Source organism: Ruegeria sp. BB1 (assembly GCF_056539465.1).
Genome location: NZ_JBQFVB010000005.1, coordinates 56,123 through 110,615, shown reverse-complemented (window position 1 = coordinate 110,615; position 54,493 = coordinate 56,123). Strand labels below are relative to the sequence as shown.

Here is a 54,493-nt window from a genome sequence, read left to right as displayed (position 1 = left end):
CCGCATCATGAAAGAGGACGTGGCCCGCGCCGCAGCTGCCCCCGCAGCCCCTGCTCCGGCCCCAGCGCCTGCACCTGCACCGCGCGCACCGGTCGCAGCAGGTGATGCCGCGCGCGAGGAACGGGTCAAGATGACCCGCCTGCGCCAGACCATCGCCAAGCGTCTGAAAGACAGTCAGAACACCGCCGCCATGCTGACCACTTATAACGAGGTGGACATGACCGAGGTGATGGCCCTGCGTAACCAGTACAAAGACCAGTTCGAAAAGAAGCACGGCGTGCGTCTGGGCTTTATGTCTTTCTTCACCAAGGCCTGCTGCCACGCGCTGAAAGAAGTGCCCGAGGTGAATGCGGAAATCGACGGCACCGACATCGTTTACAAGAACTTTGTCCATATGGGCGTTGCCGCCGGAACACCGACCGGTCTTGTGGTTCCGGTTATCCGCGACGCGGATTCGATGTCCTTTGCCCAGATCGAAAAAGCCATCGCCGAAAAAGGCAAGCGCGCCCGTGATGGCAAGCTGTCAATGGAGGAGATGCAGGGCGGCACCTTCACCATCTCGAATGGCGGTGTCTATGGCTCGCTAATGTCCTCGCCGATCTTGAACCCGCCGCAATCGGGTATCCTGGGCATGCACAAGATTCAGGACCGTCCGATGGCAATCAACGGTCAGGTCGTGATCCGTCCGATGATGTATCTGGCCCTGTCCTATGACCACCGGATCGTTGACGGCAAAGGCGCCGTGACCTTCCTTGTTCGTGTAAAAGAGGCGCTGGAAGATCCGCGCCGCCTGCTGATGGATCTGTAATTATGGCAACGCATGTATTGTGGCAGGCCGATGTGGCCGATTTCGATGCCTGGCTGAAAGTGTTTCGTGAGGATACGCCAATGCGCAAGGCTGCGGGTATCCGCGACCTGCACGTCTGGCGGGACCCAGATCAGAGCGACCACGCCATCGCCATGTTCGAAGTGACGAACTTGGACAAAGCACGGGCCTTTTTCGGATCTGAGGAATTGGCGATGCACCACGAGCGGGGCGGCATTGCACATATCACGATCAAGCTGCTGGACCCGGTTTGAAGAAAGCACAGCAGGATCCGGCTACGCTGGATCATGCAGCCACCGGCCCATCCGGTCGACTTAGGAGAGTATAATGGCAAACTATGACGTCATCGTAATCGGCGCCGGCCCAGGCGGCTATGTCTGCGCTATCCGCTGCGCCCAGCTGGGCCTGAAAACCGCCGTTGTCGAAGGGCGTGAAACGCTGGGAGGCACCTGTCTGAACGTGGGTTGTATCCCGTCAAAGGCGCTGCTGCACGCTTCACATCAATTGCATGAGGCCGAGCATAACTTTGCCAAAATGGGTCTCAAGGGCAAAAGCCCCTCAGTCGACTGGAAACAGATGCAGGCCTACAAGGAAGAAACCATTGAGGGCAACACCAAAGGCATCGAGTTCCTGTTCAAAAAGAACAAGATCGACTGGCTGAAAGGTTGGGGCTCGATCCCTGCTGCTGGTCAGGTCAAGGTGGGGGATGAGGTTCACTCGGCCAAGAACATTATCATCGCCTCGGGGTCTGAACCGTCCTCGCTGCCTGGTGTAGACGTTGACGAAAAGGTTGTCGTGACCTCGACTGGTGCGCTGTCACTTGGCAAGATTCCCAAGAAGATGGTCGTGATTGGTGCCGGTGTGATCGGGTTGGAACTTGGCTCGGTTTATCAGCGATTGGGGGCCGAAGTGACGGTGATTGAGTTCCTCAAGGAAATCACACCGGGCATGGACCCCGAGGTTCAGAAGACTTTCCAGCGCATTCTCAAGAAACAGGGCTTGAAGTTTGTGATGGGCGCAGCGGTGCAAAAGACCGAAGCGACCAAAACCAAGGCCAAGGTCACCTATAAACTTCTGAAAGACGACAGCGAGCATGTGATCGACGCGGATACCGTGTTGGTCGCCACCGGGCGCAAGCCGTTCTCTGACGGGTTGGGACTGGAGGCTCTGGGGGTCGAAATGACACCGCGCGGTCAGATCAAAGTTGGCAGCGACTGGCAGACAAACGTACCGGGAGTCTACGCCATCGGCGACGTGACCGAAGGCCCGATGCTGGCCCACAAGGCCGAGGATGAGGGCATGGCCGCTGCTGAACAGGTCGCGGGTAAACATGGACATGTAAATTACGGTGTTATCCCCGGCGTGATCTACACATGGCCCGAGGTCGCCAATGTTGGTGAAACAGAAGCAACGCTCAAGGAACAAGGTCGTTCATACAAGGTCGGCAAATTCATGTTCATGGGCAACGGTCGCGCCAAGGCGAACTTTGCCGCCGATGGCTTTGTCAAAATTCTGGCCGACAAGGACACGGACCGCATTCTGGGCGCGCACATCATCGGCCCGGCAGCGGGCGATCTGATCCACGAGGTCTGCGTGGCTATGGAATTTGGCGCCTCAGCCGAAGACCTGGCCCTGACCTGCCACGCCCACCCGACCTATTCGGAAGCTGTGCGCGAGGCTGCGCTGGCTTGTGGTGACGGTCCGATCCACTCGTAGGACAGCACTGACTCAACCGGAGTTAGCGAGGCTCTCGCCTCGCGCTCCGAGATATTTTTGGCAAGATGAAAAGGCGGATTCCTCGTTCATCTGGCCATTAAATACCTCGGAGGAGTTGCGGCTTACCGCAGCGGGGGCAGAGCCCCCATTTACCACATCGTTTTTGCAGCGCGTGCGCCCCATTCTGAATCGTAGCGTTCACCGCCCTCCTCACCCTGACTTGCCTCGGCCAAAATCTCACCAATACTGGGCAACTCGACGGAACTGTCACCCGAGGTCCAAATTTCAGCGCGCATCAAGGCACGGGCGCATTGCGTGTAGATCTCGGTGATTTCGATAACGATGACCGTGGCTGGCTGTTTGCCGTGTTTCTCAAACCGGGCGCGCAGGTCTGCATCCGCAGTCAGTCGGGCCGTTCCATTTACACGCACCACGTTGTTGGAGCCCGATACCATAAACATCAAGGCCACACGCGGATCACGCACAATATTGCGCAGTGAATCCAATCGATTATTGCCGCGCCAGTCCGGAAGGGCCAGCGTATTTGGATTAAGCTCTAACACCGCCGGGCCATCATCTCCGCGGGGGCTGCCATCCACACCTTCGGGACCCACGGTACTGAGGATACAAAGCCGCGAGCTCATGATCCATTTGCGATAAAGTGGTGTCAGGCTGTGTACCACTTTTCGAAAAGAGGCCGCGCCGGGCGGTCTGTTGTAGATCTCTTCGAGCGATTTGATGTCCTTAATGAACTCCATCCGGATCAAACCCCACTTCTTTCATCAATGCATTGGATCGCGTCTCAATCACGTCTTCCAATCGACCAAGAAACGAATTGCGCGCAACCCCCGGCTCGATCGGATCAAGAAAGTCCACAATCGCCAAACCCGGTTTGCGCAGAACACCTGTGCGCGGCCAGAAAACTCCGGCATTTGTCGCCACCGGGACACAGGGAAATCCCAACCCCTCATACAGAACCGCTGTGCCCACTTTGTAAGGTTTCTGCACCCCTGGCGCAACGCGTGTGCCCTGCGGGTAGATCACCAATTGACCGGGCTCAGTGAATTCTTTGGCGACGTCTTTGACCATCTTGGCAACGGCCGCGCCTTTTTTACCGCGATCGACTGGGATACAGCCGAGACGCCGCGCATACATGCCAATGACAGGGGTCCACAGCAGCTCTTTCTTCATTATGAATTTGCCGTGGGGGATGGCGTCGAAAATTATGATGATGTCGAGAAAGGACTGGTGCTTGGCGCCAATCACCACCTCGTCCACCGGCACTGTGCCGCGTACTTCGGATCGAATGCCAACCATCCAGCGCGCCAGCCACAGGGTTGTGCGGGCATAGGTCTTACACGCCCGCAACGCACCACGCTTGTTGAACAGGGCAAAGGGGGCAAACACGATGCCCAGGATCAGCATCCAGACATAGATCACGATCATGAAGATCAAAGAGCGTACCCATTGAAACGCTGTGGCCATCACGAAAGCTCCTTCAATTTGCGGCTGGCGGCGGTCCACGTGGCCAGGAAGGCAACAGTTGCGCCCAATACAGGGATCAGTGCAGGCAGCAACCAGCCTGCCCCCTGAAAGCCCAGACCGGTCAAAAACCCGCCCTCGTCCGAGGCTTCGGGCAGCAAAAGCACCCCGGTCATACCCAGCAATACCCCGACAACCGCGCCAAAGAATGCCCGGTAGGTAAAGCGCCGGACAAAGGCGCGGGCGATAAAGCGATCCCTGGCACCAACCAGACGCAGCACCTCAATGATCTGCGCGTTGGCCGCAAGCGAGGCATTAGCCGCAAGCGTAATCATGGCTGCGGTCGCGCCACCGATCAGCAGGATCGAGACCCAACCGAGCCGGCGCAGTGACATGGCCGCATCGACCAGAGGTTCGCGCCAGCGGGTGTGGTCGTCCAGCACAGCGCCCGGCACCTCGGCCCCCAACCGCAACCGCAGTCCGGTTGCATCCAGACCCGGATCGCCTTCGATGATCTCGATCAGTTGCGGAACGGGCAATGTGTCCAGCGGCAGGTCAGAACCAAACCATGGCGACAACAGCGCGGCCTGCTCCTCGGTCGTCAGCGCCCGGGCCGATGCGACGCCGGGTGTTTGGGCCAGCACGGTCAACGCAGCCTCGGTCTGGGCGGCCAGCTGGTCGGCGGGGGCATTGATCCGCAAGGTGGCCGCCCCGGCCAGTTCGGTTGCCCAACGGTCGGCCAATCGCCCGGACGCCAGCGACAGGGCCAGCGCAAACACGGTCAGAAAAGCCATCGCGCCCGATACGAACAAGGTCAGATGCGCGGTGTAACCGGTGGGGGGCACCACCCGATCGGCCCGCGCATCCCGTTTCAGCAAGTTTCGGATCATCCCCTTGCTCATAGGTCTGCCCCCGCAAGTTGGACCTGCCGTTGCGAAATACGCAGCACGCGTGCCTGCACCTGGCTTTTGGCAGCTCGGATCAGGCTCAGATCATGGGTGGCGATCAGCACGGTTTTGCCCATCTTGTTCAGCTCGACCAACAGGCGCAGCAAGCGTTGCGACATCTCCCAGTCCACATTGCCAGTGGGCTCATCTGCCAGAACAACATCGGGCGACAGGATCACCGCCCGGGCCAGCGCGGCGCGCTGACGTTCACCACCCGACAGTTCGGGCGGAAGCGCGCCCAGCCGGGTGCCAAGACCCACCCAGTTCAGCAATTCAGTCAGATCATCCCGCAACGCAGATTCCGAACGCCCCGACACCATCAGCGGCAGCGAGACATTTTCGGCCACCGTCATATGATCCAGAAACCGGCAATCCTGATGCACAACGCCAACCCGGCGGCGCAGCAGAGCCATCTGATCGCGATCCAACTGGGCCACGTCCTGTTCAAACGCGCTCAACCGTCCGGACGTGGGCAGCAATGCGCCGTAGCACAGTTTAAGCAAAGTGGTCTTGCCCGCGCCCGAAGGGCCGGTCAGAAAGTGGAACGAACCCGGCTGCAGTCGCAGGGACACGTTGCTCAGCAATTCACCTCCACCATAGGTGTAGCTGACATTTTCCAGCTCGATCACAGGGGCCCCCGTTCTAATTGCTGCTCTTCTTGCCCGAGCGTGGTTGTGGTTTCAATGCCTGCACCGGGGCGAATTGGTGACATTTATGCTGCCAAACCGAAAACACCCTTTGCGGTCAGGTCTTAACGGAATAACATCCCTAAAAAAACTATTATCAGGTCGAGGTCCCGACCAGGAGGCAGCATGCGTCTTACGTGTCCGAATTGCGGTGCCCAATATGAGGTGCCAGACGAAGTCATCCCGGAAGAGGGCCGCGACGTTCAGTGTTCAAATTGCGAGAACACCTGGTTCCAGGCCAAATACCCGGACCAACCCGCGCCCGCAGCGGTCACGCCCATTTCAGAAGAGCCTGCAGCCGAGGAAGCCGCGACAGACCCGACCCCCACACCGGTGGATGAAGCGTTTGCCGCGGAACCGCAGGCTGAGCCTAGATCTGAACCTGCGACGGAACCCGAAACAACACCCGCACCAGAACCTGAAGCAGCCCCCGAGCCGGAAAAACCCGAAACAACCGGAAATATCGACCCCGCTGTTGCCGGCATCCTGCAAGAGGAAGCCGCCCGAGAGGCTGAGCTGCGTGCCCAGGAAGGCGGCAGCATAGAAACTCAGCCCGATTTGGCACTGGACACTCCTCCGGAACCTGACCCCGAACACGCCATCAAGGAACTGACGGCCACGGAAACCGCAGAAGACGCGGGCCAGAAAGATGACCTGCCCGATGTCGAAGCGATCAATTCCAGCTTGCGCAGCGACGACATCATGGGCGCAGAAGACGAGCCCGCGCCGCGTAAATCTGGCGGATTTGTGCGCGGATTTGCATTGATCCTGATTGTTGGCATCATTCTGTTGCTGGTCTATGGCAACGCCCAAAAAATCAGCGAGGCTGTGCCGCAGGCCGAACCGATCCTGACCCCATATGTGTCGCTGGTGGATCAGGCACGTCTGTGGCTCGAAGCACAGACTTCGGGGACAGCACAGAACTGACCTGATTGAAAGACGGACCTAGAACCGCTCTAACAGCCGCTTGAGGTATTCCAACTCGATCTGAGGACGATCCGATTCACCGGTGCGGCGACGGATTTCGTCCAGCAATTCGCGGGCGCGACGATAGACATCCTCGCCCTGCAACAGGCTGTCATCGGTTGAGATCGATCCATTTGAACCCGGGTTGCGGCCCAGCGGATCACGGCTGTTGGCCTGCATATCACCTTCTTGCGATCCCTGACCCGGTTGGTTCTGCTGGTTCTGGGCCAAGGCTTCACCCAGTGACCGCATGCCTTCGCGCAGGGCTTCCATCGCCTCGGACTGGTTGTCGATTGCATCAGCCAGATCATCATTGCGCAGCGCATTTTCGGCCTCGTCCATAGCCCGCCCTGCGCGGCCCAGCGCATCGCGCGCGGCATCGCCCTCGGGCGTGCCCGCACCGGGTAGATTCTGTTGCTGACGACCCAATTCATCGCGCAAAGCCTGTTGGCGATCAGCCAGCGATCCTTGCCCCTGCTGGCCGTCGCCCTGTTGATCTGCGCCGCGACCACCCTGACCTTCGTGGCTTTGCCCCCGACCCTGACCGCCATTGCGGCCTTCGTTGCCCTGGCTTTCACCAGCCTGCGCGCCAGGGTTGAACTGTTCCTGCAGATCGCGAAAAGCCTGATCGCTGAGGCCTTGCTGTTCGCGCAGGGTTTCGGCCAACCCTTCCATCGCCTGCTGGCCTTCGGATTGCTGGCCCTGCCCCTGGCCCTGAGTGACACGCATGTTTTCCATCATCCGCTGGAACTCTTCCAGCGCCTGCTGAGCCTCAGCCATGCGGCCCTGTTCCATCAGTTCCTGAATACGGTCCATCATCCGCTGCAGATCGTCCTGCGTCATCTGCAGGGATTCGCCATTCTCGCCTTGTTGGTTTTCGTCAAACTCACCGTTTTCCTGTGCCAGACGCTGCAGTTGGCGCATGTAATCCTGCGTTGCCTCGCGCAGCTCTTGCATCAGCTCAGCGATTTCCTCATCGGAGGCGCCGTTCTTCATCGCCTCGGTCAGGCGTTCCTGTGCCCGGCGCATCCGTTCCAGCGCATCGGCCAGCGTACCGTCTTCGATGATGATCGCCAGATCCCACAGGGCCTGGGCGATCTCTTCCTGTTGTTCCAGTGTCAGCCCGTAGTCATCGAACATTTCCAATCGCCGCAGGGTCACACGAAGACGCAGATACGCGGTGTCGGATCGAAAGAACCCTTCGGGCAGATGCGAGATCGCGCGCAAAATCTGAGACACCCGGGGCGCGTTGTCCCTGGCCCACAGCAAATCACGCCGCTGTTCGATCACTGCAGCGGCCAGTGGATCAAAGAAACGCCGCGCAGGCAATGTGGTCTGATACGGATCAGAGTGGCCTTCCTGATCGGCCGCATCCCGTGCCGTCAATGTAATCTTGACCGGCAAATGCGCCCAAGGGTGCTGCGAGAAATCCTCGATCAGGTCTTCGGTAAAATCGATCCGGTCGCCGGTAATCGGCATCGGAAGTTCCACGGTGATCACTTCGCGCGGTTCAGGTACAGCGGCCAGACCATAGCTCCGGCTGACCTCAGCCAGATCCAGCGCGATCACGGCTGATCCAGAGACCACGCCATAATCGTCCACAGCAGTGAACGGCAGTTTCATGCGTCCACCAGCCTCGGTCTCGGCTTCGTCGGCGATCGCAATCTTCGGCGACGTATCCGCAATGATGTTTACGGCCCAGTTCCGCCCTGCCGGACCATCAATCGTCAACTGGCCTGAACGGGTGGCAATAAAATCCTGTTCCACCTCAGATGCGTCTTCGGCGCCCAGGGGCGATGTTGTCTCGGTCAAGCTATGGTCGCCGACTTCGCCATAAAAACGTAGGGTGATGCGGCTACCTTGCGGAACAGATAGTGTCGGGTCTGATTGATCCGCCAAGTAAAGCGTCGGCAAGCCGGTATAGCGTGGCGGCTCCACCCAGCCTTCCCAGCTGGGCCCCTGCCCAGCCGTGGCCGCGCCCGGCGTCATCTCGGCCACTGAACCAATGCGCCAGAATGATCCGAACAAAACCGCAATCACCAGCGCCAGCAAGGCAGAGTAACGCAACGCATAAGGATCGCGATCAGCCAGCCGCAAATCTGGTTTGACCGGCTCAGCCTGCGCCGCCCGTTGCGCCATACGTGTCTGATGCGCCCGCCACAGCGCGACTGAATCGGCATCCATCGCCCCAATGGCCTGATCGTCCATAAGCGCCTGAATCGGACGCCCCGGCAGTGACGCATCCACCCGCATCAGCGCTTCGGCCCGTCTGGGCAAATGGAATCGCCTGATACCCCAGACCAGCGCCACCAGCAGGCCAATCACTGCGACAACACCCACTGCCCAGACCACCTCGACCCGGACGTGATCCTGCAACCCCAGCATCAACGCAGCCAGAATCGCCATGAAAATCGAGAAAAATGGCCAGAATGCGCGCAAAACCTGCTCGGCCAGCATCCCTGCGTGCGTCAGCCACAGGGAAAGTCTTGGAATCGGCAGGTTATGTCTTGCGTTCAAGGCAGGCCTCCTGAGCGGGCCCGCACGGTCATCGTGTCAAAGCCACTCAGGTATGGTATCGCGGTTTATGATTTCGTCAAAGCTTGGCCGTTCACGAATAACTGCAAATTGATCCCCATGTACCAGAACCTCAGGGATCAGGGGGCGCGTGTTATATTCGCTGGCCATCACCGCCCCATAGGCTCCGGCGCTGCGAAAGGCCACCAGATCACCCGGCGCCAGCGGTGGCATGTTGCGTTGTTTGGCGAAGGTATCACCGGTCTCACAGACCGGACCGACAATATCATAGGGCTGTTGTTCAACGCCCGGCGCCGGTTCCTGCACGGCAACGATATCGTGATGCGCCTCGTACATGGCGGGGCGGATCAGGTCGTTCATGGCCCCGTCGAGGATCAGAAAATCGCGCCCCTCACCGGATTTCACATAGATCACCTTGCTGATCATCAAACCGGCATTGCCCGCGATCAGACGACCAGGTTCGATCTCGATCTCGCAATCCAGATGGCCCAGCGTTTTCTTGATCAACGCACCGTATTCTACGGGCAGCGGTGGTGCGTCATTGGCACGGGTATAGGGAATGCCCAAACCTCCGCCCAGATCGAGACGGCGGATATTGTGACCTTCGGCACGCAGCTGCTCAGTCAACTCTGCGACTTTGGTATAGGCCAGCTCGAACGGCTCCAGCTCGGTCAGTTGCGAGCCGATATGGACGTCGATGCCAATCACCTCAAGCCCGGGCAGGGACGCGGCGTGGGCATAGACCTCTGACGCGCGGGCGATGGGAATACCGAACTTGTTCTCGGACTTTCCTGTAGCGATCTTGGCGTGGGTTTTGGCATCAACATCCGGGTTAACCCGCACAGTGATCGGCGCAACCACACCCAATTCCAGTGCTACAGCGTTAATCACTTCCATCTCGGGCTCGGATTCGACGTTGAACTGACGGATGCCCCCGATCAGCGCGGTGCGGATCTCATCCACAGTTTTGCCAACGCCTGAGAACACGATTTTTTCGCCTGGCACACCCGCCGCCTTGGCGCGCAGGTATTCCCCGCCCGAGACCACATCCATCCCCGCGCCCGCCTGCGCCAGCGTTTTCAGAATCGCCTGATTGCTGGCGGCTTTCATCGCATAGCAGACAAGATGCTCGGTCCCTTCCAGCGCGTCATCGAACAACTGGAAATGGCGCAGTAAAGTCGCGGTGGAATAGACGTAAAACGGGGTCCCGACCGCGGCAGCGATTTCGGAGATTGGGACATCCTCGGCGTAAAGCGCGCCGTCGCGGTAGAGAAAGTGATCCATGACAGCGCGCTTAGACCAAAACCGCCCGGCGGATCAATGGATTCCGCACATCCGGCGGTATTCGGTCAGTTGGTGACAGAAACGCCAACCCGACCATAGCCCGAAATCGAAACACCAGAGCTGCCGGAATTCGCCTCGGGCTCGGGACGGGAGTTGTGCGAAGGCTCGCAGGCCGCAAGTACGGCAATAGTCAGGATCAGGCCGAAAATCTTCATGATGTCATCTTAGCTCAGGAAATTCGGCACCAGGCCGATCATACGTGCGAACATGGGCGCCGCGTGGGCAAAATGCAATTACCTCAGAGGATTAAACCCCAAGAAAAACACCCAATCCACCGCGCCGAAAGCCAACACCACCACCAACATAGGTGCCGCTGCTTCCGACGCCTACATTGGCGCTCATCGTGGGTTGGATCGGCTCGCCATCTGCGCCACAGGCGGCCAGGGCAAACCCAGCCGCAATCAGCAGGACAACACGGAGAATTTGCATCATACCAACGCCTTCCATCGCTTGATCTGGGCCCGCACCTGATCCGGTGCAGTGCCGCCATAAGACTGGCGCGAGTTTACCGAATTTTGGACGGTAAGGACAGAATAGACGTCACCGGTGATATCTGCGTGGACCGATTGCATGTCCTCCAGCGTCAGGTCAGGCAAGTCGCAGCCTTTGCTTTCGGCCATGGCCACCAGCGATCCGGTCACATGGTGGGCGTCGCGGAACGGCAGGCCCAATACACGAACCAGCCAATCGGCAAGGTCGGTAGCGGTCGAGAACCCCGAGCCCGCTGCCGCCGCAAGGCTCTCGCGGTTGGCAGTCATGTCCTTAACCATACCTTCCATCGCAGCCAGTGCCAGCATCCAATTGTCGGCGGCATCAAAGACCTGCTCCTTGTCTTCCTGCATGTCCTTGGAATAGGCCAGCGGCAGGCCTTTCATCACCATCATCAATGCGGTATTTGCACCGTAAATGCGGCCCACTTTGGCGCGGATTAACTCTGCAGCATCCGGGTTCTTCTTCTGCGGCATGATCGACGAACCAGTCGAAAACCGATCAGACAGGGTGACAAATCGGAACTGGGCCGAAGACCAGATCACCAGCTCTTCAGCAAAGCGCGACAGGTGCATGGCGCAGATCGAGGCGGTCGACAGGAACTCAAGCGCGAAATCGCGGTCGCTGACTGCGTCCAGCGAGTTGGCGGCAGGCCGGTCAAAGCCCAGCGCCTCGGCCGTCATCTGGCGGTCGATGGGAAAAGACGTCCCAGCCAAAGCCGCCGCCCCCAAGGGGGATTCGTTCATCCGGGCTCGCGCATCGCGGACGCGGCTCAGGTCACGGCCAAACATCTCGACATAGGCCATCATGTGGTGGCCCCACGTCACCGGCTGTGCGGTTTGCAGATGGGTAAAGCCTGGCATGACCCAATCGGCCCCGGCCTCGGCCTGCGCCAAAAGCGCGCGGATCAGGGCCAGCAGGCCGCTCTCTGCCGCGTCCAGTTGATCACGCACCCACAGTTTGAAATCGGTCGCAACCTGGTCATTCCGGCTGCGGCCCGTGTGCAAACGACCTGCAGGCTCGCCAATAACCTCTTTCAGACGCGCTTCGACATTCATGTGGATGTCTTCCAGCGCGGTCGAGAACTGAAATTCCCCGTTCTGAATTTCTGACAAAACGGTGAGCAGCCCTTCCCGAATTGCCTGCGCATCACTATCAGTTATTACGCCTGTGGCAGCCAACATGGCGGCATGGGCGCGCGAGCCTGCGATGTCCTGGGCTGCCATCCGCTGATCGAACCCGATCGAGGCATTGATTGCCTCCATGATCGCGTCTGGACCGGCGGCAAAGCGGCCGCCCCACATCTGGTTCGAAGATTGATCGGTCATGTAAGAAAACCCGGAGTTGATATGCGCCTATTTCGTCTGATCCCCCTTTATATGGCCCTTGCGCTGGGTGCAAACGCCGCTTTGGCGACAGATGCCGAAACGCTTGGCCCCCTGCGTGATGGAACACTGAAACGCCTGATCCTGCACAAAGAACCCAAGCCCGCAAAAACAATCGAATTCCAGCTGGAAGATGAGGGCGGAGTTGGAACGCTTGAGGACTATGCCGGCAAGTATGTTCTGGTGAACTTCTGGGCCACGTGGTGTGCGCCTTGCCGCAAAGAGATGCCGCAGATTGCCGAGCTGCAAGAAGAGTTCGGCGGTGACAAGTTTGAGGTTCTTACACTTGCCACCGGGCGCAACTCACCCGCCGGGATCAAGAAGTTCTTCGAGGAAAACGGCATTAATAACCTGCCGCGCCATCAGGACCCCGGTTCAGCCGCCGCGCGCGAGTTTGGCGTTGTTGCGTTGCCAATCACCGTTATTCTGGATCCTGAGGGTCAGGAAATTGCCCGGCTGATCGGCGATGCGGAATGGAATTCAGAAAGTGCCAAGGCGATTATCGCGACGCTTGTCGGCGCTGAAAGCTAAGCAAAACACATAAGAAAATTGCGAATCGTGTTATTCTCCCAACTATTAGTTTGGGGGGAATAGCTGTGAATTCTATTGCCATCTTGGCCGCGGCAGCCAGTGTCCTGTGCATTTCGGCGGCTGCCGCAGACGCCAAAGACATCAAAAAGAAGCAGCAATTCATGGATGCTGTCATCGGCAAGAAACTTGTGCGCAATAGGTACTGGTTCATCGTCGCGGCAGACGGCACGATTTACGGGGATACCGCCCAAAAAGGTAAAATCAAAGGTGCCTGGGTCTGGAACAAAAGGTACTACTGCCGAAATCTCTTTATCGGGACCACGCAACTTCCTGTGGATTGTCAGAAAGTCGCAATCGACGGAGACCAAGTAGTTTTTACGCGTAAGAAGGGAAAAGGTAAGGCCGTGCCTATGACCATTTCCGACTAGGCAGAAAACACTGCATTCATATGTGCTAGAATAGAAATGGTCTTTTTGGGCCGGATTTTCTAATTGCTACCAGTGAAAAGGAGGCGACAATGAAACCAGTGGTTCTGTTGATCGGTCGCTTGCCGAATGTAATCGGCGACGTGGCGCGGCGTCTGGATCACATGCCTATCCAATGGCTGGGCGCGCATGATCAGGATGAGGTCCGGCGGCAACTGGATGCCGAGCCCCGGATCGTCTGTGCGGTCATGGGCGCGGGCTTGGATGACAAGATCCGCGGTGAGATGGTCGGCATCATCGCAGCACGCAGGCCAGACATCTGCATACACCTGAAAGACAGGGCCTCGGGGCCTGATGGGCTGGTGCCCTTTGTCGAACGCGTGGTGCAGCACGAAGTCCTGGACACGTTCGAAGCTGGCTGACGCAACGCTACCTTTGACAGCGTCATTGCCGCTCTGCAATCTGTCGGGCGGGAGGAAAGAATGCCGCTTGAAATACTTCTGGTTCTGGTGGTCGGAGGCATCGTCGGCATCACCGTTCTGCTGCACCTGTCAGGGCGGTCACGCGTGCGCGAACTGACCCCCCAGACCGCGCGTTCGGAATGGCTGCGCCATGCGCCGGACGACGTAATTATTGATATAACAATCGCACATGACAAGCGGTCCGCCCTGATCCGAACCGAGACCGGCAATGGGCTGTTGTGGTCCTTTGGTGCCGATACGGTGGCGCGCCACCTTCTGGATTTCGACTGGATCGACCACCCCGAGGGTTTCGAAATTCAATTTCATGACTTCGGCACGCCCAAAGCCCTGATCCGCCTTGACGATTTCGAACGCCCCCACTGGCAAAACCTGATGGACCCCGCATGACCGACCAAGTGAGCTTTCCCGACGCCGTGCAATGGGCGGTGCCGTTCTTCATCGCCGCCATTCTGGCCGAGTTCCTGTGGATCGCTTTCAAAGGCAGGGGCGGACGGTATGAGACGCGCGATGCCGTCACCTCGCTGATCATGGGGGCGGGAAATATCGCCTCGGGGTTGCTGCTTGGGTTCATCGCATATGGCTTTTTCATGTGGCTGTGGCAGATCACGCCGCTGAACCTAGGCACCTCGATTCCGGTGATCATCCTGTGCTTTGTGCTGGATGATTTACGCTATTACTGGGTGCATCGGTTCGGTCACCGCATCCGCTGGGTCTGGGCCAGTCACGTGAACCACCACAGTTCTCAACACTACAATCTGACCACGGCGCTGCGGCAGACATGGACCTATACGTTTACCTTCATGATGGTGGTACGTGCGCCGCTGATCCTGCTGGGCTTCCACCCGGCGATGGTGCTGTTCTGCGGCGGTTTGAACCTGATCTATCAGTTCTGGATTCACACCGAGGCGATTGGAAAGATGCCCCGCTGGTTCGAGGCGGTGATGAACACCCCTAGCCACCACCGCGCCCATCATGGACGGAACGCGCGTTATCTGGATTGCAACTATGCCGGGGTTTTCATCATCTGGGACAAACTGTTTGGCACGTTTGTGCCCGAACAAAAGGACGACCGCGTCGATTACGGGCTGGTCCACAATATCGGCACGTTCAACCCGCTGCGCGTGGCCTTTCACGAATGGGTCAGTATCTGGCGCGACGCAACCCAGCCGGGGCTGACGCTGCGCGAGCGGCTGGCCTATTGCTTTGCTCCACCGGGTTACAGCCATGATGGCAGCCGCGAAAGCTCGGAACAGATCAAAGCCCGGCATCTGGCGCGCCATCCCGAAGATCGCGGAACGCCCGGTTTTGAACAACTTGAGGCCCAGACGCCCAATCCACAGGCAAAACAGGCTTAAACCCGCCTGTTCGACTCTCTGTTTTCTTGAAAACGGGATTTCACATTCCATATTCAGCGGATGTGACCCGTAGCCAGTAACCGGAGACCGCCATGACCCGTTTGATGACAGTATCGACCACACTTGGTTTGATCGGTCTGGCTTTGGCCATGTTGACGGCACTGTCGGGTGGCCCCTCAACCATCGTTGCATTGGGCTTTGCCATGCTTGCACTGGGCTTCATGGGAGCCGTGGTCGGCGCCGCCGCTGTACTTGGACGGGTTTGGGAATCCGCGCGCTGACACTTGGCAAATTCGCTCGTCTTAACCGCAGATTCATACCTTTGCCTTGAAATAAGGCCCTGACCGTTGACGTTAAGGGGCTTGGCAAGGACATGCGGGACAGGAAACAGGCAGATGTGCCCGAGGGTGCCGAAAGCCCTCTGAACGCGGCCGTCGCATCCCGCGACGAATCCTCGGTTCAGATGGCGACCGAGGCGGTAAAGCACAAACAATGCAAACTGGCCTTTCAGCCGGTCATGCAGGCGCATCAACCATTCGGTGTAGCGTTCTACGAAGGGTTCATTCGGGTGCTGGACGAAACCGGGCGGGTTATTCCTGCACGGGATTTCATGCCGCAATTGGAAAACACCCCGATCGGGCGAGATCTGGATTGTGTCGCATTGGAAATGGGGTTGAGGACACTGATCAATAACCCCGAAATCCGCCTGTCCATCAACATGTCCGCACGTTCTATCGGCTATGCGCGGTATTCTCGGGTGTTAGATCGGTTTCTCAAGAAAGACGCCAATTTGGGCGAACGGTTGATCCTGGAAATTTCGGAAAGTTCGGCCATGACTGTGCCCGAGTTGGTGATCGATTTCATGGACCGGCTGCAACCGCGCGGCGTTGCGTTTGCGCTGGACGATTTCGGTGCCAGCAATTTCAGTTTCCGCCACTTTCGCGAGTTTTTGTTTGATGCCGCCAAGATCGACGGTCAGTTCGTCCGCGGAGTTTCCGAAAACCCGGACAATCAAGCGTTGGTCCGGGCACTGGTCGCTGTGGCCCGGGAATTTGAAATTCTAGTAACCGCCGAATCGGTCGAAACTAGGGGCGATGCCGAATTCCTTGTGGCCAATGGCGTGGATTGCTTGCAGGGGTTTTTGTTCGGCGCACCCACTGTGTCGGGTCCTTGGAAAGACAAAAAACTTAAGAAAACCGGTAGTTAAAGATTTAGAATCCAATTCCAATTTACCTGAGACAAGCTGACCGTTGCTGCAATTGCAGCGTTACGCTATTCCATGAGCAGTTGGAGCGGGGGATCATGAGGCGCTCTGGATCTTAGAGGCCGGACCTCTGCGATCTGCGTCATCACGGTTCCCACTGGACCTTGATGGTAAAGGATTGTCTATATGACTAACGTAGTAATCGCATCTGCAGCCCGTACCGGTGTCGGCAGTTTTGGCGGCTCGTTTGCAAACACACCCGCACATGATCTGGGCACTGCCGTACTCGAAGCAGTTGTAGAACGTGCCGGAGTTGACAAGGGTGAAGTCAGCGAAACCATCATGGGTCAGGTACTGACGGCTGCACAGGGCCAGAACCCGGCGCGTCAGGCCCATATCAATGCCGGTCTGCCGCAAGAAAGCGCGGCTTGGGGCATCAACCAGGTGTGTGGCTCGGGTCTGCGCGCGGTTGCGTTGGGCGCACAGCACATCCAGCTGGGCGATGCCGAAATCGTGGCCGCCGGTGGTCAGGAAAATATGACCCTTTCGCCCCATGCCGCCGCGCTGCGCGCCGGTCACAAGATGGGCGACATGAAATATATCGACACGATGATCCGCGATGGTCTGTGGGATGCCTTCAACGGCTATCACATGGGTCAAACCGCTGAAAACGTTGCTGAAAAATGGCAGATCAGCCGTGACATGCAGGACGAATTCGCCGTTGCCTCGCAGAACAAGGCCGAAGCGGCGCAAAAGGCTGGTAAATTCGCCGACGAAATCACGCCCTTCACCATCAAGACCCGCAAGGGCGACATCGTTATGGACAAGGATGAATACATCCGCCACGGCGCAACCATGGAAGCCATGGGCAAGCTGCGCCCGGCCTTCACCAAGGATGGCTCGGTCACCGCAGCCAATGCCTCGGGCCTGAACGACGGTGCCGCCGCCACCCTGCTGATGTCAGCCGAAAACGCCGAAAAGCGCGGGATCGAGCCTCTGGCCCGCATCGCCTCTTACGCTACGGCAGGTCTGGACCCGGCGATCATGGGCGTTGGTCCGATCTATGCCTCGCGCAAAGCGCTGGAAAAAGCGGGCTGGTCGGTTGACGACCTGGATCTGGTTGAAGCCAACGAAGCCTTTGCTGCGCAGGCTTGTGCCGTGAACAAGGACATGGGTTGGGACCCATCCATCGTGAACGTCAACGGTGGCGCAATCGCCATCGGTCACCCGATCGGCGCATCGGGCTGCCGCGTTCTGAACACCCTGCTGTTCGAAATGAAGCGCCGCGACGCGAAAAAGGGTCTGGCGACCCTTTGCATCGGCGGCGGCATGGGTGTCGCCCTGTGTGTGGAGCGCGACTAAGTGCTTTGACAACTAAATGGAAAAGGGCGTCTACTGGGCGCCCTTTTTTGTTACATTCCGGCCCTATCCCTTAGATGCGACAATATCGCCGAACAGAAAGATCAAAACGAAGACGAAACGATATTGCGCAGCAATCTCTCTCAGAGTAACAGAATTACCAAGTCAGACTTAATTGGAGGATTCCTCAATGGCACGTACAGCACTCGTCACCGGCGGTTCCCGCGGCATCGGCGCATCAATTTCCAAGGCGCTCAAGGCCGAAGGCTACAATGTTGCAGCCACCTATGCCGGCAATGACGAAGCCGCCGCAAAATTCACCGAGGAAACCGGCATCGCCACCTACAAGTGGAACGTGGCCGACTATGATGAATCAAAAGCGGGCATTGAAAAGGTCGAAGCCGAAGTTGGCCCAATCGACATCGTGGTCGCCAATGCAGGCATCACCCGCGATGCCCCGTTCCACAAAATGACCCCTGAGCAGTGGCATCAGGTGATCGACACCAACCTGACCGGCGTTTTCAACACCGTCCACCCGGTATGGTCCGGCATGCGCGAGCGCAAGTTTGGCCGTGTGATCGTCATCAGTTCGATCAATGGTCAGAAAGGCCAGTTCGCGCAGGTGAACTATGCCGCGACCAAAGCGGGTGATCTCGGTATTGTGAAATCCCTCGCGCAAGAAGGGGCCCGTGCTGGTATCACCGCGAACGCCATCTGCCCCGGCTACATCGCAACCGAGATGGTGATGGCGGTTCCCGAGAAGGTTCGTGAATCCATCATCGGTCAAATCCCGGCTGGTCGACTGGGCGAGCCCGAGGAAATCGCGCGCTGCGTGGCGTTCCTGGCGTCGGACGATTCTCAGTTCATCAATGGCTCGACAATTTCGGCCAACGGTGCGCAATTCTTCGTCTGATCTGCAGACCCACGAACAATTCAGGCCGGTCCTTTTGGATCGGCCTTTTTCGTTCTGAAAACAACAGTTAAAGAATTGCACGTCTTCCCGGTGGCTGTATCCTTTCAAAGCAGATCGGTGAAAAAGGTCACGGCCCTATGACAAAAACTCAGGCAACAGCGATTGGGTTTGTGGCTGTGCTGCTGTGGTCTTTACTGGCGCTGTTCACAGTCGGCTCGACCCCAACCCCACCGCTTTTGCTGAACGCCATCTGTTTTTCTATCGGCGGCACGCTGGGCCTGATCTGGACATGGACCAACGGCGGTTTGCCCAAGTTACGGGCGGTGCCCTGGACAACGTATCTGTTCGGTGCAGCGGGCCTGTTCGGCTATCACGCCTTGTATTTTTCGGCCCTGCGCATGGCTCCAGCAGCTGAGGCTGGGTTGATCGCCTATCTCTGGCCCCTGCTGATCGTGCTGTTTTCCGGGCTATTGCCGGGCGAGCATCTGCGTATCGGTCATCTGTTTGGGGCCTGTCTGGGCTTTGCCGGAGCTGCGATCATCATCGCAGGAGGCGGTAGCGCAGGGGTTCAGACCGCTCATCTACCGGGGTATGGGCTGGCGCTGCTGTGCGCGCTGACATGGTCGGGATATTCGGTCCTGTCGCGCCGTTTGGGGGACACTCCGACCAGTTCGGTCGCCGTGTTCTGCATCGCGGCGGCGATTGCCTCGGGCGCGCTGCATCTTGCCGTTGAAGAAACCATCTGGCCCGACAACGCCTTTGGCTGGGCTTCGGTCGTGGCACTGGGTCTGGGGCCGGTGGGTCTAGCGTTTTATGTGTGGGATATCGGGGTAAAGCAGGGTGACATACAAATCCTCGGTACTGCCTCTTACGCGGCACCGCTGTTGTCTACGCTGGCTTTGGTTGGGGCCGGGATCGCCGCCCCGTCCTGGGGTCTGGCGATCGCGGCCGTGTTGATCACTGGTGGCGCGGCCATTGCCGCGCGGGCGAGCTTGCGTCGCTAGGCTGACAGGCGCTCGATCTCTTCTTTTAGCTTAAGCTTCTGCTTTTTGAGTTGTGCAATATGGAGATCGTCGATGCCAGGCGAGCGTTGGGCTTGTTCAACTTCAAGACCGAGTGTTTCGTGCTTTTTCTTCAGTTCGGTCAGGTGTGCGCTCACGCTCATGGCGATACTCCTCTGTTGGTGTCTGAGTTTCACGTAAGAAGTTGATCACATCGTTTCCACCCTGTCACGCTGCATACGCACAGATTCTGTAATAAATCCGACAAATTCGGCTGGTTACTGCCTATTGGCCGGACAACCCCGGCAGGGCGGCCGCATCGCGCAGCACCGCCGAAACCTGCGGTGTGTAGCTTTCACCGTCTTTTTCGTGGCGCGCGCCTGCATGCAAAATCAACGGCGCATGCAACCGAAACGCGACCTTTCCGCCCTTTTTGGCGCGTAAAATCACTAATTCGGCAGCCCGACCCGCGCGTGCCGCCAAAGGCAACACCTCGACTGAGCCCAGGCGCCCCGTGCAGCCCGCAAGCATATCTGGCAAACGGTCGGCCTTTTGGATCATGTGCAAATAGCCGCGCGGTGCGAGACGTTTGGCCGCAGTGTCGAACCAAACACCCAGTGGTGTGCCCTCACCCAGCGCGATTGCCCGTCCGTCATCCGCAGCGGCACTGTGCGCTCCGGCGCGGTAATAGGGCGGGTTGGCGATGACATGGTCAAACTGGCGCTGTTTCAGATCGGCAGGCAGGGCGGCAAGATCGGCCTCGACCACCTCGAACGATGCGACGTTCTCGACGGCGTTGCGACGGGCCAGCGCAGCATAGCTGGCCTGCAATTCCACCCCGACCCCTTGCAATCCCGGCACACGCGCCAGAAGGCACAGGATCGCGGCGCCTGCCCCGCAGCCCAGTTCCAGCACGGTGTGACCACGTGTCGCCGGAACCGAGGCAGCCAGCAAGACCGGGTCCACGCCCGCACGATATCCCGAACGCGGTTGCCACAGGCGCACACGGCCGTTCAAAAAATCGTTACAGGTCAGATCATTATCCGGAAAATGGCTCATCGACCCAGCGGAATCTCATTATCGCGCATCACCCGTTCAGCCCGCGTCAGGTCATCAGCCCGCACCATCAGACGACGGGGGAAGATTCCGATGCCGCCTTCGAGGATGCTCATATTTACGTCCATCTGAAAGCAGTCTATATCCTCACCCTCAAGAAGGGCCGAAGCAAAGGCCAGGATCGTCGGATCGGTGCTGCGCAAAAGTTCTTTCATAGGGATGGATGTAAGGGCAAGGTAAGTCGAAAGTCGAGCCTTGTATCAGGAGTGTGATGGAAATCGACGCGATCACAAAACCGCATGAGCGGCTGGCCGACCTTCTGACCGGCGAAATGGCTGCGGTGAATGAGCTGATCCGCACGCGCATGGCCTCTGATCACGCGCCGCGCATCCCCGAAGTGACGGCACATCTGGTTGAAGCCGGTGGCAAACGTCTGCGTCCGATGCTGACCCTGGCGGCCGCACGTCTGTTCGGTTACGCGGGCGACCACCATGTGCGGCTGGCCGCGACGGTTGAGTTCATCCACACGGCGACCCTACTGCATGACGATGTGGTGGACGAAAGCGCCCAGCGGCGTGGCCGCCCAACGGCGAACCTGCTGTGGGACAACAAGTCCAGCGTTCTGGTGGGCGATTACCTGTTCTCCCGCAGTTTCCAGTTGATGGTTGAGACCGGGTCACTGCGTGTCCTGGATATTCTGGCCAATGCCTCGGCCACCATTGCCGAAGGTGAGGTGCTACAGATGACTGCGGCCACCGATCTGGGCACGGATGAGGCGATTTACCTGCAGGTTGTACGCGGCAAGACCGCCGCCCTGTTCTCGGCCGCGACCGAGGTTGGCGGTGTAATCGCCGGAGCGTCTGAGGAACAGGTCAAGGCGCTGTATGACTATGGCGATGCTTTGGGTGTTGCCTTCCAGATCGCTGATGATCTGCTAGATTATCAAGGTGATAGCAAGGCCACCGGTAAAAATGTCGGCGACGATTTCCGCGAACGTAAGTTGACCCTGCCGGTGATCAAGGCCGTGGCGCAAGCCACCCCTGATGAACATGCCTTTTGGGAGCGCACGATTGGCCGGGGTCGCCAAGAAGAGGGTGACCTGGACCACGCGCTGAGCCTGATGGGAAAATACGGCACGCTCGACGCCACCCGGTCAGATGCGTTCGACTGGGCCGCCAAGGCCAAGGAGGCGCTGGCGCCCCTGCCCGATCATGAGATTCGCACGCTGCTGCGTGATCTGGCCGATTACGTGGTTTCGCGCCTCAATTAAGCTGCACCGCACGGCACCACCAATCGGGATGGGCCGCGCCGATCTCGTACGCTGCGAAATGCGCGTCTTTCATTGTGGGATAGAGCGCGAAACAGGTCGAACCTGACCCCGACATGCGGGCCAACAGCGCCCGCGTAGTCAATCGCAGTGAATCCAGCGCAAACTCAATTTCGCGGGCGATGCCCATTGCGGGGATTTCCAGATCATTCCGCTGGTCACGCAACCATTCGGCGCAGGCCCTGGCATTCTCGAATTCCGGGATATCAATCGGCATGGGCAGGTTGTCCCGCCGGGCCAATGCCTTGAACACCGAAGATGTGGGCACCGGAATACCCGGGTTGACCAGAACTGCAGGCAAATTCGGAAGGGACACGGACGTTAGCCTATCGCCAATTCCCTGCATTCGTGTCGCTTGGGCGGCCATGCAAACAGGTACATCAGCACCCAGAGAAACAGGCAGGTCCTCTGGTATGCCGACCCCCTGACCAGCCAACGCCCAAAGGGTCGCGGCGGCGTCAGACGAACCGCCGCCAATCCCGCCACCATGCGGCAGCACCTTGTTCAGATCGATATGGCCCGTCCACCCGGCGGCTTGGGCTGCTTTCCAGACCAGATTGCGACTGTCCGCAGGCACGCCTGCCGCGTGTTCTCCGGTGACTGAGATCGACAATTCAGGGCCTGGTGTAAACTGCAACCTGTCGCCTACATCAGCAAATACGACCAGCGAATCCAACAAGTGAAATCCATCAACCCGCTGGCCGGTCACATGCAGAGTCAGGTTGATCTTGGCGGGCGCGAAGGCCTTAGTTGCCATTGGCGACCTTCAACGGTTCCGTCCCTTCTTCGGCCAGAACCTCGTCGAGGCCAATCTCCAGCTTGCGACGGATACGGTCGGGATCAGCCTCGGCATCCGTGTCTTCAGGATCAATGAAGGACAGGGCGCGTTTCCACTGGAACTCAGCCTCGCGCGCGCGGCCCACAGCCCAATAAACATCACCCAGATGATCGTTCACCACTGGATCAACCGCCATCAGCTCGACCGCGCGCTCCATATGTTCGACCGCCTCATCATAGCGGCCCAGACGAAACAGGACCCAGCCCAGACTGTCGACGATATAACCGCTGTCGGGGCGCGCCGCGACAGCGCGTTCGATCATGTTCAGCGCCTCGTCCAGTTTTTCGCGCCGTTCGACCAGAGAATATCCCAAATAGTTCAGCACCTGCGGCTGATCTGGGTTCAACTCTAGCGCGCGGCGGAAATCGGCCTCGGCCTGATCCCATTGTTTGAGCCGTTCGTGCGAGATGCCACGGGCATAGTGCAAAAACCAGTTCCCACCCTCGGTCAGTTCGATGGCACGATCATAAGACGCGACAGCGCTGGTGTATTCTTCTTGCTGGCGTTGCAGATCGGCCAGAGCTACATGAACGCTGGGCAGGTTTGGGTTCTGGCTGGCCAGGGTCTGCAACACCTCGGCAGCAGCATCCTTTTTGTCCGACCGGCTAAGCACCTCGGCCCGGCCTAGTTCAGCCGCGTGATAATCACTGCTGCTGGCGGGTACTTGACGATAGGCTTCCACGGCCAGATCATATTGCTCCAGCACGTCCAGCAATTCGGCACTCAGCAAGATCGCATCCACATGTCCGGGACGCAGGAACGCAGCCGTGCGCACATAAAGCAGGACATAGTTCTGCGCCGCCTCATTGCTCAGCGCTGCGCCAACGGAAAAGAAAACCTCGGCCATGCCATCTTGCGCCGATCGAACATGGGTGAACGGCAGGGTATCACCATCGGACAGGCGCGCCACATAACCTTCGATCGACGGGTCGCTGCCGGCCGCAAATACCTCACCCAGAAATTGCTGTGCCTCTTCATTGCGGTCCAGTTGCGACAAAACCTCGGCCCGGGCCAAAGCGGCCCGTCGCGAAAAGCGGGCAACCGCACCGTTATGGGCCGTGAATACTTCTTCGGCCCCTTCAAAATCGCCAACCGAGGCCAGCGCCAGCGCCTTGTGGTACAGTGCAAAGTCGCGCAAGCCATCCTGCGTTGCGACCTCGTCAAACTGCTCCATCGCGCGGGTCATGGCCCCTTGGCCAATGTATGCCCATCCCTGTACCAAACCGTCGACCAAAGGCCCCACGCCTTGCGTTTCGGGATCACGGGCCAGCAATTCATCCAGTTTGCCGTCGGCCACCAGATTGGCGGTGATCACCATCCTTGCTGCCTGACTGGGCAAACCGGCATCCTCAATCATCTGCGCAACAGGCAGCGCGCGTACCACATCGCCCAGCGCCAGCCGTGCGACAACCACGCTTTCCAACAATGCTGCATTTTCAGGATCGGCTTTCAGGGCCTGCGCATAGTATTTTTCAGCGGCTGAATAGTCGTTCTGATAGATGGCCTGACGGCCAGCCAAATACGCACCGGACCCCGAATCCGCTACAGCTGGAAGCACAATCGACGAGGTGAAGAGCGCAGCCATTGCGGCGCGACGAACCAGAGAAATCACCAAAATCCTGCCTTGCTATTCTTGTCTGCGCAATAAGCTAGGGCTTTGGCTGGCAAGAGGCAATGGCAGAGCCTTCACGACCCTGCCAGTGCCCGGTTTTTTGCTTACATATTTGGATAGTTTGGCCCGTCGCCACCCTGCGGCGTGGTCCAAGTGATGTTCTTGCTCGGGTCCTTGATGTCGCAGGTCTTGCAGTGGACGCAGTTCTGGAAGTTGATCACGAAGCGCGGATTGCCTTCATCCTCGACCATCTCATACACACCCGCCGGGCAATAGCGCTGCGCCGGTTCGTCGTATTTGGGCAGGTTGACTTTGACCGGGATGTCCGGGTCCGCCAGTTTCAGGTGGCAGGGCTGGCTTTCCTCGTGATTGGTCATCGCAAACGAGACGTTGGTTAGGCGGTCAAACGACAGCGTGCCATCGGGTTTGGGATAATCGATAGGCTTGTGTTTGCTGGCCTCTTCGGTCGAATCCGCGTCGTTCTTGCCATGGCCCACTGTGCCCAACAGCGAAAAGCCCAGCGTGTTGGTCCACATATCCAGACCGCCCAGCATCAGGCTGGCGGTCAGACCCCATTTCGACCAGATCGGCTTGACGTTTCGCACCTTTTTCAGATCGCTGCCGATCGGGCCATTGCGCACATCGGTCTCGTAATCGGTCAGCTCATCGCCCGAGCGTTCTGCCTTGATGGCGTCAAAGGCGGCTTCAGCCGCGGCTTTGCCCGACAGCATCGCGTTGTGATTGCCCTTGATGCGCGGCACGTTGACCATGCCCGCCGAACAGCCCAACAGCGCCACGCCCGGCGCTACCAGTTTCGGCATCGACTGATAGCCGCCTTCGGTGATCGCACGGGCACCGTAGGCCACGCGCTTGCCGCCCTTCAGCAGCTCGGCCACCATCGGATGATGCTTGAAGCGCTGAAACTCCATATACGGGTACAGGTGCGGGTTTTTATAGTTCAGGTGGACCACAAACCCGACATAGACCTGATTGTTTTCAAGGTGATAGATAAAGGATCCGCCGCCCGCGTTGCTGCCCAGCGGCCAGCCCATCGTATGCGTGACGGTGCCTTCCTTGTGCTTGGCGGGGTCGATCTCCCAGATCTCTTTCATGCCGACGCCGTATTTTTGCACCTCTTTGCCGGCCTGCAGGTCGTATTTGGCGATGACTTCTTTGGACAGCGAACCGCGCACGCCTTCGGACAGGAAGACATATTTGCCGTGCAGCTCCATACCAGGTTCGGTGTTGGGGCCGTATGAGCCATCGGGTTCCAGGCCAAACACCCCGGCCACGACGCCTCTGACTTCACCATTGTCACCATAAACCAGCTCTGAACACGCCATGCCGGGGAAGATTTCCACGCCCAGTTCCTCGGCCTGTTCGGCCATCCAGCGGCAGACATTGCCCATCGAGACGATGTAGTTGCCGTGGTTGTTCATCAGCGGCGGCATCGGGAAGTTGGGAATACGGATCTTACCCGCCTCGCCCAGCATGTAGAAATTGTCTTCGGTCACCGGCGTGTTCAACGGCGCGCCTTTTTCCTTCCAGTCGGGGATCAGCGCATCCAGACCACAGGGGTCCAATACCGCGCCCGACAGGATATGCGCGCCCACTTCCGAGCCTTTTTCTAGAACAACGACGTTCAGGTCCGCGTCCAGCTGTTTCAGACGGATGGCTGCCGAAAGGCCCGCCGGGCCTGCGCCCACGATAACCACATCGTATTCCATCGCTTCGCGTTCAATCTCGGCCATCGCGGGCTCCTTAGCTAACTTTCCGAATTGGCGCTTTCTACATGCTGTCGGCGCAATATTGTTTCACGGCTGATTACATGGTTGCTAAGACCTTGGTCAATCAAAACACGGCGTAACATTGCTGCAATGCGGCAGTTATGTATCGGGAGAGTCCCCCATAAGGTACCTGGGACCGCTACCATGGCATTTGGCGCGGTCGTCCGGGTTGTAAAGGGCGCATTTCGGAAGGCTGAGGCAGCCACAGCCGATACACCCATCCAGATTGTCGCGCAACCGCGTCAAGGTAGCGATTCGCTGATCCAGACGGTCACGCAGCCCAACACTGATTTTCTGCCAATCCTTTGGCGTTGGTGTGCGGTTGCCAGGCAAGTCGGACAAAACATCCTTGATCTCGGGCAACGTCAGGCCAAACTGCTGGGCGATCATGATGAAACTCAACCGCCGAATATCAGCGCGCTGATACCGCCGCTGCCCACCCGCATTGCGCCATGGCGCGATCAGCCCCTGCGCCTCGTAGTACCGGATGGCCGACACAGCCAACCCCGTGCGCCGGGCCAATGCGCCAATTGCCAGCCCTTCGGAAACTGCCATTGTCCTCATTTAGTCCCTTGACCTAAAGTTAGGTTTAGAAATTACAGTGAGTCGTGACAAGCCTCAATTCGCAAAGGAGACCCCATGATGGCGACGCTTGAACACACCAACTTCACCGTTCGCGACCCGCAGGCTTCGGCCGCGTGGATGCACAAGGTGTTTGGTTGGAAAACCCGCTGGGAAGGCCCGGCCATTGCGGGCGGCTATACCGTGCATGTGGGCAGCGCGCATACCTATCTGGCGCTTTATGCGCCCAGCGATCCGCAGCCATCCGGCGAAAGCAGTTACGACATCATTGGAGGGCTGAACCACGTGGGTGTTTTGGTCGAAGATATCGACGCCACCGAGCAGCAAGTGATCAAAGCCGGCTTCACGCCCAAGTCACATGCGGATTATGAGCCCGGAAAACGGTTCTACTTTGACGACGACAATGGCATCGAATTCGAAGTGATTAGTTACAACTAGGGCGTTCCGGGAAACATCTTACAAACTCGTTATCGCCAATATCCCGAGAGCGCGAAGTGCGACAGGGTATTGGCGATTCAAACTTTTCCCGAACAACATAGGCCGTAATCCGCCCGCTGCGGGGCCAAGACCTCTTGCAATTCACGCCTCATTTGGGTCAGGTATTTGCCAACCCATCAATTCGCCCCGACGCTGGTTCCATGCGGCGGGGCGCATCAATTTATGCGTGGACGACAAGACCATGGAAAAAATTCCGATGACGCCTACGGGCAATGCCGCGCTTGCGGCAGAGCTGAAAAACCTGAAATCCGTTGAGCGCCCAGCTATCATCGAGGCCATTGCTACGGCCCGTGAATTGGGTGACCTGAAGGAAAACGCCGAATATCATTCGGCCCGCGAAAAACAGGGCTTTATCGAAGGCCGTATCAAAGAGCTGGAAGGCATCCTATCGCTGGCCGATGTGATCGACCCTGCCAAGCTGTCGGGTGCGATCAAATTCGGCGCCAAGGTTACGCTGGTCGATGAGGACACTGACGAGGAAAAGACCTGGCAGATCGTGGGTGAGTATGAGGCCAATATCGAAAACGGTCTGCTCAACATCAAATCCCCCATCGCCCGCGCCCTGATCGGCAAGGACGAAGGTGACAGTGTCGAAGTCCGCACCCCCGGTGGTGTGCGGTCTTACGAAGTCCTGAGTATCGAGTACGCCTGACCGGAGCGTCCTTCATGTCCGAGCCCACGCCAGAGCAGGAAGCCGAGCGGCCAACGTCGTTGGGTGTTTACGACAAGCCCTCGCGGCCGTCCGTGACCGAGATCGAGATTGCGGCCATCGTGCTTAGCGTGATCTGGCTGGTGGTTTCGGTGGTGTTTCTGGTGCTGCCCGACGACGTCGAGGGCGGTGGGTTCGTGGTGACCTTGCTGGCGGTGTTCATGCCGGTAGCAATGATCTGGGTCGCGGCTACGGCGATGCGCGCCAGCCGCGTCATGCGCGAAGAAAGTGAGCGTCTGCAGACTGCGATTGATGCAATCCGGCAGACTTATGTCCTCCAGCAACAGCGGGCCGCCATTTCCCACGAACCGGCCGTCAGCAAGAAGTTGGACGAAATCGCTGAATCCGCGAAAAAGACAGAAAGTACACTGGCCACGTTTTCGACCAAACGTTGCGAACCCGCGCGGGCGGCAGCGTCAAACGGAACCGGCGACCAAACCTCGTTGGAGCTGGGGACGCAGGCCGAGGACATCGCGCCGCCACTCAGCACCGATATTTTCATCCGAGCGCTGAATTTCCCCGAAACGCAGGATGACGCCGAAGGGTTCGACGCCTTGCGTCTGGCGTTGAAGGACCGCAAGACCGCCCAACTGGTGCAGGCTTCGCAGGACGTTTTGACGCTGCTCAGCCAGGAAGGCATCTATATGGATGACCTGCGCCCCGACATGTCCCGCCCCGAGATCTGGCGGCAATTCGCGCAGGGTGCCCGTGGTCGCTCGGTGGCGGCTTTGGGCGGCATTCGGGATCGGTCGTCGCTTGCGCTGACGGCGGCGCGGATGAAGCAGGACCCGATCTTTCGCGACGCCGCACATCATTTTCTGCGCCGCTTTGACCACATGATCGTGGCTTTTGAACCTGAGGCCAGCGATGCCGACCTGACCGCATTGGGTGAGACCCGAACGGCGCGAGCCTTCATGTTACTGGGGCGTGTGGCTGGAACCTTCGACTAAAGGCCGAAGCTGCCGTAGGGGATAAACCGGACTAGATCGCCCGGTTTGATATGGCGCGCGCCGTCTTCGATTTCGACCAGCCCTTCGGCCCAGCTGAGCCCGCTGATCCGGCCCGATCCTTCAGAGGCAAACACCTCGACCCGGCCATCGCGCACTCGGGCGCGCAGATATTCGCGGCGGCCCGGTTTCTTGCGTTTTTCAAAGGCGGCGGGCAGATCGAACCCCTGTGGGTCCTGCCAGCCCTCACCCGCCATCAGACCCAAAGCCGGGCGCGCAAAGATCAGGGTGCAGACCTTAGCCGCAACCGGATTACCGGGCAGGCCAAAGACCGGTGTGCCTTCCCACAATCCCAGAGCCAGCGGCCGCCCCGGTTTGAGCGCAATCCTCCATTCCTGCATCGCCCCCGCCTCTCGCAACAGGGCCGAGACGTGATCCTCATCCCCGGCTGACGCGCCACCGCTGGTCAGGATTACATCCGCCTGTTCCGCCGCCGCATTCAGGCGATCGCGCAAATCTTCCCGGTCATCAGAAACCCGCCCCATATCCACCGGCTGAAACCCCATGCGGTCGATCAGTGACAACAGCATCGGGCGGTTGGCATCGAATATCTGGCCTGGCCCGGCCTTGTCTCCGGGTTCGATCAGTTCATCACCGGTCGACAGCACCGCCACACGCAGCGTATTGCGCACTGGAACTTTTGCAATTCCGGCAGCCGACAACAACGCCAGATCGGCGGGCGTCAACCTTCGCCCGGCAGACAGAACCAGATCGCCCGCGGTCACGTCCTCACCTGCACGGCGGGTGTTTGCACCCTGTTTCAGGGGGCCGTGAAAAGCGATGTGGCCATCTTGTACGGTCACGTCCTCTTCTAGAATGACCGTATCCACACCCTCAGGCAACGCCGCGCCGGTCAACACCCGCAGCGCATGGCCATGCGGCACCGTGCCATCAAACGGGATACCTGCAGCCGCGCGGCCCGGATGCAATGGCATCACCTGCGCACCCTCGGGCATCGCACCCGCAAATCCGTAGCCGTCAACGGCCGTATTCGGTTGCGGCGGGTTCGAGCGTTTAGCGATGATATCCTCTGCCAGAATGCGCCCCATAGCCTGCGGGAGCGCAATTGTTTCAACAGGCACAACTACCGTCAGCCGCTGGCGCAGCAGGGCCAGCGCGTCATCCACCGGCGTCCAGCTCACCCCGGCAGGCAAAGCAAAGCAATCGTTGCGCAGGGGCGGTGGGGCAATATCCGGCTTGCGTTGTGACACTCCCAAAATCCAGCCTTCCTCTGCTGCGTTGACATTCAGATGGTTCGCCAATTCCTCGGGTCGCATCCCGGCCAGTGACAGCGCGACCTGTTCCACCTGCCAGGCGTCCTTGATCCGGTCTTTCGGCCCGGCCCCCAGGGTAAGCGAGGGCCAGATTTCCACAAAGGCGACCGGGGTGTCCAGCGGCTCGAACGGCCAGACCGAGATTTGTCCGGTAAATGCGCGGCGCAGACGGGCCAGAACCGGCAGGCCAGTCATGACCTGACCACCCACAGCACCGGCCCCGCCCATTTGCCAACACGTAAAGCTGCCCTTGGTTTCGGGGTTCAGTTCGACGCAACGGCGTTCGGGAAATGGGTTGTGATAGTCCGCCTTGATTTTGGGCAGACCGTCGATGCCACGTCGCAGGCCATTGAACCAGAACGGACCCTTGCCGCCAAAACGGCGGTTAATCTCTCCGGCCAGATCAAACCGGTTGTTGGCTTTTGGCGAATCCTCGATCCGGCTCTCGAACCAGTCCCACAACCGCAACGGATCATCCGAGCCGGTCAGCGCATGGGCGAACCCTTTGGGATAGCCAAAGGGGAAATCGAACCCCAGACACAGCCGCCGTCCTGAGGCAATCTCATCCGCAATCAGGTTGTGCAGCCATTGCTCGGCAATCTTGCGGTTTCTAAGGTATGTCGGTTCTTCTGCCCTGCCCTGTCGCACCACACAGGCCCAGATGGCATCCTTGCGTTCGGAAAGGCCGGTGTCATTGCCACCGGACCAATCGACCATGGCAAAACTATCGAAACCGGTCACAAACCAACCTCTTGCAGAATGAAATCGGCGATGGCTGCGGTGTCATTCAGGTCAAAGACCGGCACAGCCACATCGAGCGGCGTGTCACTTGCGACGGCGCGGATCGTCGCGTTCTCAGGCGCCATCAACGGGTTCGCAGCCTCGGCCCGATAGGCTTCGACCTTGGGATGGGCCTCGCTTTTAAACCCCTCGATCAACACTAGATCGACTGGCGACAGTCGCTCTAGTAACTCATTCAATGGAGGCTCGGGCACGCCGCGCAGCTCTTGCATGATCGCGACGCGTTGACCCGAGGCCAGCAGAACCTCGGACGCGCCCGCAACGCGGTGACGATAGCTGTCAGTGCCCGGCTGATCGACATCGACATTGTGATGGGCGTGTTTCAGGGTCGAGACGGTAAAGCCGCGCCCGGTGATCTCAGTCACCAGCCGCTCCATCAACCCAGTCTTGCCCGCGTTTTTCCAGCCAGTGACGCCGTAAACCTTCATGCCTGCTCCAGCAGTTGTTCTGCCCGCGCCAGATCGTCGGGTGTGTTGACGTTGAAGAACGGATCAAAGGGATCGGCCGGGAACAGCGCCTCGCGCCCGTCATGTTTATCGGTCCACAGCACGACCTTGCGCAGGCCGTCATTCAGCGCATCCCGCAGATCGTCGCGTAATGCCACGGGCCAGAGACCAAAGGTCGGGTGCCGATTGACCCGTTTTCCACCACCAGATTTCAACGCCTCATCCCCGGTGCGTGGCGTGGTAGCCAGCACCAGCGGAAGTGTTTGCCCCTGGGCAGCGTCGCTCAGCCGCATCACCAGATCGCGCGGTAAAAACGGAGTATCGGCGGCAGCGGTGACAATGCAGTCAGCCCCTTGCGTGGCCGCCCAGTCGAGCCCTGCCAGAACACCCGCCAGAGGGCCAGCGAACCCTTCGATCGTGTCGGGCAGAATAGGCAGGTTCAGATCAGCGAACCGTTCGGGATCACCATTGGCGTTTAGCGCAAGGCCATCCACTTGCGAGGAAAGCCGGTCGATCACATGAGATAGCAGGCTTTGCCCGCCGATCTGCAACAGACCCTTGTCTCCGCCACCCATTCGGGTGGCGAGACCACCTGCGAGGATGATGCCAAGTGGGCGGATCATGCGGTGCCCTCGATCTCGGGCCACTTCTTGAATTTCGTGAACGGCTGCGCCGACGCAAGGCAGATGCCAGCCAAAAGAAGCAGTATCCAAATGCGCGGAGATGTTGACGTGGTTTCACCCAACCGAACACCAAGATTTACCGCGCCCAGAAAATAACCGAGAATCAAGGTAGGAAGCACGCCACACCAAAACAACAAGCGATAGCGTCGCGCAGCTTTTTGTACCGATGGCATCAATTCAAGCGACTGCGGAAGCCCATGCATCGCAATACGCTGAAGCGATGTGTTCTGAAGTCGGTAGTCAAGGCTGTTTTGCTGCCATCCAGGTCCCCAGAAAACCACCAAATCCAGCACCCCAACATATTTCCGGGCGCTCCAGCCCAACTTACCCAGCACATTTTTACTATGCGCACAAATGCCTTCAACGACGGCTCGTTTGCTGCGGAAGTAGGTTACCAGCACCAAAACATAGAGTGGCAGAATGCTGACTGCTAAAACAAAAGTGACGAAAATCCAAAGTGTCTCTGATATCATCCCGCACTCTTCCTACGATGTTTCTTATCCTCAACCGCCACGCTTGCCGGATCCACATCACGCAGCAACCGGTCCTCGCCCGACAGACACACAAACCGCTGACCTCGCATGCGGCCGATCAGGGTCAGGCCGACTTCGCGGGCGATCTCGACACCCCAGGCGGTGAAACCGGATCGGGACGCCAGCACCGGTATACCCATCATCGCCGTCTTGATCACCATTTCGGATGTCAGACGGCCAGTGGTGTAGAGGATCTTGTCGTCCGCCGCCTCACCCTCGGACAGCATCCAGCCCGCGATCTTGTCGACAGCGTTGTGGCGGCCGACATCCTCCATGTAGACCAGAGGGCGGTTTTCAAGGCACAGAACCGTTCCGTGGATCGCCCCGGCTTCAAGATACAGCGACGGGGTTCGGTTGATCTTGGCCGCCAGCTCATACAGCCATGATGTCCGCACTTGAACTTGCGGCAGGCGCACATCCTCGAGCCCCTCCATCATGTCGCCGAACACGGTGCCGACTGCGCAACCACTGGTGCGGGTCTTTTTCTTCAGCTTGTCCTCGTAGGACGTCTCGCGCGCGGTGCGGACGATCACGGTTTCCAGATCGTCGTCATAATCGACCCGCGTGATCTGATCATCATCCAGCAACATGCCCTGATTGCGCAGGAACCCCAGCGCCAGATATTCCGGATAGTCGCCTATGGTCATCGCGGTCACGATTTCCTGGGAATTCAGGAAAATCGTCAAAGGGCGCTCTTCGACAACCGAGATCTGGCTGACCTCTCCATTCTGGTCCACGCCCTCGACCGCGCGGGTCAGGCGGGCCGCGCCGGGATCGGGGGCGATGATGTAGTCCGAGACATCCAGTTCCTTGGCCAATTGCAACCCTTTCCCAAGACCGCTACTGCTGCGGCTATCACCATAGGATTTAGCCATGGCAGACACCACATCCAAGTCATACTATTGGAAGGGTTTTCGCGACGGGACCCCGTTCATTTTCGTCGCCATCCCTTTCGGCACCTTGTTCGGGGTATTCGCCACCGAAACCGGGCTGACCATCATTCAGACGATGGCGTTCACGGCAACGGTTTTCGCCGGGGCCGCGCAATTCGCGGCCTTGCAACTGCTGCAAGACAATGCGCCAACCCTGATTATCCTGGCTTCGGCGCTGGCTGTGAACCTGCGGATGGCGATGTATTCAGCCTCGCTGACGCCGTATCTGGGGGCCGCGCCACTATGGCAACGCGCCATTGGCGCATATCTGGTCGTGGACCAGTCCTACGCCAGCTGCATGGTCCGGTTCGAAAAAGAGCCCAACATGACCGTACCTCAACGCATGGCCTATTTCTTTGGCTCGGTCTCACCGATCACACCCTTGTGGATACTGTCCACTTATCTGGGGGCAGTCTTGGGCACGCGAATACCCGAAAGCTGGGCGCTGGATTTCGCCTTGCCGATTACCTTTCTGGCTATGATCGGACCGATGTTGCGCACACTGCCGCATGTTGTGGCGGCTTTAGTTGCCATAACGGTCTCGCTGCTGACGGTTGCTGTGCCCTATAATCTGGGTCTGCTGGTGGCCGGATGCATCGGTATGATGGCCGGGGCGCAGGCGGAATTGTGGCTAGAACGCAGAAAGGTCACGTAATGAACGCGGTCGATCCGGTCACCATGTGGATCATCATCGTCGGGCTGGCTTTGGGCAGCTACGGCCTGCGGTTCGTGTTCCTCGGACTGGTCGGCGATCGCCCGATGCCCCCCTGGCTGCTGCGCCATTTACGCTATACCGCCGTGGCGATCCTGCCTGCCCTGATCGCGCCGCTGGTGGTATGGCCGACCGCAACCGGCGGCCAGCCGGACATCCCGCGCATGGCGGCAGCCGCTGTCGCGCTGATGGCCGGGTTGATTACGAAAAACGTGCTTGCCGCGATCTTTTCCGGGGCCGCGACCCTTTACGCGCTGCTGTACCTATTGGGCTAGCGCACCGCTCTGCTGGTTCAGCAGGGCATTGTTCGCCGCCAGACCCTTTTGCAGATCGGCATCGTCATTTTCGCGATACTCGGTGGTGGACACCCCCGGTATCTGGCCGAATTGCTCGGACAGTTTGACCGGATAAAACGTGGTTCCGATCTGTTCGAACCCTGGCACCTGCTGCAACAATCGAGAGGTAGAGTTGGCGCAGTATGCACTGGATACCGGCCCCATCTGCTTGGCCAGCTGCAGGGCAATTTCCGCCTGTTGTGGGGTGACCTCGATGGTTTGGATACGCGCAAAATGCGTTTCGCGCGCGTGGCTGCTGCGATAGGCGCGCTCGACATTCGGAGTGATGCCGTACAGCACGTCGTTCTTGATCGGCACAACATCCGCGCGGAATGAACCTGCGGGGTCAAAAATCACCCGCTCACTACCACTGATCATCAACGAGGTATGCGCCCCCGAACCGGTTCGGGTGCTGATCATTGTATAAAGCGTCAGCGTCGACGGACCCGGATCACGGTAAGACCGTGCCACGACTTCTGACTGATCTGCCTGAGGGCGCTGCGACCCGGTGCAGCCTGCAACAGTTGCCGCCAGAAGGCAGGCAAACAAAATCCTGATCACGGTCGACCCCGGTTTGGATTACGCGGCGAAGACCGCCAGGAACAGGCAAAGGAAGGCAATCGCAACCACGCACCATGTGGTGGCCTTGATGAAACCGTTGAAGGTTTTGGTTTGGACGGTGATGTCCATTTCGCCGTGCTTGTATTCAGCCATGACTCAGAGATTCCTAATTCGCGTGTTTGAGATGTTGGATAATCGAAAAATCGAGGCCTGTCACCACGTCATTCGCGCGCAGGGGTCACGGATTGAAACACGGAACATCCCGGATAACCAAACCCCCACCGCCAGGGCAGGCCGGAACAGGGCCCGCCGCCCAAACGCACGGCGGTATACATCGCCTCGGCCGTAAAGAAGTGTGCCGTACGAATCTGGTCGGGGGTCATGTCATAGCGTTGGGCATAATCCTCGGCATGGTCATCGCCGTGTTGTTTGACGCAGGTGCGCAGCGTGTCATCCGCCGACTGGCGTGCGTCAAAGCTTTCCTCGGCTTGCAATGCGCCGCCTGCGTTGTGATAGGCGCGGTCATGGGTCACGCAGCAATATTCCCACGGCGGGTGCGCCTCGTATAGCGCGCTGAATTTAGGGAAGGTTTCAGCCACAAAGCGCCAACTGGCCGACAAACCGCCGGAACAGCCATCTGTTTCAAAGGGAATGGGCTCGGCATCCCCACGTTGCGCGATCAGCGCGCGGTGGGCTGGCATTTCGATGTTTCGCATGAATTCCTGTGCCGTTGCCGGGGCGGCCATTACTGCCAGCAAGGCCGCCAGCTTATGGGCTTTCATCGCGCATCGCCTCTGTGTCGATGGACATGCCAAAGGTGGTCGCCATCCACAACAACAACCGCTCGGCCGGGCCCATTTCAGCCCGCACCCGCAGTACCTCGTTGGCCATTGCAGGACGGTCGGTAATCAGCCCATCCACCCCCATCGAGGCCATGGCCGACATCTGCAACGGATCATTCACTGTCCAGACATAAATATCCTTGCCCGCCTCATGGACCGAGCGCACCAGACCCGGCGTCGCCATCGCGGCGTTGACGGCAAGGAAATCGCCCTCAAGCCCTGTCAGGTCACCCACCGCCGTTGCCGCCAGAACGCCAGCCCGCCAATCGGGGCGGATGGACTTCATCTTTTGCACGGCGGGGTATTTCAGCGACATGGTGGCAATGTCGTCCTGCATCCCCAACTCTTCGACAAGGGCCACCACGCGGTTTTCCAGATCGACATCATGGCCGTAATATTTCAGCTCGATGATGACCTTGGCTTTACCTTTTGCGGCCTCAAGCACCTCACGCAGAGTCGGGGTGCGTTCATCGGCGTATTCGGGACCAAACCAGCTGCCGATGTCGATCTGGGCGACATCCTCCATCGTCGCATCCCAGACCTTAAGGTTCACGCCCGCAAGTTTCATGAAATCGCTATCATGGGCGACGATCACCACGTCATCCGCCGTTTCCTGCACATCGATTTCAACCCAGTCCGCACCGTCTTCGATGGCCTTGAGCACTGCAGCCATGGTGTTTTCCGGGCGCACCGCCGCGGCGCCGCGATGACCGATAACCTCGGCCCGGTCAGGGGCTTGCACACGTTCCAGCAAATGCTGACCAAACCACAACCCGATCAACACAGCCACCACGGCTGCGCCGACGGTTGCCAACAGTGGAATACGCAGACTGCCGGGTTCGGGATGCAATGGCTCGTCTGTCTTGATCTCAAAAAAACCATCCAGCAACACTGCCAACGCGCCCAACGCAGTCGCCGCCAGCACCAATCCGGCCAATGACCAAACTCCTGCCACCAACAGGCTGTAAAGCAAGGCCAGACGCAGATGGCTGGCGCCCTGCAGGGGAACGATGGCGAACAGGATACCCGCGACCCAGGCAATCAGCGCGGCGATGATCAGACGCAGGATCAGCCATATCGCCAGTTCGATCTTGAGGCGCCCGCGTTTGCTCTCCATCCGATTGGCGCTGATGTTAAATGCATGCCCAGGGTGGACATTTTCAAACAGGACCAGATGCAGCGACAGCGCCCAAGCCGAGAGCCTGCGTATCAGCACCCAAGCCATGACCAGAACCACGGCCCCGATCAGCACTACCGCGACCCAGAACGAGGGCGGATGGAAGGTCAGGTAATAGTTGATGTCATATTCGGTCAGCGTCCACCACGCGATCAGTGCTGCAACCACAGCAAAAGGCAGCACCAGCAGCAGAACGCGCAGCACGAAGCGCACGGCAAATCCAAATAGTGCCGGAAGGCGCGACAGGATCAGGCCGATGGCGGAACTGCCCGCGCGCCATGGATCGGCTTCGCCCATCCGCAACGATGCGGCCATGACCGAGAAAACAAACACTTCGGCCAGAAGAAACAGGCTCAGCACAGCAACAGCAGCGATGAAGCCGGCGGGTGACAGGATAAAGGCGGCGATGGCCTGATCCGTCAGCGCGGTTTGATTCGACAGCGACACGGCAAGGTTTACGGTGATCGCCACGCCCGGTGCAATCAATGCCACCAGCAGCAGGCGCACGGCGATGTAGATCGGCACGAACACGCGACGGCGCGCCCAGGCGCGCCTGTAGGCGGTTGTAACGGCTGAGAAACTGGTCACGTGGCCCCCTTGAATGTTGCACTCATTCAAGGCTGCGCAGACGTGAATTGCAAGTCAGAGGATCAGCTTTCTTCCAGATCCTTGGCCAGTCGGAACCCGATGCGATTGGCGGGCTTGTCCTCGACCGACTTGGGCAGGGCCCGCAGCATCACATTCAGTTGGCTGACATGCTGCACCAGCTGGGTTCGCGCACCGGTCGCGTCCGAGCCGTAAAAAGTGATGATATCGGGATCGAAATAGCCCATGCCTTCGATCCGCATCACACCCGCATCGCCACCGGTAAAGCCCATGGCGACCTCTTGATCACCGGTCAGCGTTTGTTCGAAGTTCTGGATATACAGGATCAGCCGCTCATACGCCCATTGCGCCGGGCTTTTGGTCTCGACCGGTTTTTGCAGCTGTCCGGGCAGATCCTTGGCACCGGATTTCGCGTCCGGGTTGGCGTGGACCTCATAGCAACGGGGCAAAGCCGCCGCTTCTGCTGCCTCGGCCGATGTTTCGATCTGGTCCTGCATGGCTTTACCCTTTGCGCTGAAACTCCCACGCCCCGTCAGCGCGGCGCGTCCGGTTGACAGTTCCAATGTGGTAAAGATGGTTCAGATGTGCAACCGCTTCGACCAAAGCCAGCCCGTACTCGCCTTCTTTGATCTGGCGCTTGAATAGAGGCATAAAACAATCGGCCGCGGTTTTAGGTTGGTCCAGATAGTCCTGCAACCGGTCCAGCGCGCCGTGGTGATTGTCGATCAATTGCTTCATGCGCAGCGGCAAGCCGGTAAAAGGCAGCTTGTGCCCACCCAGCGCCAGATGATCAGGCCGCGCCAAGCCTTGCAGACGCTCACATGCCTCCAGCCACTCGGCCACGGGATCAGCCAAAGGTTCGGTGACATAGACGCCCAGATTGGGGCTGATCGAGCTGAGGATCTGATCCCCGGTGATCACCAGATTGTCATCGCGGCTCCAGAACGTGGCGTGTTCAGGGGCGTGGCCGTTGCCCATATGGACGTCCCAGTCACGGCCACCCATTCGGATGACGCTATCCTGCTTGATCCGGGTAAAGCCCAAAGGCATCGGGTACACTGTATCGCAATAGTTGAACGGACGCTCGGTCATCCGTTTGGCCAGAACACCCGCGTCCATGCCCGCGCTGCGGTAATAATCCAGCGTTTCCTGCGGCCAGCTTTCCTGCACATCCAACTGCAGCATGCGCGAGAAAAGCCATGCGGTACGCGAGGCCACTAGTTCCACGCCGTGTTCCGATTGAAACCAGCCTGCATTGCCCACGTGGTCGGGATGGTGATGGGTCACTACCACCCGGTTGATCGGCTTGCCGCCCAGCGGACCCCCCATTAGGGTTTCCCAGATGCGACGGGTCTTGTTCGAAGACATGCCCGTGTCGATCACTGTCCATCCATCGCCATCGTCCAGCGCATAGATGTTGACGTGATCCAGCGCCATGGGCAGCGGCAGGCGCATCCACAGCACCCCTTCAGCAACCTCGATCGCCTCGCCCTGCGCCGGAGGCTCAGGCCAAGGATAGCGGATTGCCAAAGGTGTATCCCCGTCCATTACACCGCCAGCTCCTCAGGGGTGAGCGCATAGATGTCCTCGGCCCCGTTCTGCGCCTGCGTCAGCAGACCGGCATATTCCGGCAGCAATGCGTTGATGTAGTACCGCGCCAGTTTCAGGCGCGGACCTTCGGGGTCAGCCAGCGCCGCCTTCAGGTGGTAATGCGCGCCCAAAACGCGGGCGAAGGCGTGCAGATAAGGCACAGCACCGGCAAACCGAGCGTTCATGTTCGATTGCGCCACGATCCACTCGGTGGCTTCGCGCAGGCTTTCGGTCGCCTCCCATACGGGACCCGCCAGACCCGGCAGGCTGGCGCGGGCCTGTTCGGCGTGATCCTCGATCTCGTCCAACAAGCGCGAGGCTGCTTCGCCCCCATCCATCATCTTGCGCGCCACAAGGTCCATGGCCTGAATGCCGTTGGTGCCCTCATAAATCGCGGTGACGCGGACGTCGCGGTAATATTGGGCTGCGCCCGTTTCCTCGATGAACCCCATACCGCCGTGAACCTGCACACCGGTTTCCGAGACGCGCATGCCTGTTTCAGTTCCGAAGGCCTTGCAGATCGGGGTCAGCAGCGCGGCGCGGGCGGACCATTCGGCGTCACCGGTGGCCGTGGCCATATCGATAGCAGCCGCATTGGCCAGCATGATGGCGCGCGCGGCAAAGGTATCCGCGCGCATGCTCATCAGCATCCGGCGCACGTCCGCATGGTCGATGATGGTGCCCGAGGGCGTCTTGCCCTGCTTGCGGTCCAGCGCATAGGCCAGCGCGTGCTGGTAGGCACCCTCGGCAGCCCCAACACCCTGACCACCAACACCCAGGCGGGCATTGTTCATCATGGTGAACATCGCAGCCATGCCGCCATGTTCCTTACCAACAAGCCAGCCCCTGGCCCCGTCATATTGCATGACACAGGTCGGTGAACCATGCAGGCCCATCTTATGTTCCAGCGACACCACTTTCAGATCGTTGGCCACACCGGGATTGCCGTTTTCATCGGGCAGGTACTTGGGCACCAAAAACAGAGAAATCCCCTTGGTTCCAGGCACACCATCCGGCAGACGCGCCAGCACCAGATGGCATACATTCTCGGTAAAGTCGTTGTCACCCCAAGAGATAAAGATCTTCTGACCCGAAACCGAATAGGTCCCGTCGCCGTTGGGCACTGCCTTGGAAGACAAAGCCCCCACATCCGATCCGGCCTGCGCTTCGGTCAGGTTCATGGTGCCCGACCATTCGCCCGTCATCATCTTTGGCAGGTACAGCGATTTCAGCTCGTCACTGGCGTGATGTTCCAGCGCTTCGATCTGGCCTTGCGTCATCAACGGTGCCAGTTGCAGCGACAAGCACGCGGCCGACATCATCTCATTTACAGCGGTGGTCAGGGCCATCGGCAGGCCCATACCACCGAACTCTGGATCGCCGCTCATCCCGATCCAACCGCCTTCGGCAATCGCCTTCCACCCATCTACGTAACCGGGCGATGTACGCAACACGCCATTTTCCAACCGCGATGGCTCCAGATCACCGGGGCGTTGCAGCGGGGCCATTACCTCTTCGCACATCTTGCCGGCCTCAGACAGGATCGCACCGACCACATCTTCGCTGGCTTCCGAAAACTTCTCGGTCGCCGCGATTTGATCGAATCCGACGACGTGGCGGAACAACAATTCATAGTCGGAAATGGGCGCGCGGTATGGCATGTCTTCCCCCGGGTCTGTTTGGGTCGGTTTTTGGCGGGTGGGGTTGGAAATTGCAATGCCCACCTTTATGCATCCTTGATTGGTCGGAAACGTAACTGGCCTTGTTCTGCAAGCAATCAAAACGCGGCGTCACATGAAATGAACCCTAACGGCACTTTGGATTTAGCCGCCGATCCGGGCGGAATCGCACAGGCAGCTGACCTGCTGCGGCAGGGCCTGCTGGTCGCCTTCGCCACTGAAACTGTCTATGGACTGGGCGGTGACGCCCGCAATACCGAAGCCGTGGCCAGCATTTATGCCGCCAAGGGACGACCCAGCTTTAACCCGTTGATTGCGCATGTGGCCTCTGCCGAGGCAGCGCAGCGATATGTCGAATGGTCCGAGCGGGCCGAGACACTGGCTGCCGCATTCTGGCCCGGTCCCCTGACAATGGTTCTTCCTCTGCGTCAGGGGCACGGGATTTCACCGCTGGTCACAGCCGGGCTAGAGACGCTGGCGGTTCGGGTCCCAGCACATGGTACGGCCCGGGCGTTGCTGTCAGCCTTTGACGGGCCGGTGGCAGCGCCATCGGCCAACCCCTCCGGTCAGATCAGCCCTACGACTGCCGATCACGTGCGCGCGGGTCTGAATGGGCGTATCGCGGCCATACTGGATGACGGCCCCTGCGGTGTTGGTCTGGAATCCACCATCGTTGGACTGGCCGGAGAGCCCGCATTGCTGCGCCCCGGCGGTGTGGCGCTGGAACAGATCGAAACCGTTTTGAATACACAACTGCACCTGCATCAGGCCTCGGATGTACTGACCGCGCCGGGCCAGTTGCAATCGCACTACGCCCCCGACGCACCCGTACGCCTGAATGCGGCCGGCCCGCAGGGTGACGAGGTTTTGCTGGGGTTTGGCGCTGTTCCGTGTGATCTGAACCTGTCAGATAGCGGTGATCTGACCGAAGCCGCCGCAAACCTGTTCTCGGCCCTGCACAGGTTGAACACCACAGGCCGCCCGATTGCGGTGTCACCGATCCCCGATCATGGATTGGGCGCGGCTATCAATGACCGCCTGCGCCGCGCCGCCGCGCCGCGCGACAGCTGATCAGGCGCGCCCGGCGCTGGCCGACAAGGTCAGTGGATCAACCCCCAGCGTCGCCAGCGCAGCCTCCCACTTTTCATCATCGGGAACGTCGAACACCAGTTTCGAGGTCGCCTCGGTGGTCAGCCAACCGTTCATGGCAATCTCATCCTCTAGCTGGTCGGGACCCCATCCGGAATAGCCCAGCGCCAGCATCGAATTCAAAGGCCCCCGCCCCGAGGCCAGATCCTCGAGCACATCCAATGTCGCGGTCATGCTGAAATCATCCGAGATTTGCATGGAATGCAGGTTGGCATCGTAATCCGCGCTGTGCAGGACAAATCCGCGCGACATCTCAACCGGGCCGCCAAAATGAACCAGACGTTCGCCCACGACAGGGATGCTGCAGGCGATGTTCAACTGGCTGAGCAGGGTTTTGATCCGCAAATCCGACGGTTTGTTGACAATCAGGCCCATTGCCCCGTCCTCGCCATGGCTGCAGATATACACCACCGAGTGATCGAAACGTGGATCACCCATTCCAGGCATCGCGATCAACAGTTTTCCGGTCAGATCCATGGATTTAAAACTCTTGCTTCGTCTTCCTTCAACAATGGCCCCGGCACGTGGGGGTTGGCAAGGGATCAGGTCACATTTCGCCAGATTTCATCACGGTGACCCGAACGTGACTTGGAATCACCGGCAAGACCACGCATCTATGGGGTATGACGCGTTATCTTAAATCAACCGCGGCCGCTCTGACCGCTTGTTTCGCCCTGACCGCCCCCGTCCATGCGCAGGTTGAGGGCGATGTTGTGCAACTGGATGTGCTTGATGGTGGGCGTACGGCCAATGGCACCTATCTGGGGGCGCTGCGGCTGACGCTGAAGGACGGCTGGAAAACCTATTGGCGCGCACCCGGTGACGCTGGTATCCCGCCGCAGTTTGATTGGAACCGCTCGCAAAATGTGGGTGATGTGGCGATCACCTGGCCTGCGCCCCACGTATTTGTACAAAATGGCCTGCAATCGCTGGGCTATGCCGATCAACTGGTGCTGCCTGTTGAAATTACTCCAAGCGACCCCGCCAAACCCGTGCGGTTGCGTGGGGAAATGGATTTGGGCGTCTGCAAGGATGTCTGCATCCCCGAGACGTTGGATTTCGACCATACGCTGGACGCTGACGCCGGGCGCAACCCAGCCATTGCCGCAGCACTGGCCCAACGCCCCTATTCCGCGAAAGAGGCTCAGGTGACTGCCGCCAGCTGCCATCTGACCCCCACATCAGACGGTATGCGGATCGAAGCCCGCGTAACCATGCCCTCGGCCGGAGGGCGCGAGGTTGCGGTGATCGAACCGGGAAACCCCACGCTTTGGGCCTCGGAACCCGAAACGACACGGCAGGGCGGGACCCTGGTGGCCACATCCGAGGTGATCAGCGCCTCGGGCGGACCATTTGCGCTGGACCGGTCCGACATACGGATCACGGTACTGGGCGCCAATCATGCCGTCGACATTCAGGGATGCAGCGCGGGCTGAGAGATGGGGAATACTCCTAAGATCGGCGCGCTGGCCGTTGTGGTGCATGAAACCCGCGTGCTGCTGGTGCAGCGCAGCAAACAGCCAGATGCGGGGCTCTGGGGGTTTCCCGGTGGGCATGTGGAATGGGGCGAAACGGTGATGCAAGCCGCGCAAAGGGAGTTGCGCGAGGAAACCTCGGTCATCGCGGAACCGCTGTGTTATCTTGACAATCTGGACCTTCTGCGCCGCGACGAACAGGGCGCTGTGCAGTCGCATTACCTGCTGGTCGGGGTCGCTTGTGAATATCGTTCAGGTTCTCCCGTCGCAGGGGACGATGCGCTGGACGCCCGTTGGTTTTCGATAGATCAGATCAGACAAGGTGACCTGCCCATGAGTGATCGAGTCGTCGATCTGCTGGAAACCGCGCTGCAGGCGCGTCAAGCCGCCCGTCCCTTGAGCCGCACGTAAAGCAAGCCGGACAACACGACGCTTAGCATCAGAATTGGTAGCGCACCGGCAAGGAACGCTCCCAGCCCCATATGCAGCGCCGCGATGCCCTCATCCCCCGGGTAGAGCCCTGACAACAAACCAACTGGCGCGCCAGTCATCGCGGGCCAAATCATCGTCATGCCAAACCACAGCAGCAACACAAGCCCGGTGGCCATCACCGTGCCCTGCACCACTCGATCCGGTGCCCGCATCGCCCGGCGCAACGCAGTCATCGGGCGTGACAGGTCGTTTAGAATAGCCAGCAGCGCCGGCACCAGTAACAACACTAGGAACATTCCGAAACCCAGCCCGTACACCAGCGTGATCACCGAAGGTTTGAGGAACTGCGCCTGTTGCGAGCCTTCATACAGCAACGGTGTCAGCCCCAAAACCGTCGTCAGCGTCGTCAGCATCACGGGTCTGAGTCGATCCGCCGTGCCTTCGACAATCGACGGCACCAACCCCCGCTCTCGCTGATAGGCGTCGATGGTCGTGACCAGAACGATCGAGTCGTTGATGATGATCCCAGTCATCCCCAGCAGGCCGATCACGGTAAACATGCTCAGCGGTACATCCCATATATAGTGCCCCCAGATCGCGCCCACCAATCCAAACGGAATGATCGCCATCACCACCAAAGGTCGCGTCCAGCTGGCAAAAACCCAGGCCAGCACAAGGTAGATCCCGGTCAGGCACAGGATCAGGCCGGTGCGCGCCTCGGTCAGGAATTCATCTTCTTGCTCGCTCAGGCCCGTCAACCGCCATTCGACCTGCCGTTCGGCGGCGATATTGGGCAGGATCTCGTCATTCAGCGCCCGGGCAATTTCTGCCGCACGGGCCGGATCATCCTCGGAGATGTCACCCCCCACCGTAATCACTCGCAGGCCGTTATTGCGCCGCACCGTCGAAAAGCCCGACTTGCGCTCGACCGAGACGATATCGGCCAGCGGCACATAGACGCCATCCGGCGTGCGCATAAGGGTGCGTTCCAGAAAATCGGCGGTCAGTTCACCTTCGGGCAATTCGACACGGATTTCGGCGCTGCGCGGACCATCGGGGAAAGTCGCGGCCTCGATCCCGTTCAGACGATCCCGCAACACACGGCTCAGCGTTTCCATACGAAAACCCAGCGCCTGCCCTATGGGTGTCAAATCCAGAATGAAATCTTCCTTGTCATAGGCCAGGTCGTCCTGCAGCGCCGAAACCTCGGGGTATTTCGCCAATTCGGCCCGCAGATCTTCGGAAGCTGCTTTGAGCGTGTTCACGTCGGCGCCATAGAACTGCACCTCGATTGAATCACCGCCGGGCCCGGACCGCCAGCCGCGGAAGGTCAGCATCTCGACCTTGGGATGGCGCGGTACAAAATCCTGTAACTCACCCACGAACTCAAAGCTGGAATAGGGGCGCAGGTCGGCGTCGATCAGCTCGATTGAAATCCCGCCCAGCAAGTCCTGATCCTTGCCTTCTGCGGCGGGCGGGTTGAACCATCCGGCATTTCCACCCACCTCGGCCAACACATAATCGATAGGATTGCGGCCATGGCGTTCTTCGTAAATCTGTCCCAGTTCTTCGGCAGCGCGCTGAATCTCGCGCATCATCGCCAGCGTATCTTCGCGGGTCGCACCTTCGGCCATGATAAAGTTGCCAGTGACCGAGCCGCGTTCGGGCGCGTTGAAAAAGCGCCAGTTCACGTCACCTTTGATAAATAGCGCAATCTGGCTGGCCAGGATCACCACCATCACGGCCACAACCACATAGCGGGCCCAAACCACCCAGGCGATCAGCGGGCGGAACAGGTGATCGCGCACCCAGCGAAACCCGCGATTGACAACGCGGTTGGGCAAGTCATACCAATGCTCTTTCGCCGAATGCGCGATAGCGTGGGCCATGTGGTTGGGCAGAATCAGGAAACATTCGATCAACGAGGCGATCAGCACCGCAATCACAGTGAACGGGATGTCATAGATCAATTCCCCAAACCGGCCGCCGATGGCAGTCAGACCAAAAAAGGCGATCACGGTGGTCAGGGTGGCGGCGAATACCGGCATCGCCATGCGCCGCGCAGCACGTTCGGCGGCCACGATCGGAGCCTCGCCCAGCCGGCGCGCACGGAAATCGGCGTGTTCACCAACAACAATGGCGTCATCCACCACGATGCCCAGCGTGATGATCAGCCCGAACAGCGAAATCATGTTGATCGACAGCCCGCCGATATACATGAACGCAATCGCCGCTGACATTGCCACCGGGATACCCGCCGCAACCCAAAAGGCGATACGCGCATTCAGGAACAAAAACAGCAGGCACACCACAAGGCCCAACCCCATCAGACCGTTGTCCACCAGAATATCCAAGCGGTCAGTGATCGCCTGCGCACGTGTGCGGATCAGCTCGATCGTCACTCCTTCGGGCAGGCTGGCCTGCAGTTCGGCCACCACATCCTCGACCGAGTGCTGAATCTGAATCGCATCTCCCAGGTTCGAACGGTCGATGCGCACCGACATGGCGGGGTTTTCGCCAACAAAGTAACTGCGATTGCGATTGACGCCTTCCACCCGAATATCCGCAACATCCCCGATAAAAAGTTTTGAGCCATCGGCAAAATTGCGCAGCGCAATGCCCTCAATCTCTTCGGGGGTGCGCTTTTCGGTGCCGGTACGGATGCGCGCATTGGCGCCCGTGACATCACCTGCGGGGCTGGCCATCGCTTCAGCGGCTATAGCCTGCGCAATCTCGGACAGGGTGATGTCATTGGCGATCAATTGCGCCGTTGGCACTTCGACCACCACGCGCGGCGCGGCAAGGCCGCGAATCGTGGTGCGGGTCACGCCAGCGGCGAACAGGCGGTTGATCATCTCGTCGGTGAACTTGGCCAGTTGATCCGGGTCAACGGGGCCGGTCACGACCACATCCGTCACACGATCCCGCCACGCACCACGCCGGATCGAGGGTTCTTCGGCGTCATCAGGCAGGTTGGTCACACTGTCGACGGCGGTTCTGACCTCATCTACGGCGCGCGACATGTCCCAGTTCGGCTCAAACTCCAGCCGGATATTGGCGCGTCCCTCGCGCGAGGTCGAAATCGCGCTGGCAACCCCTTCGACCGCCAGCAGAGCGGGTTCCAGCAGCTGGACGATGCCATTGTCCACATCCTCGGGGCCCGCACCTTCCCATTCGACGATGACATCGACACGTTCAAGGATGACGTCCGGGAAGAATTGCGCCCGCATCGACGGGATCGCCGCCGCGCCCAGCACCAGCATCACCAACAACAGCAGGTTGGCCACCGTCCGGTGGCGGGTGAAGTAGCTGAGGATACCGCCCGCCGCGCCGGGGATGTCGCGCATCATGGCGCTTACCCTCCTGCCCGGGTCTCGATGCTGCGCACCAGTGAGGCCGGGACACGGCTCTCGCTTAATTGTCCCAGAACACGAGCCTTGACGTCGTTCGGCATCTGATCGCTGGCCTCGACCCGCGCCACCAGTTGGGCGCGTTGTTCATCCGACAATTCAACCATGTCCGGTTCCGCCCCGGCATTGGCCTCGATCCGCAGTGGCCGCACCCGAACCCCGCCACCCAACAGCGGCGTCCGGCCAACAACAACCTCGCGCCCGACCAGACCATCACCGCGCAACAACACCTCATCGCCCTGGCGACGGATCAGTTGCACAGGCAGCGCCTCGAGCCTGTCATCGGGGCCCAGCACCAGCACCGTGCCCGCCGCATCAAGAACCGATGATGGCAAACGCACCACATTGTCCAGCTGTTGTTCCTGTACTGTGACCGTTACGAAATCGCCAGGCTTGAAACCGGGCGCGTCGTCCAGACGGGCATAGATCAGACGGCCAGTCTGCCCCTCACCCGCTGATCCGCTGTCGCGGCTGATGCGCCCCGTGGCGATCAGATCGGTTCCTGTTACCTCAAGCGATACGGTCACCGGCGCCTCGATCAGATTACCCTGGGCATCCAATAGGCGCACAAACTGCGCAGTCGAGACACGGAACGCGACCTCAAGCGCGTTGGGATCCACTAATTCCGCCAGTTTTTCATTCGCCGCAACCAACCGGCCCTCGACCAGGGTCACATCCGTCAGCGTCCCGGCAAACCGCGCGCGGACGGTCATGTCGTCCAGATCGCGTTCAGCGGCCTCAAGCGCGATACGGGCACGGGCCAACAACGTGGTTGCCTGATCGACGCGCGATTCCGCCTGCGCCAGTGCGATACGGCGCGCCAGAACCGCCTGCTGTGCGGCCGCTTCGGCCAGTTCGGCCTCTTCTGCGGCGGCAGGCGTGCCCACCCCGCGGCTTTGCAAATCCTTCTGACGCTGCATGGCACGTCCACGCAAGGCCGCCTGCGCCTCGGCCGAGTTCAACTCATCCTGCGCCAAAAGCAGTGAGCGTTCGGCATCGCGTTCCTCGAACTGAGCGTCCAGCAGGTCGGACTTGGCGCGGTCCAGGGCCGATTGTGCGTCAGCCGGGTCCAGTTCGACCAGAACCTCGCCGGTGGTGACGACGCCGCCATCCTCAAAATCCTCAGCCAACGAGATCACGCGCCCGCCCAATGCGGCGCGCAGCTCCAGGCGGCGGCGGCTTTGCACCTCGCCAAAGGCTTCGAGATAGGGGGTTACCGTCTCTAACTCGGCCGGTTGCACGCTGACGGCAAAAATGCGTTCGCGGCCCTCGGGTGGCTCACTGTCGCGGTTCAGGGCCTCTTGCACCGCGCTGACAATCAGCTGTACCGCGACAAATACCAAGGCCAGCGTTAGAAACGCCAGAAAGACACCAACAAGGCTTTGCCTCAAAAATCGCATCTATCACTTACCCCGGTCGCATCAGGCTACCATATGCAAAACGTAGCCGGGCACGGAAAAATGCCAAGCCACAAAGCGGTTACAATCAGTTATACGTGCAACCAGTCTACTTCCGTCGGAGATGTTCGTCCAATCTTGGCATTATTTCCACGAAATTGCAGGGACGATGCCGGTAATCGAACTGTTTTTCTAAAATACCGTCCCAGGCGTCCTTGCAGGCACCGGGGCTGCCGGGCAGTGCAAACAGATAAGTGCCCTCGGCCACGCCACCCGTGGCGCGGGATTGCACCGCTGAAGTGCCGATCTTTTCCATCGAAATGAGGGTGAAAACAGTGCCGAATGCCTCAATTTCCTTTTCATAGACGTCCCGGTGCGCCTCAACCGTCACATCGCGGCCGGTCAAACCGGTGCCACCGGTCGAGATCACCACGTCAATGTCCGGGTCACCGGCCCACAGCCGCAACTGCGCCGCGATCTCACCGCGCTCATCGCGGATGATCTTGCGGTCGGCCACCGAATGACCCGCGCGTTCGATCCGGTCGACCAATGTCTGACCTGAGCGGTCATCTTCTAGCGATCGCGTATCCGAGACGGTCAGAACTGCGATCCGAACCGGAATGAATTCCATGCTTTCGTCGATGCGTGACATGTGGTGTCAGGCCCTTTCCATGATGGCAAGCCGGATGGCGAGGGCAGCGAAAATTCCCCCGGTCACCCAGCCCATAATACGTGAGGCGCGCGGGTTCGAGATCAGAATCTTCCCCGCGCCCCCGGCAAATACGCCCACCAGCCCATTCACCACAAACCCGCCCAGCGCGATGATGACGCCCAAAATCAGGAATTGGGGCAGGATCGGACCTATGGCGGGATTCACGAATTGCGGGATAAAGGCCAAAACGAACAGGATGACCTTGGGATTGGTCAGGTTCACCACCAACCCGTCGCGAAAGGCGTGGCTTGTGGGCTTTGCAGGCGCATCGGCGGACACCGCCCCGTTCCGGATCGCGCCCCATGCCAAATACAGCAGATAAGCCACCCCCATCCAGCGGATTACATCGAACAGCCATGGCATCGTAGCTACGCCGGCCCCCAACCCAAGCCCCGCTACAAAAACATGAACCATCGATCCGAGGGAAATTCCCGCGCTTGCAGCGAAAGCCGGTTTGGCACCTGACCGCAAACCTTGCCCAAAGCAAAACAACATGTCTGCGCCGGGGGTGAAATTCAGTGCCAAAGCTGCCGGAATAAACGCCAGCAGCGTGACCATTTCTATCATAAGGTGACCTCGAACCAATTTACCTTGGGGCCCAGATTGGCGATCTGCGTGCGGCCTAGGCTGCCGCGATAGCCCCAGCTGTCATGGATGTGTCCACACAGCGCAAGTTGCGGCTGCAGGCGTTCCACTGCGTCGCGCACGGCCACGGACCCCACCGCATCGCCCTGCGACGTGACATCGCCGTACCCCTTGGGCGGTGAATGCGCGATCAGAATATCCGCCGCGTCACAACGGTCCAGCAATTCAGTGGCCTCAGCCTCGGTCAGGTCACAGGACCAGTCGCCAAAAGGTGTAACCGGCACGCCATACCCCAGCCCGAACAGCCGCAGGCCGTCCAATGTCATGCCGGCGCCGTGCAGCACATGGTCACCTTCCGGCGCGGCCTTGACCAGTTCCTGCGCGCTTTCGGCATTGCCGGGCACCATCACGAACGGTGCGGTGATGCCGGACAGCATCGCCATCGCCTGGTCCAACCCCTGTCGCGCATTGCAGAAATCCCCAGCCCCGATCACCAGATCGGCCTCGGCGCTGGCCGCGACGACCTCGGCCGCGCGGTTGCGTGCCATATGCAGATCGGAAAAGGCCAGAATGCGCATCACTTGCCCTCCAGCCGGGCTTTCAGCTCTAGCAGATCAGCCCAGGCCTGCCGCTTCATCTGTGGTTGGCGCAGCAGGTAAGCGGGGTGGAACATCGGGATGACCGGTAGGTTCAGCGCCTGTGCCCATTGCCCGCGCAACCGAGTGATACCGCGCTTGCCCAGCACCGCCTGACAGCTGATATTGCCCATAATCACCAGAACCTCGGGCTTGGCCAGCGCCACATGCCGTTCCAGAAACGGTTTCATCATCCCGATCTCTTCGGGTTTCGGGTCGCGATTCTGCGGCGGGCGCCAGGGCAGGACGTTGGTGATATAGGCATTCTGGGTGCGATCCAGATCAATCGCCACCAGCATCCGGTCCAGCAATTGCCCGGCGCGGCCGACAAAGGGCTTGCCTTCACGGTCCTCTTCTCGGCCTGGCGCTTCGCCGATGATCATGACCCGTGCGCCCGGCGTGCCATCTGCAAAGACCAACTGCCGCGCGCCACGCTTCAGCTCGCAATGCTCAAACGTATCCATCGCCGAACGCAATTGGTCCAGCGACCCAGCACCTTGGGCTGCCGCTTTCGCGACGGCAACTGGATCTACTTTCTTGGGTTTGCCCGGGGCAGCCTGGGCCACGGCGGGCTTTTTAGTCTTGGGCGCAGTGTCAGGCAAAGCAAAACGGTCAACCGGCGCATCGCCGATTGCGTCCGTTGCACCCAGTTCGATCTGCCACTCCAGCAGAGCCCGTGCCGTATGATAGTCCAAAGCCGATTCCATACTCTTCAATCTAACCAGCTTTTGAACGAGGGAAAGCGAATAGGCCTTGATCGGGCGGTCCGTCGCACCGACCATGAGAGTATTCATGATGGTTCTATTGCGATTCCTTATGATTACTTTGCTGCTGACCACCCTCAGCGGCCCTGCTTTTGCGCAGCTTTTCGACCGCAACGGCCAATGCCGCCCCGGCCAGTTCCAATGCGGCACAAGGTGCTGTTCGGGCGGACAGAGATGCAGCTTTGATGGCCATTGCATTCCTCTGGGTGGCACCTATTGCGGGGGCGGGCGCACCTGCGGCCCGTTTGAGCGCTGCGTTGCGGGGGGCACGCGATGCGCGCCTGCGGGGGCGAACAGTTGTACTTCGCGCGCGGATTGCCCGGGCGGCTCGATCTGCAATGCGCGCCGCGAATGTGAACGCATCACGCCCAATTTTGACCCCAACACAGCAATCGAAGGCCTACCCACCGTCTGCGATGATGGCCTGACTTGCGGTGCGGGATCGTCCTGTCTGCCGGGCGGCGGATGCTCGCGCCCCGGATGGTTTTTGTGCGAGGAAACCGGCTCGCAATGCCGCCCCGGGTTCAAGTGTTCCGAACATCAGGGATGCGTGCCGATCAAGGCCATCGACTGCGGCTATGGCAAATGGTGCAAACCCGGCGAACAATGCCTGCCCGAGGGTGGATGCGAGAAACTGCCAGAAGGAACCGATCCTTAGGTTGCCTAGGCGCGCGGACCTTCCTATAAGCGGCCCGATTGTCAGACAGGAGCCCGCCCATGCGTTTCGCCCATCGTCACCTTCTTGGCATCGAGCATCTGTCGCAATCCGATATCACCGCTATTCTTGATCTGGCCGAGACATATGTCGACCTGAACCGGCAATCGACCAAGCATTCCGACGTTTTGTCGGGGCTGACGCAGATCAACATGTTCTTCGAAAACTCGACCCGCACGCAGGCCAGCTTTGAACTGGCGGGCAAGCGGCTGGGCGCGGATGTAATGAACATGGCGATGCAGGCCAGTTCGATCAAAAAGGGCGAGACCCTGATCGACACCGCCATGACGCTGAACGCGATGCATCCCGATCTGCTGGTGGTGCGGCATCCGCATTCCGGCGCCGTCGATCTGCTGGCGCAAAAAGTCAACTGTGCGGTGTTGAATGCGGGCGATGGCAAGCATGAACACCCGACACAGGCCTTGCTGGACGCGTTGACGATCCGTCGCGCCAAGGGCCGTCTGCACCGGCTGAACATCGCCATTTGCGGCGATGTCGCCCATTCCCGCGTGGCACGGTCGAACCTGATCCTGCTGGGCAAGATGGAAAACCGCATCCGTCTGATCGGCCCGCCCACTTTGGTGCCCGACCACTTTGCCGAATTTGGTGCCGAGATCTATGACGACATGAATGACGGCCTTAGGGAAGTTGATGTTGTCATGATGCTGCGCCTTCAAAAGGAACGGATGGATGGCGGCTTTATTCCGTCCGAGCGTGAGTATTACCACCGCTATGGGCTGGACGCCGCCAAGCTGGCGCTGGCCAAATCCGACGCCATCGTCATGCATCCCGGTCCGATGAACCGCGGGGTCGAGATTGACGGGACCCTGGCCGACGACATCAACCGCTCGGTCATTCAGGAACAGGTTGAAATGGGGGTCGCCGTCCGCATGGCTGCGATGGAACTTTTGGCCCACAACCTGCGCGAGGTGGCATGAGCGATCTGACCGTTGCCCCCCATGAACGCGGCGTGATCCGCCTGTTCACGCTGAACATGCGCCCGGAAGAAGCCAAATTTCTGCGTGAACCCGGTGCCGCCGATCAAATTCTGGGCGTCGCGGGGCTGGACCCTGAACAGATCGACGTCTTTGCGGTCTCAGACCTCGAGGACCTGGGGCTCTATGGCTATCTGAACGAGGGCTGCGGCGTGTCCGCCGATCAGTTGGATCGCACAGCGCTTGAAGCCATAACGGGTTGGGTCATGGTGGTCCGCAGCGCTGCCTTTGGCGGTCGCGCAGCCACTCTGATCCCGGACAAACGGCTGCGCCTGATCGGGCTGTTCACCGAAGAGGCTACCAATTGGACCGGCGGTCCGATCGAAACCGAAAGCGCAAAACCGTTCTCGGCCCCTCAACCCGCATCCCAAAACGACCAACCCCGCCGCATCGGTTCTGCCGTTCTGGCATTAGTGATCCTTTTGGCCGTCGGAGGCATCCTGTGGCTGATCCTGTGACCTTCTCGCCCGACAGAGGCACTTATATTCGCACCAACGCATGGCTGGCCGCCGTGGCCATGGCGGGTGCGATGATTGTGCTTTGGCTGATTGGAAACCCCTATCCCTGGACCGGTGCGCCTGCCGGTCTGGCCGCCGTCGGCATCCGGGCATGGTACATGGCCTCGGAAGAACTGGTCGCCACCTGGACGATGACGGACACCACCCTCACCGGCCCCGGCCCGCGCAAGGTGGCCCTGAACCAGATCAAGGCGGTCAATATCATGGGCAGTTTTGTCCAGATCGTCACCAAGGGCGGCGACAAGCACCTGATCAAATATCAGGCGGATTCCGCCGCCACCAAAGCCGCAATCGAAAGGGCACTGGCATGAGCAACCTGACCTTCACCAACGCCCGCCTGATCGACCCGGAAACCGGCACGGACAGCCTTGGCTGGCTGCAGGTGGGCAACGGCCAGATTACCGCGCGCGGTGACGGCGACGCACCGTCCACGGATACGCCAATCATCGATTGCAGCGGGCACTGCCTTGCCC

At 59.5% G+C, this 54,493-nt stretch carries 63 protein-coding genes (2 of these 63 cut by a window edge); 28 read left to right on the top strand and 35 right to left on the bottom strand.

The window, feature by feature from the left end; translation table 11 throughout:
- The 3 genes from odhB to lpdA all read left to right on the top strand — a co-directional run.
- Window positions 1-808 carry the 3' portion of a 2-oxoglutarate dehydrogenase complex dihydrolipoyllysine-residue succinyltransferase gene (odhB, locus tag ACR0AL_RS13110; protein WP_170350635.1) on the top strand. It extends 698 nt beyond the left edge of the window, so 808 of the gene's 1,506 nt are visible here — the last part of the coding sequence; its start codon lies off the left edge, out of view; the stop codon is at window positions 806-808.
- A gap of 2 nt (window positions 809-810) precedes the next feature.
- Window positions 811-1,080 (top strand): hypothetical protein, encoded by a 270-nt coding sequence (locus ACR0AL_RS13105; RefSeq protein ID WP_170350636.1) that lies wholly within the window; start codon window positions 811-813, stop codon window positions 1,078-1,080.
- Between the two features lie 73 nt (window positions 1,081-1,153).
- On the top strand, window positions 1,154-2,542 hold the full coding sequence (gene lpdA, locus ACR0AL_RS13100) for a dihydrolipoyl dehydrogenase (protein ID WP_480648140.1): 1,389 nt from the start codon (window positions 1,154-1,156) through the stop codon (window positions 2,540-2,542).
- Between the two features lie 149 nt (window positions 2,543-2,691).
- Here lpdA and ACR0AL_RS13095 read toward each other — a convergent pair whose 3' ends face one another.
- The 4 genes from ACR0AL_RS13095 to ACR0AL_RS13080 are packed head-to-tail and all read right to left on the bottom strand — an operon-like array spanning window position 2,692 to window position 5,600.
- Entirely contained in the window at window positions 2,692-3,300 is a 609-nt protein-coding gene (locus ACR0AL_RS13095) for a pyridoxamine 5'-phosphate oxidase family protein (protein ID WP_170350639.1), read from the bottom strand.
- The gene (locus ACR0AL_RS13090; protein ID WP_170350640.1) at window positions 3,287-4,027 is read right to left on the bottom strand and encodes a lysophospholipid acyltransferase family protein; all 741 of its coding nucleotides are present in this window, start codon (window positions 4,025-4,027) and stop codon (window positions 3,287-3,289) included. The genes ACR0AL_RS13095 and ACR0AL_RS13090 overlap by 14 nt, the downstream gene beginning before the upstream one ends.
- Window positions 4,027-4,926, bottom strand: coding sequence for a cell division protein FtsX (locus ACR0AL_RS13085; protein ID WP_170361370.1), 900 nt, complete (start codon window positions 4,924-4,926; stop codon window positions 4,027-4,029). Before ACR0AL_RS13085 ends, ACR0AL_RS13090 begins: the two co-directional genes overlap by 1 nt.
- Window positions 4,923-5,600, bottom strand: coding sequence for a cell division ATP-binding protein FtsE (locus tag ACR0AL_RS13080; protein ID WP_480648139.1), 678 nt, complete (start codon window positions 5,598-5,600; stop codon window positions 4,923-4,925). The genes ACR0AL_RS13085 and ACR0AL_RS13080 overlap by 4 nt, the downstream gene beginning before the upstream one ends.
- A 183-nt stretch (window positions 5,601-5,783) precedes the next feature.
- Here ACR0AL_RS13080 and ACR0AL_RS13075 point away from each other — a divergent pair, with 183 nt between their 5' ends.
- On the top strand, window positions 5,784-6,584 hold the full coding sequence (locus ACR0AL_RS13075) for a zinc-ribbon domain-containing protein (protein ID WP_480648137.1): 801 nt from the start codon (window positions 5,784-5,786) through the stop codon (window positions 6,582-6,584).
- 18 nt (window positions 6,585-6,602) lie between these two features.
- On the opposite strand, the gene ACR0AL_RS13070 is transcribed toward ACR0AL_RS13075, so the two are convergent.
- From ACR0AL_RS13070 to argH, 5 genes are all read right to left on the bottom strand, one after another.
- Entirely contained in the window at window positions 6,603-9,140 is a 2,538-nt protein-coding gene (locus tag ACR0AL_RS13070) for a TIGR02302 family protein (protein WP_319003521.1), read from the bottom strand.
- 36 nt (window positions 9,141-9,176) lie between these two features.
- Window positions 9,177-10,442, bottom strand: a complete 1,266-nt coding sequence (gene lysA, locus ACR0AL_RS13065) for a diaminopimelate decarboxylase (RefSeq protein ID WP_480663324.1) — start codon at window positions 10,440-10,442, stop codon at window positions 9,177-9,179.
- A gap of 65 nt (window positions 10,443-10,507) precedes the next feature.
- Window positions 10,508-10,657 (bottom strand): hypothetical protein, encoded by a 150-nt coding sequence (locus ACR0AL_RS13060; RefSeq protein WP_170350645.1) that lies wholly within the window; start codon window positions 10,655-10,657, stop codon window positions 10,508-10,510.
- 91 nt (window positions 10,658-10,748) lie between these two features.
- Window positions 10,749-10,934: an argininosuccinate lyase gene (locus ACR0AL_RS13055; protein WP_413247489.1), complete on the bottom strand. Its 186-nt coding sequence runs from the start codon at window positions 10,932-10,934 to the stop codon at window positions 10,749-10,751.
- The gene (argH, locus tag ACR0AL_RS13050; protein ID WP_170361360.1) at window positions 10,931-12,319 is read right to left on the bottom strand and encodes an argininosuccinate lyase; all 1,389 of its coding nucleotides are present in this window, start codon (window positions 12,317-12,319) and stop codon (window positions 10,931-10,933) included. Before argH ends, ACR0AL_RS13055 begins: the two co-directional genes overlap by 4 nt.
- 21 nt (window positions 12,320-12,340) lie before the next feature.
- On the opposite strand from argH, the gene ACR0AL_RS13045 reads away from it, so the two are divergent.
- The 10 genes from ACR0AL_RS13045 to yddG all read left to right on the top strand — a co-directional run bounded on the left by ACR0AL_RS13045 (window position 12,341) and on the right by yddG (window position 19,649).
- Window positions 12,341-12,907, top strand: a complete 567-nt coding sequence (locus ACR0AL_RS13045; protein ID WP_170361358.1) for a TlpA disulfide reductase family protein — start codon at window positions 12,341-12,343, stop codon at window positions 12,905-12,907.
- 65 nt (window positions 12,908-12,972) lie between these two features.
- Window positions 12,973-13,335, top strand: coding sequence for a hypothetical protein (locus ACR0AL_RS13040; RefSeq protein WP_170350649.1), 363 nt, complete (start codon window positions 12,973-12,975; stop codon window positions 13,333-13,335).
- 89 nt (window positions 13,336-13,424) lie between these two features.
- On the top strand, window positions 13,425-13,754 hold the full coding sequence (locus ACR0AL_RS13035) for a hypothetical protein (protein WP_170350651.1): 330 nt from the start codon (window positions 13,425-13,427) through the stop codon (window positions 13,752-13,754).
- A 60-nt stretch (window positions 13,755-13,814) separates the two neighbouring features.
- Entirely contained in the window at window positions 13,815-14,201 is a 387-nt protein-coding gene (locus tag ACR0AL_RS13030; RefSeq protein ID WP_170350652.1) for a hypothetical protein, read from the top strand.
- Entirely contained in the window at window positions 14,198-15,169 is a 972-nt protein-coding gene (locus ACR0AL_RS13025; protein ID WP_170350654.1) for a sterol desaturase family protein, read from the top strand. The genes ACR0AL_RS13030 and ACR0AL_RS13025 overlap by 4 nt, the downstream gene beginning before the upstream one ends.
- Window positions 15,170-15,261: 92 nt before the next feature.
- Window positions 15,262-15,450 (top strand): hypothetical protein, encoded by a 189-nt coding sequence (locus ACR0AL_RS13020; RefSeq protein ID WP_480663321.1) that lies wholly within the window; start codon window positions 15,262-15,264, stop codon window positions 15,448-15,450.
- A gap of 92 nt (window positions 15,451-15,542) precedes the next feature.
- Window positions 15,543-16,376, top strand: coding sequence for an EAL domain-containing protein (locus ACR0AL_RS13015; protein ID WP_480663319.1), 834 nt, complete (start codon window positions 15,543-15,545; stop codon window positions 16,374-16,376).
- Between the two features lie 183 nt (window positions 16,377-16,559).
- The gene (locus ACR0AL_RS13010) at window positions 16,560-17,735 is read left to right on the top strand and encodes an acetyl-CoA C-acetyltransferase (RefSeq protein WP_170350658.1); all 1,176 of its coding nucleotides are present in this window, start codon (window positions 16,560-16,562) and stop codon (window positions 17,733-17,735) included.
- A gap of 187 nt (window positions 17,736-17,922) precedes the next feature.
- A complete protein-coding gene (phbB, locus tag ACR0AL_RS13005) occupies window positions 17,923-18,645 on the top strand; it encodes an acetoacetyl-CoA reductase (protein ID WP_170350661.1) in 723 nt (240 codons plus the stop codon).
- 137 nt (window positions 18,646-18,782) lie between these two features.
- Window positions 18,783-19,649 (top strand): aromatic amino acid exporter YddG, encoded by an 867-nt coding sequence (gene yddG / locus ACR0AL_RS13000; RefSeq protein WP_480663317.1) that lies wholly within the window; start codon window positions 18,783-18,785, stop codon window positions 19,647-19,649.
- On the opposite strand, the gene ACR0AL_RS12995 is transcribed toward yddG, so the two are convergent.
- The 3 genes from ACR0AL_RS12995 to ACR0AL_RS12985 form a co-directional block, all read right to left on the bottom strand.
- A complete protein-coding gene (locus ACR0AL_RS12995; protein ID WP_170350663.1) occupies window positions 19,646-19,810 on the bottom strand; it encodes a YdcH family protein in 165 nt (54 codons plus the stop codon). The two genes, yddG and ACR0AL_RS12995, sit on opposite strands and share 4 nt — an antisense overlap.
- 121 nt (window positions 19,811-19,931) lie before the next feature.
- Window positions 19,932-20,705 (bottom strand): tRNA1(Val) (adenine(37)-N6)-methyltransferase, encoded by a 774-nt coding sequence (locus tag ACR0AL_RS12990; RefSeq protein WP_480663315.1) that lies wholly within the window; start codon window positions 20,703-20,705, stop codon window positions 19,932-19,934.
- A complete protein-coding gene (locus ACR0AL_RS12985) occupies window positions 20,702-20,917 on the bottom strand; it encodes a putative signal transducing protein (protein ID WP_037316655.1) in 216 nt (71 codons plus the stop codon). Before ACR0AL_RS12985 ends, ACR0AL_RS12990 begins: the two co-directional genes overlap by 4 nt.
- Window positions 20,918-20,973: 56 nt before the next feature.
- Between ACR0AL_RS12985 and ACR0AL_RS12980 the strand changes: the two genes are divergently transcribed.
- A complete protein-coding gene (locus ACR0AL_RS12980) occupies window positions 20,974-21,972 on the top strand; it encodes a polyprenyl synthetase family protein (protein ID WP_480663313.1) in 999 nt (332 codons plus the stop codon).
- Here the strand turns inward: ACR0AL_RS12980 and ACR0AL_RS12975 are convergent.
- From ACR0AL_RS12975 to soxR, 4 genes are all read right to left on the bottom strand, one after another.
- Entirely contained in the window at window positions 21,965-22,786 is an 822-nt protein-coding gene (locus tag ACR0AL_RS12975) for a 4-(cytidine 5'-diphospho)-2-C-methyl-D-erythritol kinase (RefSeq protein WP_480663311.1), read from the bottom strand. The genes ACR0AL_RS12980 and ACR0AL_RS12975 overlap by 8 nt on opposite strands.
- Window positions 22,776-24,452 carry a tetratricopeptide repeat protein gene (locus tag ACR0AL_RS12970; RefSeq protein WP_480663449.1) on the bottom strand — a complete coding sequence of 559 codons (1,677 nt, stop codon included), beginning with the start codon at window positions 24,450-24,452 and terminating at the stop codon, window positions 22,776-22,778. Before ACR0AL_RS12970 ends, ACR0AL_RS12975 begins: the two co-directional genes overlap by 11 nt.
- A 131-nt stretch (window positions 24,453-24,583) precedes the next feature.
- Entirely contained in the window at window positions 24,584-26,230 is a 1,647-nt protein-coding gene (locus tag ACR0AL_RS12965) for an electron transfer flavoprotein-ubiquinone oxidoreductase (RefSeq protein WP_480648115.1), read from the bottom strand.
- A gap of 135 nt (window positions 26,231-26,365) precedes the next feature.
- Window positions 26,366-26,821, bottom strand: a complete 456-nt coding sequence (gene soxR / locus ACR0AL_RS12960) for a redox-sensitive transcriptional activator SoxR (protein WP_170350673.1) — start codon at window positions 26,819-26,821, stop codon at window positions 26,366-26,368.
- 84 nt (window positions 26,822-26,905) lie between these two features.
- On the opposite strand from soxR, the gene ACR0AL_RS12955 reads away from it, so the two are divergent.
- The 3 genes from ACR0AL_RS12955 (at window position 26,906) to ACR0AL_RS12945 (ending at window position 29,005) form a co-directional block, all read left to right on the top strand.
- Window positions 26,906-27,286: a VOC family protein gene (locus ACR0AL_RS12955; protein ID WP_170350675.1), complete on the top strand. Its 381-nt coding sequence runs from the start codon at window positions 26,906-26,908 to the stop codon at window positions 27,284-27,286.
- A gap of 241 nt (window positions 27,287-27,527) precedes the next feature.
- The gene (greA, locus tag ACR0AL_RS12950) at window positions 27,528-27,998 is read left to right on the top strand and encodes a transcription elongation factor GreA (protein WP_058282071.1); all 471 of its coding nucleotides are present in this window, start codon (window positions 27,528-27,530) and stop codon (window positions 27,996-27,998) included.
- A 14-nt stretch (window positions 27,999-28,012) separates the two neighbouring features.
- On the top strand, window positions 28,013-29,005 hold the full coding sequence (locus ACR0AL_RS12945; protein WP_480663309.1) for a hypothetical protein: 993 nt from the start codon (window positions 28,013-28,015) through the stop codon (window positions 29,003-29,005).
- On the opposite strand, the gene ACR0AL_RS12940 is transcribed toward ACR0AL_RS12945, so the two are convergent.
- The 5 genes from ACR0AL_RS12940 to ACR0AL_RS12920 are packed head-to-tail and all read right to left on the bottom strand — an operon-like array spanning window position 29,002 to window position 33,623.
- The gene (locus ACR0AL_RS12940; RefSeq protein WP_480663447.1) at window positions 29,002-31,053 is read right to left on the bottom strand and encodes a molybdopterin-binding protein; all 2,052 of its coding nucleotides are present in this window, start codon (window positions 31,051-31,053) and stop codon (window positions 29,002-29,004) included. The two genes, ACR0AL_RS12945 and ACR0AL_RS12940, sit on opposite strands and share 4 nt — an antisense overlap.
- A 20-nt stretch (window positions 31,054-31,073) precedes the next feature.
- Window positions 31,074-31,565, bottom strand: coding sequence for a molybdopterin-guanine dinucleotide biosynthesis protein B (gene mobB, locus ACR0AL_RS12935; RefSeq protein WP_170350679.1), 492 nt, complete (start codon window positions 31,563-31,565; stop codon window positions 31,074-31,076).
- A complete protein-coding gene (mobA, locus tag ACR0AL_RS12930; RefSeq protein WP_170350680.1) occupies window positions 31,562-32,206 on the bottom strand; it encodes a molybdenum cofactor guanylyltransferase MobA in 645 nt (214 codons plus the stop codon). Before mobA ends, mobB begins: the two co-directional genes overlap by 4 nt.
- Window positions 32,203-32,739 carry a hypothetical protein gene (locus ACR0AL_RS12925; RefSeq protein WP_170551678.1) on the bottom strand — a complete coding sequence of 179 codons (537 nt, stop codon included), beginning with the start codon at window positions 32,737-32,739 and terminating at the stop codon, window positions 32,203-32,205. The genes mobA and ACR0AL_RS12925 overlap by 4 nt, the downstream gene beginning before the upstream one ends.
- Window positions 32,736-33,623, bottom strand: a complete 888-nt coding sequence (locus ACR0AL_RS12920; protein ID WP_170350768.1) for a formate dehydrogenase accessory sulfurtransferase FdhD — start codon at window positions 33,621-33,623, stop codon at window positions 32,736-32,738. The genes ACR0AL_RS12925 and ACR0AL_RS12920 overlap by 4 nt, the downstream gene beginning before the upstream one ends.
- Window positions 33,624-33,672: 49 nt before the next feature.
- Between ACR0AL_RS12920 and ACR0AL_RS12915 the strand changes: the two genes are divergently transcribed.
- Window positions 33,673-34,386, top strand: a complete 714-nt coding sequence (locus ACR0AL_RS12915) for an AzlC family ABC transporter permease (protein WP_480663307.1) — start codon at window positions 33,673-33,675, stop codon at window positions 34,384-34,386.
- Window positions 34,386-34,718: an AzlD domain-containing protein gene (locus ACR0AL_RS12910; RefSeq protein WP_170350769.1), complete on the top strand. Its 333-nt coding sequence runs from the start codon at window positions 34,386-34,388 to the stop codon at window positions 34,716-34,718. Before ACR0AL_RS12915 ends, ACR0AL_RS12910 begins: the two co-directional genes overlap by 1 nt.
- Here the strand turns inward: ACR0AL_RS12910 and ACR0AL_RS12905 are convergent.
- The 7 genes from ACR0AL_RS12905 to ACR0AL_RS12875 form a co-directional block, all read right to left on the bottom strand.
- Window positions 34,707-35,339 (bottom strand): hypothetical protein, encoded by a 633-nt coding sequence (locus tag ACR0AL_RS12905; RefSeq protein WP_170350684.1) that lies wholly within the window; start codon window positions 35,337-35,339, stop codon window positions 34,707-34,709. The two genes, ACR0AL_RS12910 and ACR0AL_RS12905, sit on opposite strands and share 12 nt — an antisense overlap.
- Window positions 35,340-35,357: 18 nt before the next feature.
- Complete coding sequence (locus tag ACR0AL_RS12900) at window positions 35,358-35,492, bottom strand: aa3-type cytochrome c oxidase subunit IV (protein ID WP_058281864.1); 135 nt, start codon at window positions 35,490-35,492, stop codon at window positions 35,358-35,360.
- 68 nt (window positions 35,493-35,560) lie between these two features.
- Window positions 35,561-36,121, bottom strand: a complete 561-nt coding sequence (locus tag ACR0AL_RS12895; protein WP_480663305.1) for a hypothetical protein — start codon at window positions 36,119-36,121, stop codon at window positions 35,561-35,563.
- The gene (locus tag ACR0AL_RS12890) at window positions 36,108-37,946 is read right to left on the bottom strand and encodes a glycerophosphodiester phosphodiesterase (RefSeq protein WP_480663303.1); all 1,839 of its coding nucleotides are present in this window, start codon (window positions 37,944-37,946) and stop codon (window positions 36,108-36,110) included. The genes ACR0AL_RS12895 and ACR0AL_RS12890 overlap by 14 nt, the downstream gene beginning before the upstream one ends.
- A 62-nt stretch (window positions 37,947-38,008) precedes the next feature.
- Window positions 38,009-38,461, bottom strand: a complete 453-nt coding sequence (locus ACR0AL_RS12885) for a DUF6173 family protein (protein WP_170350687.1) — start codon at window positions 38,459-38,461, stop codon at window positions 38,009-38,011.
- 4 nt (window positions 38,462-38,465) lie between these two features.
- Window positions 38,466-39,512 carry an MBL fold metallo-hydrolase gene (locus ACR0AL_RS12880; RefSeq protein WP_480663301.1) on the bottom strand — a complete coding sequence of 349 codons (1,047 nt, stop codon included), beginning with the start codon at window positions 39,510-39,512 and terminating at the stop codon, window positions 38,466-38,468.
- Complete coding sequence (locus tag ACR0AL_RS12875) at window positions 39,512-41,215, bottom strand: acyl-CoA dehydrogenase family protein (RefSeq protein WP_480663299.1); 1,704 nt, start codon at window positions 41,213-41,215, stop codon at window positions 39,512-39,514. The genes ACR0AL_RS12880 and ACR0AL_RS12875 overlap by 1 nt, the downstream gene beginning before the upstream one ends.
- 138 nt (window positions 41,216-41,353) lie before the next feature.
- Here ACR0AL_RS12875 and ACR0AL_RS12870 point away from each other — a divergent pair, with 138 nt between their 5' ends.
- Window positions 41,354-42,304 carry an L-threonylcarbamoyladenylate synthase gene (locus ACR0AL_RS12870; RefSeq protein ID WP_170350690.1) on the top strand — a complete coding sequence of 317 codons (951 nt, stop codon included), beginning with the start codon at window positions 41,354-41,356 and terminating at the stop codon, window positions 42,302-42,304.
- On the opposite strand, the gene ACR0AL_RS12865 is transcribed toward ACR0AL_RS12870, so the two are convergent.
- Entirely contained in the window at window positions 42,305-42,859 is a 555-nt protein-coding gene (locus ACR0AL_RS12865; RefSeq protein WP_170350691.1) for a YqgE/AlgH family protein, read from the bottom strand.
- A 146-nt stretch (window positions 42,860-43,005) separates the two neighbouring features.
- Here ACR0AL_RS12865 and ACR0AL_RS12860 point away from each other — a divergent pair, with 146 nt between their 5' ends.
- Entirely contained in the window at window positions 43,006-43,818 is an 813-nt protein-coding gene (locus ACR0AL_RS12860) for a protein-disulfide reductase DsbD domain-containing protein (protein WP_170350693.1), read from the top strand.
- 3 nt (window positions 43,819-43,821) lie between these two features.
- Window positions 43,822-44,268 carry an NUDIX hydrolase gene (locus ACR0AL_RS12855; RefSeq protein WP_170350694.1) on the top strand — a complete coding sequence of 149 codons (447 nt, stop codon included), beginning with the start codon at window positions 43,822-43,824 and terminating at the stop codon, window positions 44,266-44,268.
- On the opposite strand, the gene ACR0AL_RS12850 is transcribed toward ACR0AL_RS12855, so the two are convergent.
- The 6 genes from ACR0AL_RS12850 to ACR0AL_RS12825 form a co-directional block, all read right to left on the bottom strand.
- The gene (locus ACR0AL_RS12850; protein ID WP_480663297.1) at window positions 44,238-47,639 is read right to left on the bottom strand and encodes an efflux RND transporter permease subunit; all 3,402 of its coding nucleotides are present in this window, start codon (window positions 47,637-47,639) and stop codon (window positions 44,238-44,240) included. The two genes, ACR0AL_RS12855 and ACR0AL_RS12850, sit on opposite strands and share 31 nt — an antisense overlap.
- Before the next feature lie 5 nt (window positions 47,640-47,644).
- Window positions 47,645-49,099, bottom strand: a complete 1,455-nt coding sequence (locus tag ACR0AL_RS12845; RefSeq protein ID WP_226689303.1) for an efflux RND transporter periplasmic adaptor subunit — start codon at window positions 49,097-49,099, stop codon at window positions 47,645-47,647.
- Window positions 49,100-49,205: 106 nt separating this feature from the next.
- Window positions 49,206-49,748, bottom strand: coding sequence for a molybdenum cofactor biosynthesis protein B (gene moaB / locus ACR0AL_RS12840; protein ID WP_480648094.1), 543 nt, complete (start codon window positions 49,746-49,748; stop codon window positions 49,206-49,208).
- Window positions 49,749-49,754: 6 nt separating this feature from the next.
- The gene (locus tag ACR0AL_RS12835) at window positions 49,755-50,375 is read right to left on the bottom strand and encodes a LysE family translocator (protein WP_480663295.1); all 621 of its coding nucleotides are present in this window, start codon (window positions 50,373-50,375) and stop codon (window positions 49,755-49,757) included.
- Window positions 50,372-50,971 (bottom strand): metallophosphoesterase family protein, encoded by a 600-nt coding sequence (locus ACR0AL_RS12830; RefSeq protein ID WP_170350703.1) that lies wholly within the window; start codon window positions 50,969-50,971, stop codon window positions 50,372-50,374. The genes ACR0AL_RS12835 and ACR0AL_RS12830 overlap by 4 nt, the downstream gene beginning before the upstream one ends.
- Window positions 50,971-51,735, bottom strand: coding sequence for a uracil-DNA glycosylase (locus ACR0AL_RS12825; RefSeq protein WP_480639040.1), 765 nt, complete (start codon window positions 51,733-51,735; stop codon window positions 50,971-50,973). Before ACR0AL_RS12825 ends, ACR0AL_RS12830 begins: the two co-directional genes overlap by 1 nt.
- Window positions 51,736-51,820: 85 nt before the next feature.
- Between ACR0AL_RS12825 and ACR0AL_RS12820 the strand changes: the two genes are divergently transcribed.
- The 5 genes in view from ACR0AL_RS12820 to pyrC are tightly spaced (at most 59 nt apart) and all read left to right on the top strand, a layout consistent with a single transcriptional unit that may run on beyond the window.
- Entirely contained in the window at window positions 51,821-52,450 is a 630-nt protein-coding gene (locus ACR0AL_RS12820) for a scavenger receptor class F, member 2 (protein ID WP_480648092.1), read from the top strand.
- Between the two features lie 59 nt (window positions 52,451-52,509).
- Window positions 52,510-53,445 (top strand): aspartate carbamoyltransferase catalytic subunit, encoded by a 936-nt coding sequence (locus ACR0AL_RS12815; protein ID WP_480663293.1) that lies wholly within the window; start codon window positions 52,510-52,512, stop codon window positions 53,443-53,445.
- On the top strand, window positions 53,442-53,960 hold the full coding sequence (locus ACR0AL_RS12810) for a hypothetical protein (RefSeq protein WP_170377824.1): 519 nt from the start codon (window positions 53,442-53,444) through the stop codon (window positions 53,958-53,960). Before ACR0AL_RS12815 ends, ACR0AL_RS12810 begins: the two co-directional genes overlap by 4 nt.
- The gene (locus tag ACR0AL_RS12805; RefSeq protein ID WP_226689300.1) at window positions 53,945-54,331 is read left to right on the top strand and encodes a hypothetical protein; all 387 of its coding nucleotides are present in this window, start codon (window positions 53,945-53,947) and stop codon (window positions 54,329-54,331) included. The genes ACR0AL_RS12810 and ACR0AL_RS12805 overlap by 16 nt, the downstream gene beginning before the upstream one ends.
- Window positions 54,328-54,493 carry the 5' portion of a dihydroorotase gene (gene pyrC / locus ACR0AL_RS12800; RefSeq protein ID WP_170516704.1) on the top strand. The gene runs 1,115 nt beyond the window's last position, so the window shows 166 of its 1,281 coding nt (coding positions 1-166); the start codon lies at window positions 54,328-54,330; its stop codon lies beyond the right edge, outside the window. The genes ACR0AL_RS12805 and pyrC overlap by 4 nt, the downstream gene beginning before the upstream one ends.

Excerpts from the sequence above, each read along its gene's own strand:
- ACR0AL_RS13105 (WP_170350636.1), top strand. The coding sequence starts at position 811 with ATGGCAACGCATGTATTGTGGCAGGCCGATGTGGCCGATTTCGATGCC.
- lpdA (WP_480648140.1), top strand. The coding sequence starts at position 1,154 with ATGGCAAACTATGACGTCATCGTAATCGGCGCCGGCCCAGGCGGCTAT.
- ACR0AL_RS13095 (WP_170350639.1), bottom strand. The coding sequence starts at position 3,300 with ATGGAGTTCATTAAGGACATCAAATCGCTCGAAGAGATCTACAACAGA.
- ACR0AL_RS13090 (WP_170350640.1), bottom strand. The coding sequence starts at position 4,027 with ATGGCCACAGCGTTTCAATGGGTACGCTCTTTGATCTTCATGATCGTG.
- ACR0AL_RS13085 (WP_170361370.1), bottom strand. The coding sequence starts at position 4,926 with ATGAGCAAGGGGATGATCCGAAACTTGCTGAAACGGGATGCGCGGGCC.
- ACR0AL_RS13075 (WP_480648137.1), top strand. The coding sequence starts at position 5,784 with ATGCGTCTTACGTGTCCGAATTGCGGTGCCCAATATGAGGTGCCAGAC.
- lysA (WP_480663324.1), bottom strand. The coding sequence starts at position 10,442 with ATGGATCACTTTCTCTACCGCGACGGCGCGCTTTACGCCGAGGATGTC.
- ACR0AL_RS13060 (WP_170350645.1), bottom strand. The coding sequence starts at position 10,657 with ATGAAGATTTTCGGCCTGATCCTGACTATTGCCGTACTTGCGGCCTGC.
- ACR0AL_RS13055 (WP_413247489.1), bottom strand. The coding sequence starts at position 10,934 with ATGATGCAAATTCTCCGTGTTGTCCTGCTGATTGCGGCTGGGTTTGCC.
- argH (WP_170361360.1), bottom strand. The coding sequence starts at position 12,319 with ATGACCGATCAATCTTCGAACCAGATGTGGGGCGGCCGCTTTGCCGCC.
- ACR0AL_RS13045 (WP_170361358.1), top strand. The coding sequence starts at position 12,341 with ATGCGCCTATTTCGTCTGATCCCCCTTTATATGGCCCTTGCGCTGGGT.
- ACR0AL_RS13035 (WP_170350651.1), top strand. The coding sequence starts at position 13,425 with ATGAAACCAGTGGTTCTGTTGATCGGTCGCTTGCCGAATGTAATCGGC.
- ACR0AL_RS13030 (WP_170350652.1), top strand. The coding sequence starts at position 13,815 with ATGCCGCTTGAAATACTTCTGGTTCTGGTGGTCGGAGGCATCGTCGGC.
- ACR0AL_RS13025 (WP_170350654.1), top strand. The coding sequence starts at position 14,198 with ATGACCGACCAAGTGAGCTTTCCCGACGCCGTGCAATGGGCGGTGCCG.
- ACR0AL_RS13020 (WP_480663321.1), top strand. The coding sequence starts at position 15,262 with ATGACCCGTTTGATGACAGTATCGACCACACTTGGTTTGATCGGTCTG.
- ACR0AL_RS13015 (WP_480663319.1), top strand. The coding sequence starts at position 15,543 with ATGCGGGACAGGAAACAGGCAGATGTGCCCGAGGGTGCCGAAAGCCCT.
- ACR0AL_RS13010 (WP_170350658.1), top strand. The coding sequence starts at position 16,560 with ATGACTAACGTAGTAATCGCATCTGCAGCCCGTACCGGTGTCGGCAGT.
- phbB (WP_170350661.1), top strand. The coding sequence starts at position 17,923 with ATGGCACGTACAGCACTCGTCACCGGCGGTTCCCGCGGCATCGGCGCA.
- yddG (WP_480663317.1), top strand. The coding sequence starts at position 18,783 with ATGACAAAAACTCAGGCAACAGCGATTGGGTTTGTGGCTGTGCTGCTG.
- ACR0AL_RS12995 (WP_170350663.1), bottom strand. The coding sequence starts at position 19,810 with ATGAGCGTGAGCGCACACCTGACCGAACTGAAGAAAAAGCACGAAACA.
- ACR0AL_RS12990 (WP_480663315.1), bottom strand. The coding sequence starts at position 20,705 with ATGAGCCATTTTCCGGATAATGATCTGACCTGTAACGATTTTTTGAAC.
- ACR0AL_RS12985 (WP_037316655.1), bottom strand. The coding sequence starts at position 20,917 with ATGAAAGAACTTTTGCGCAGCACCGATCCGACGATCCTGGCCTTTGCT.
- ACR0AL_RS12980 (WP_480663313.1), top strand. The coding sequence starts at position 20,974 with ATGGAAATCGACGCGATCACAAAACCGCATGAGCGGCTGGCCGACCTT.
- ACR0AL_RS12975 (WP_480663311.1), bottom strand. The coding sequence starts at position 22,786 with ATGGCAACTAAGGCCTTCGCGCCCGCCAAGATCAACCTGACTCTGCAT.
- ACR0AL_RS12970 (WP_480663449.1), bottom strand. The coding sequence starts at position 24,452 with ATGGCTGCGCTCTTCACCTCGTCGATTGTGCTTCCAGCTGTAGCGGAT.
- ACR0AL_RS12965 (WP_480648115.1), bottom strand. The coding sequence starts at position 26,230 with ATGGCCGAGATTGAACGCGAAGCGATGGAATACGATGTGGTTATCGTG.
- soxR (WP_170350673.1), bottom strand. The coding sequence starts at position 26,821 with ATGGCAGTTTCCGAAGGGCTGGCAATTGGCGCATTGGCCCGGCGCACG.
- ACR0AL_RS12955 (WP_170350675.1), top strand. The coding sequence starts at position 26,906 with ATGATGGCGACGCTTGAACACACCAACTTCACCGTTCGCGACCCGCAG.
- greA (WP_058282071.1), top strand. The coding sequence starts at position 27,528 with ATGGAAAAAATTCCGATGACGCCTACGGGCAATGCCGCGCTTGCGGCA.
- ACR0AL_RS12945 (WP_480663309.1), top strand. The coding sequence starts at position 28,013 with ATGTCCGAGCCCACGCCAGAGCAGGAAGCCGAGCGGCCAACGTCGTTG.
- ACR0AL_RS12940 (WP_480663447.1), bottom strand. The coding sequence starts at position 31,053 with ATGGTCGATTGGTCCGGTGGCAATGACACCGGCCTTTCCGAACGCAAG.
- mobB (WP_170350679.1), bottom strand. The coding sequence starts at position 31,565 with ATGAAGGTTTACGGCGTCACTGGCTGGAAAAACGCGGGCAAGACTGGG.
- mobA (WP_170350680.1), bottom strand. The coding sequence starts at position 32,206 with ATGATCCGCCCACTTGGCATCATCCTCGCAGGTGGTCTCGCCACCCGA.
- ACR0AL_RS12925 (WP_170551678.1), bottom strand. The coding sequence starts at position 32,739 with ATGATATCAGAGACACTTTGGATTTTCGTCACTTTTGTTTTAGCAGTC.
- ACR0AL_RS12915 (WP_480663307.1), top strand. The coding sequence starts at position 33,673 with ATGGCAGACACCACATCCAAGTCATACTATTGGAAGGGTTTTCGCGAC.
- ACR0AL_RS12910 (WP_170350769.1), top strand. The coding sequence starts at position 34,386 with ATGAACGCGGTCGATCCGGTCACCATGTGGATCATCATCGTCGGGCTG.
- ACR0AL_RS12900 (WP_058281864.1), bottom strand. The coding sequence starts at position 35,492 with ATGGCTGAATACAAGCACGGCGAAATGGACATCACCGTCCAAACCAAA.
- ACR0AL_RS12895 (WP_480663305.1), bottom strand. The coding sequence starts at position 36,121 with ATGAAAGCCCATAAGCTGGCGGCCTTGCTGGCAGTAATGGCCGCCCCG.
- ACR0AL_RS12885 (WP_170350687.1), bottom strand. The coding sequence starts at position 38,461 with ATGCAGGACCAGATCGAAACATCGGCCGAGGCAGCAGAAGCGGCGGCT.
- ACR0AL_RS12880 (WP_480663301.1), bottom strand. The coding sequence starts at position 39,512 with ATGGACGGGGATACACCTTTGGCAATCCGCTATCCTTGGCCTGAGCCT.
- ACR0AL_RS12875 (WP_480663299.1), bottom strand. The coding sequence starts at position 41,215 with ATGCCATACCGCGCGCCCATTTCCGACTATGAATTGTTGTTCCGCCAC.
- ACR0AL_RS12870 (WP_170350690.1), top strand. The coding sequence starts at position 41,354 with ATGAACCCTAACGGCACTTTGGATTTAGCCGCCGATCCGGGCGGAATC.
- ACR0AL_RS12865 (WP_170350691.1), bottom strand. The coding sequence starts at position 42,859 with ATGGATCTGACCGGAAAACTGTTGATCGCGATGCCTGGAATGGGTGAT.
- ACR0AL_RS12860 (WP_170350693.1), top strand. The coding sequence starts at position 43,006 with ATGACGCGTTATCTTAAATCAACCGCGGCCGCTCTGACCGCTTGTTTC.
- ACR0AL_RS12855 (WP_170350694.1), top strand. The coding sequence starts at position 43,822 with ATGGGGAATACTCCTAAGATCGGCGCGCTGGCCGTTGTGGTGCATGAA.
- ACR0AL_RS12850 (WP_480663297.1), bottom strand. The coding sequence starts at position 47,639 with ATGATGCGCGACATCCCCGGCGCGGCGGGCGGTATCCTCAGCTACTTC.
- ACR0AL_RS12845 (WP_226689303.1), bottom strand. The coding sequence starts at position 49,099 with ATGCGATTTTTGAGGCAAAGCCTTGTTGGTGTCTTTCTGGCGTTTCTA.
- moaB (WP_480648094.1), bottom strand. The coding sequence starts at position 49,748 with ATGTCACGCATCGACGAAAGCATGGAATTCATTCCGGTTCGGATCGCA.
- ACR0AL_RS12835 (WP_480663295.1), bottom strand. The coding sequence starts at position 50,375 with ATGATAGAAATGGTCACGCTGCTGGCGTTTATTCCGGCAGCTTTGGCA.
- ACR0AL_RS12830 (WP_170350703.1), bottom strand. The coding sequence starts at position 50,971 with ATGCGCATTCTGGCCTTTTCCGATCTGCATATGGCACGCAACCGCGCG.
- ACR0AL_RS12825 (WP_480639040.1), bottom strand. The coding sequence starts at position 51,735 with ATGGAATCGGCTTTGGACTATCATACGGCACGGGCTCTGCTGGAGTGG.
- ACR0AL_RS12820 (WP_480648092.1), top strand. The coding sequence starts at position 51,821 with ATGATGGTTCTATTGCGATTCCTTATGATTACTTTGCTGCTGACCACC.
- ACR0AL_RS12815 (WP_480663293.1), top strand. The coding sequence starts at position 52,510 with ATGCGTTTCGCCCATCGTCACCTTCTTGGCATCGAGCATCTGTCGCAA.
- ACR0AL_RS12810 (WP_170377824.1), top strand. The coding sequence starts at position 53,442 with ATGAGCGATCTGACCGTTGCCCCCCATGAACGCGGCGTGATCCGCCTG.